Source organism: Acinetobacter sp. YH01011 (assembly GCF_013420785.1).
GTDB classification, from domain to species: Bacteria; Pseudomonadota; Gammaproteobacteria; order Pseudomonadales; family Moraxellaceae; genus Acinetobacter; species Acinetobacter towneri.
Genome location: NZ_VOYG01000019.1, coordinates 1 through 44636, shown reverse-complemented (window position 1 = coordinate 44636; position 44636 = coordinate 1). Strand labels below are relative to the sequence as shown.

The window sequence follows — 44636 nt, the reverse complement described above, 5'->3', positions numbered from 1 at the left end:
GATCAAACTCTTCAGTTAAAATCATTTTGAAGTTTTAATCTAAACTTCCAAATCTGGCTCATCAATTTTCTGACTTAAATTTCGCTCAAATAAACTTCGAGTAATTTAAACCAATCAATCAATGAAATATGTTCGATCGATCAATCAGTAAAAATCCACACAAGTTGTTCTTCATAATCTCTTAATGATCTCAACTTCTACCTCGTCAGTAGAAATTTTAACGCAAAAAATTCTCTACAACTTAACCCTGTGAGCTAAGTTTGTAGGCTGTTTCGCGTCGGGATGTGTGCATTCTAGGGGATTTCAAAATCTTTGCAAGCCCCAAATTAGGATATTTTTCACGTATGTATTTTTTTTCTACAAAAATACTTGGTTTTTTAATTTTTTAGCTATTTTTTCATCAAATTTAAATAAAAACTCACATCTACAAAGTAAAGAGGGCTTTTTTATCCATACTTTTATGGGCTCAAATCGGTCAAGTTTTGCAGGCTGTAATCAACGATTGCCAATGTATACAATTCTTTTTGTCTTATGATATCTAAAAAAATTTTACATCTCAGTTAAAAATGCTTTTGCATTATCCAGAATCATATTCCTACATACGGCGTACCTATCATTGATTTCATATCAGTGTGGAGGTCTTGTCCGTTGATTAAAAGTTGGTGTTCAGCATTTACATTATTGATTTCAAGTCGAATGAGTCTACTCCTCTATTCAACAAGTTTAGATCGCGCCATCCACATGCACTACCTACAAGAGGTTTTGCCGTATAAAAGTAGCTTTAGCTTTGAATTTTGAATTTAGGTCTTAAAGTTTTAAGAAAATTTTTATAAAACAAAGAGAAGTAATCTTACATTTTACCTTTAGATATAAACCACAACAAAACTAGAGGCAAAAAAAAGAAAGAGATCTCTCCCAAAATCTCTCCCTCGGAGTTGAATCTATATGCGATCCATATATCATTATTATAGTTATACGAAAAAAAGAGTCCCTTGGGGAAGGGACTTGTAAATTGTGGAGCTATAGTTATAAGTACCCTCTAGATCTGTTTTGTACACTGTGTCTAGATGGGTAAATCTTATACATAACTGAGCAAAAATGCAAGCTACTTGGCAAAATTTAAGTGTTGTTTTTATAAGGTTTTTTTTGAATTTACTTATTCATATAATTAATATACCAAACAGAAAATAAAAGCAGACCGAAGCCTGCTTTTATTTCAATCACTTAGAATGGACCTAGTCCGTAAATGTGACTTTGGCAATGGCTTTTTTGCCCGCCTGAATAATGTGTGTTGCGTTTTCTTTGACCGAGAAACCTGCGTCGACCACATTCCAATCCACTTTTACTGCGCCACGTGCCACAGCATCTTTGGCTTGTGCAGCATTTTTAGTTAAACCTGCAGCACGTACAATAGAAGCAATAAATAATTCACCACCAAATTCAGCACGTGAAATTGTTACTTCTGGCGTACCTTCAGGTAATTCACCTTCGGTAATAATATTACCCGCACCTTTATGGGCATTGGCTGCGGCTTCGCTGCCGTGGAAACGCTCAACCAATTCGAGTGCCAAAATCTTTTTGATTTCTTGCGGATTACGACCTTCTGCCATTTCTTTAAGCAAAATTTCAATTTCATCCATCGACTTGAAGCTGAGTAACTCAAAATAGCGCTCAATCAGACTATCAGGCATCGACAAGACTTTTTGATACATCGCACCCGGTGCATCAAATACGCCAATATAGTTGCCTAAAGATTTAGACATTTTATTCACGCCATCTAAGCCTTCAAGAATTGGCACAGTAATACAAACTTGCGCTTCCTGATCATAACGACCTTGCAAGGTACGTCCCATCAACAAGTTAAAGGTCTGGTCTGTACCGCCCAATTCTACATCGGCTTGTAATGCCACCGAGTCATAACCTTGTACCAACGGATACAAAAATTCGTGAATCGCAATCGGTTGCTGGTTGTTATAACGCTTGGTGAAGTCATCACGTTCCAACATACGCGCTACGGTTTGCTGCGATGCCAACTGAATTAAGTCTGCTGCAGTTTTTGTTGCAAACCATTCAGAGTTAAACACCACTTTGGTTTTATTTGGATCAAGAATTTTAAAAACTTGTTCCTGATACGTTTTGGCATTTTCCAAGACTTTTTCACGTGACAACGGCGGACGTGTAGCACTTTTACCTGTTGGGTCACCAATCATGGCAGTGTAATCGCCAATCAAGAAAAATACTTCGTGACCTAAGTCTTGGAATACTTTTAATTTATTGATTAATACCGTATGCCCCAAGTGTAAATCAGGTGCAGTCGGGTCAAACCCCGCCTTAATTTTTAAAGGACGATTCTCTTTTAATTTCTTTAGAAGATCTTCTTCAGAAATAATTTCATGCGTGCCTCGTTGAATGAGGGCAAGTTGTTCTTCAGCCGGCAGGAAATTTGACATCACGAAATCCAAACACATCAGTTATTCAATTTGTGCGATATACTAACACTTTTTCAGCATATTGCAGGCTATAGAATAACCATGACAGCGATCTATATTGGGGTAATGACGGGCACAAGTATGGATGGTGTCGATCTTGTTGCTGCTTCTTTTGATCCACTGCAACTCCACGCGACCCTGACTTTGCCGTTTGATCCCGATTTACGTGACGAACTCATGGCACTGACTTTGCCAGGTGACAATGAAATTGACCGCATGGGCAAAGCAGATGTGGCTTTAGCCACCATGATTGGACATGGTATTAACAGCCTGATTGAAAAAAATAAACTGGATAAATCTCAAATTAAAGCGATTGGTTCGCATGGCCAGACCATTCGTCATCGTCCTGAACATGCTTTTACTTTACAAATTGGTGATCCGAACATCATCACCGAAATCACCCAAATTCCTGTAATTTCAGATTTTCGTCGTCGTGACATGGCTGCAGGCGGACAAGGCGCACCGTTAGTGCCCGCTTTCCATCAAAACTTATTCCAACATCCGAGTATTCATCGGGTAATTTTAAATTTAGGCGGCATTGCCAATGTCAGTTTGTTGCCTGCAGGACAGCCCGAAGCAGTATCGGGTTTTGATACAGGGCCTGCCAATATTTTAATGGATGCTTGGTGTGAGCGTTACACAGGACAACCTTATGATGAAAATGGCAATTGGGCTGCGTATGGACATCCGATTCGCAGCTTGTTAGATCGTTTACAAGCCCATGCTTTTTTCTCTAAAGAACCACCCAAAAGTACAGGGCGCGAAGACTTTAACTTGGAATGGCTAGATGAACAGGTTGCCGATTGGCGCAATGATGTGGAATATGACGAGCTGGAAGATAATCCTGAAAATATTCAAGCGACTTTATTAAAGCTCACCACCCGCGCGATTAAAAAAGCCATTTATCGTTCAGGCATGGATACAGGTGAAGTCTATGTCTGTGGCGGTGGTGCCTATAATTCTTATTTGCTAGAGCAATTGCGCTGGCGTTTGCGCAAACATCAATGGACTGTACAAAGTACAGCCGATTTAGGGCTAAACCCAACATGGGTCGAAGCCACCGCCTTTGCTTGGTTGGCAATGCGTTTTTGTCAGCAATTAAGTGGCAATTTACCTGCGGTCACAGGGGCTAAAGGTGATCGCATTTTAGGTACCATGACTTTGGTTTAAGGATGCACTTTTAAACCAGATCAGTAGCAACAAAAAAGCCTTTCCTCTTCTATATAGGAAAGGCTTTGATCATTTTGAGTGCATCAATCTACTTTTTCAGATGCTGATACTCAAAAATATTTAAATCATACTTAGATTGAGAATGAAGAACCACAACCACAAGTCGTGGTTGCATTCGGGTTTTGTACCACAAAACGCGAACCTTCCAAGCCTTCAATATAGTCCACTACCGAGCCAACTAAATATTGATAGCTGAGTGAATCGACCAGCATTTTTACATCGCCATTCACAAATTCTGCATCATCTTCATTTTGGCTTTCCGCAAAGTTAAAGCCATAAGAAAATCCTGAACAACCGCCACCTGTCACATATACACGTAGCATTAAGTCTTGATTACCTTCACTGTCACGCAATTGGCGAACTTTTTTAGCAGCGTTGTCGGTGAGCTCAAGTGCTTGGGCATTCATGATGGATTTTCCTCAGGTACAATTCAGATGTCTTTTCTGCAAAAAGACCACTTATCAAGTATAGCATACTCAATATTGGGACGGTGATGCAGAATTAAAGTGAATTCTGAGTAATTACCTCAAGATTCTCCAATTATTTGTAATTTTCGTCCTGCAAGCCACATTCAAAATTGGTTGGCGCTTCTTTACAGCGGAATTGCCACAATAATTTCATCATGCGTTTGTCATAAACACCACGTTTAGTTAAATCAATCCGCGATTCACGCATCATTTTTTGATAACCCGGTTGATCTGCTGCAGGCACTTGCATCCAATATTTTGCAGGAATATCGGCTTTCATTTTGCCTAAAATACCAAAGGCACGTGGTAACTGCCCTTTCACCCATTCACGTGATTTTTGCCCAAAACCTGCAGGGAATTTATCTGGGCGGATAATGATATTGCCCGTGACCTGTAAAATTGGATAATTCACAATCGCGCCTTTAGTGCCTAAGCCTTTATGTAGTTCCAAAGGACGGAATACTGCAGCAGGCGCACCAATAATATCGACCTGACCATTGTTAAATTTACTGCCAAAATTGGTGACATCGGCACTTACTGCTTGCGCACCAATTTGCTGTACCATAATTTTTTGCGCTTGGTCATAATCTAAAACAGCAATTTTTTTCCCCGCGGCTTTGGCGACACTATTAATACTGCGGTCATTCACCATCAAAAAGGCATCGCCCACAGGAATGACACCTGCAACTTCATACTGACCATTGCGCATATATTTGGCGAAAGCAGGACTTGCCAAACCTTGCATGACTTTGACTGCCAGTTTTAAATCTGGAATCGCGCCAATTGCATCCAATGAGCCTGTAAAATGGTTAAATTGACGACCACGCATGCCCGTCACACTAATACCATCACATTTTCCTGCTTTAAAATCTTCTGCAATCACGCCTTCGTTTTGACCTACGCGTAACTCAATCTCTGCACCCCAGTTTTTGGCCGCCAATTGATAGTCTTGCATTAAGTTATAGACATCACCGTTTTTACCGACCAAATCGAATACACAGACCACTTGTTTGGCCTGCGCTGCACTAGCGACTAAAGATAAGCCTGCGCCAAATAATAAAGCTTGCGTCCATTGTTTCATTTCTAGTTCCTTCCATTTTTTGTTTTTCTGCGCACAGTTGATCCAAACCTTCAATTTAGTATCACTGTTCTTTTATCAAGCTCAGATTAGCGAATTTTGATTTTTTGGCTGATATGGCTCAATTGACGAATCTTTCATTATAAAAAACCTAGAGATCTAGGCTTTTTTATTAAAAATCAATCTATTCACCACCTAGTGAACATTCAAAATTGGTTTTTTCGACAGAACAACGAGCGCGTTTTAACACACTCATCATGGCAGGGTCATAAATGCCGCGTTTGGTCATATCCATACGTCCATCACGCAGCATTTTTTGATATTTGGTTTTATCTTCTGCGCTCAAGTTCATTTTATATTTGGCTGGAATCTCACCTTCCAAACGATTAATCATACTCATCGCTTTAGGCAGATTTTTTACAAACCAATCTCGTGATTTTTGCCCAAAGCCCGCAGGGAATTGTTCAGGACGAATCACAAAGTCTGCGGTCACTTGTAATACAGGGAAATTAAACATTGCCCCGTTATTGCCTAAACCTTTGTAGATTTCTAAAGGTTTGTACGCATAGGCAGGCGCACCGACCATATCGACCTGACTATTGTTAAACTTCGCCACAAAGTTAGATACATCAGAAATGACGGCTTGCGCGCCTACACGCTGCACCATAATTTTTTGTGCATCGTCATAGCCCAATACCGCAAACTTTTTCCCTGCTGCTTTTTCAATCGAGCTGATGTTCTTGTCGCGCACAAAAATAAAGGCCGAACCTAAAGGTGAAATACCCGCAACTTCATATTTCTTGCCACCTAAATTGGTAACCATTTTCGCTGCATTACGTTGATCTAAAGCAAAGCTGATGGCACGTTGTGCAATCGCATTACTTGGCGCACCACCTAAAGCATCAATCGAGCCTGCAAATTTATTGTATTGGCGAGCACGCATGGCGGTCATAAATACCCCATCACATTTGCCTGCTTTAAAATCATTGTCTGCGACAGCTTCATCCTGACGTGGAATTAAATTGACTTCTGCACCCCAGCCTTTTGCTGCTAGCGCCCACTCTTGTGCCATCTGAAAAGATTCACCTGACTTACCCAGTAAGTCAAAGACACATACATCTACTTTTGCTGCTTGCGCCTGAGCACTGAAACCGATCGCTGCGAATGCTGTCAATGTTGCGCTGACCCATATTTTTTTCATTGTTTCGATCCTTCTACAGATTTTTTTATTTTTGAGTGTCCGTACACGAAACAAATATTAAGCAAGTTCAAATTAAAAAAATAGAGCATTTACTCGAATTTCATCTGTCAATTCTGCCAAAACCTTATACTGCCTTATTTAAGCGATCATTTTTATTTCATAATTCACTTATATTTTATAGATTTAGATCAAAATAAAGATCATTTCCAACATGCACGTATTTTGTGCTTGTTTACAAAGTCATAAAAAAAGCCTGTTGTTAGATCATAATTTTTAAACATCACAAGAGAGATTTTTCGCAAATCACAAATAAAACTGGGCTTATTTTTGTTTTCTGGTGGGCTTCCATTAGAATATGCCCAACTTTTGTTGTGACCAGTAAACACCATGATTCAACTTGACCAAGTTTCTTTACGCCGCGGTGGACGTGTTTTATTTCAAAAAGCGTCTATGCAAATCCATCCAGGCTGGAAAGTCGGTCTTACAGGTGTCAATGGTGCAGGAAAATCCAGTTTATTTGCTGCGCTTTTAGGTAGTTTAACCCCAGACGAAGGTACGTTGAGCCGTCCGCAAGGCTGGACTGTGGCGCACATGGCACAGGAAGTTAAAGCATTGGATTTGCCTGCGATTGATTTTGTGCTGTCGGGTGATGAAGAATACTGGAACATTCAACAACAACTGCAACATCCTGAACAATTAAATAATGACCAACTTGCACATTTGCATGGTCGTTTTGATGAAATTCATGGCTATACCGCACCCGCCAAAGCCGCACAACTGATGGCAGGTTTAGGTTTTATGGAACATCAAAACAGCTTGGCGGTCAGTAGTTTTTCTGGTGGATGGCGCATGCGTTTAAATTTGGCGCGTACCTTAATGAGTCGCTCCGAATTATTATTACTGGACGAACCAACCAACCACTTAGACTTAGATGCAATTTTATGGTTAGAAGACTGGCTTAAAGCCTATGCGGGAACTTTGGTGCTGATTTCCCATGACCGTGATTTTTTAGATGCCATTACCGATCATATTTTACATATTGAAAATAGTGAACTGACTTTATATACAGGCAATTATTCAACCTTTGAAACCACACGCAGTGAACGCTTGGCACAACATCAACAAGCGTATGAAAAACAATTAGAAACCCGTGCACATTTACAAAAATATATTGATCGTTTTAAAGCCAAAGCCACCAAAGCACGGCAGGCACAAAGCCGTATCAAGCAATTGGAACGCATGCAATTGCTTGCCCCTGCGCATGTAGATACACCATTTACCTTTAGTTTCCGTGAACCGACCAAAATGAGCTCACCCTTACTGACCTTGGAACAAGTCAGCATTGGTTATGCAGACAAAGTGATTGCCAGCAAAATTAACCTACAAATTACCCCGACCAGTCGTATTGGTTTATTGGGGATGAACGGCGCAGGTAAATCGACCTTAATTAAATCCTTAGTGGGTGAATTGGCGTTATTGGCAGGTACTCGCAAAGCCTCAGAATTACTCAATATTGGCTATTTTGCACAGCATCAAATGGATGCTTTGGATGATAGCGCCAGCCCGATGCTACAACTGGCACGCATTGCCGATAAAAAAATCAGCGAAGCCACTTTACGCGCCTTTTTAGGCAGTTTTGGTTTTAGTGGCGAACGTATGGACACGCCTTGTGAAAGTTTTTCAGGAGGTGAACGTGCACGTTTGGCTTTGGCTTTAATTGTCTGGCAACGTCCTAACGTACTGATTCTGGACGAACCGACCAACCATTTAGACTTAGATATGCGACATGCCTTAACCATGGCATTACAGGATTATGAAGGTGCAGTGGTATTGGTGTCACACGAACGTCAATTAATTGCCAGTGTCTGCGATGACTTACTCTTGGTTCATGCAGGACAATGCACAGAATTTGAAGGCGATTTACAAGATTATGCCCAATGGTTACGCCAAGCTCGTGCAGACATGCTTAAGCAAGGTACATCCAACACAGCTCCATCCAATCCAAGTCCAGTGGTTGAGAACAAGACTAACCTAGTCAAAGTAGATAAAGAAGCTCAACGCAAACTGGCAGCACAACGCCGTGAACAAACTCGCCCTATTCGTAAAAATATTGAAAAATACGAAGCGCAAATTGAAAAAATTCAACCGCGTCTGACTGAAATTGAAACCGAACTGGCAGATCCTGCCCTTTACGATGCCAACCGTAAAGATGATTTGCTCAAACTCATGAATGAGCAAAATGATCTGAAAACAAAATTGGCACAGGCAGAAGAACAAATGCTTGAATTGATGATGGAATTGGAAGAACTCGAAAGTAGCTTTGAATAGCCATACCGATGAGATTTTAACGCTATGCTAAATAGGGTTAAATCTCATCATATTTCGTAGAATATGCATTGTGTATGTTCCATACTTATAAGACACATTCGTAATAGTTTTAATCTTTAGTTTATCTTCACAATAACCACGCAAAGAAATTTAAGTCACTCTCTGCGTTTGTTTATTTTTACTTATCAATCTTGCACCACAGCATAATTGTATGACACCCCCACCCTGAATAAAAGTAAGACAGCATAGCTACCAAGCAAGAAGTTTTGAATTTAAAACTCAGTGTGATTTTTAAATTCAAAATCTACAATTTAAATTTAAATTTAAAAGCAAAAACTTAGTTATCCACAACTCAAACTAACTGTTATTTTAAATTCAAAACTCTAATTAAAGCCAAATCAATCCATTCTTTCATGGTTATTTTGAGTCATTGAATCTCAGTGATTCACAGAAAATCGCTGCTACTCGGCAGTAATTTTTGCTTTGCTAATACATAATTCTTGTATTTTCCAGCCCTGAATATAGCGCCAGATTTCTTGAATATACCCTTGATCATCCGCCAAACCAATTTGAATCCGACAGTTAACCTGCTCACGATCAAACTCATATTCTTCTAATTCAACATTCGGTTTGATCGGTTTCCAGACACCATTATTCACTGCATGCTGAATGTTGGCATAACGTGTTTCACGATTTTCCACACGTGATTCTGCCGTATAAACGACTTTAAAATCTTCATCTTCATAGTGTGCTAACAGCTCCACATTGCCAGTAAAAAAAGCATTCACCCATGCATCACGTGCTTGTTCTAATTGATTATCCATCTTAATGATTCTCCTATATTTTTGGCTTAATGTAGCTCAGCATGACAGAACAATAAGTCAGTTTTATAAAAGTTATTTGGATGAATCACGACAACAACAAAAGCCAAACATAAAAAAGCACTCCGTAGAGTGCTTATGGTTATGCGGATGATTTGGACGAATTAAGCGTCAATATCTGCATTTAAGGCATTTTCTTCAATAAAGGCACGACGTGGTTCTACATCATCGCCCATTAAGCAAGAGAACATGCGGTCTGCTTCAATGGCATCATCAATGGTGACTTGCAACATATTGCGGTTTTCTGGGTCCATCGTGGTTTCCCAAAGTTGTTCCGCATTCATCTCACCCAAACCTTTATAGCGCTGAATCATCATGCCGCGACGCGAGTCCTGCAAAATGTGTTGCCACACTTGATGGAAATTGTTGACCGTAATTTTACGTTCGCCTTTTTCCAAATACGCACCTTCTTCAAGCAGCGTAAACCAGCTTTTTGAATTTTTCAGCAAACGTGCATATTCAGCTGAACCCAGCAAACCTGTGTCTAGCAAATAGGTATGTGGCAAGTTGTGCACATATACCGTGATTCGTGGCCAATACGTTGCAGATTTTTGACCATCCGCATCTTCTTTTTCAAACTGTTCGATGCTTAATTCAGGACGCAAACTTGGTTGTAATCGTTCAATGCTTTGACGTAATTGCTCGCCCCATTGTTGTACATACGCCTGATCTGCTGCTTGATCAATTTTAAAGGCATCTAATTCTAATAAACCATCCAACAGACTTGCAGGATAACGCAGCGTTAAACGGCTCAAACTCTTTTGTGAAGTTTGATAATCAGCAATGACTTTGGCTAAAGCCTCACCACGAATTGCAGGTGCATCAGCACTCACATGCAGCTCCAATTCATCAATCGCATTAGAAATTAAATAGGTTTCTAAAGCATCGTTATCTTTGATGTATTGTTCCTGCTTGCCTTTTTTCAGCTTATACAATGGTGGCTGTGCGATATAAATATGACCACGCTCAACCAATTCTGGCATTTGACGGAAGAAGAAGGTCAATAGCAAGGTACGAATGTGTGAACCATCTACGTCAGCATCGGTCATGATGATGATTTTGTGATAACGCAGTTTGTCTGGGTTATATTCTTCACGACCAATACCACAGCCCAAAGCGGTAATTAAAGTACCTACTTCTGCCGATGAAATCATCTTGTCAAAACGGGCACGTTCCACGTTCAGGATTTTACCTTTCAGTGGCAAAATTGCCTGCATTTTACGGTTACGACCTTGTTTAGCCGAACCACCTGCAGAGTCACCCTCGACTAGATATAATTCAGATAATGCAGGGTCTTTTTCCTGACAGTCAGCCAATTTACCAGGCAAACCTGCAATATCCAAAGCACTCTTGCGGCGCGTCATTTCACGGGCTTTACGCGCCGCATCACGGGCACGCGCTGCATCAATAATTTTACCCGCAATGGATTTTGCCGCTTGTGGATTTTCCAATAAATATTCAGAGAAAGATTTATTCATGGCCTGCTCAACAGCAGGTTTCACTTCACTCGATACCAATTTTTCTTTGGTCTGTGATGAGAATTTTGGATCTGGCACTTTGACCGACACAATCGCGGTTAAACCTTCACGTGCATCATCACCCGACACCACGACTTTTTCTTTTTTCAGGATATTTTCGCTTTCCATGTAGTTGTTTAACCCACGGGTTAGCGCAGCACGGAAGCCTGCCAAGTGCGTTCCACCGTCTTTTTGTGGAATGTTATTGGTAAAGCAACGTACGTTTTCCTGATAGGAATCATTCCACTGCAAAGCAACTTCTACGGTAATTCCGTTTTCAGCCTGTGTCGTGAAATGGAAAATTTCATTCAGATGGGTTTTGCCTGCATTAATATATTTCACAAATTCAGACAAACCACCTTCATAGTCAAAAATATGTTCTAAATTGACACGTTCATCACGCAATACAATACGCACGCCCGCGTTTAAGAAAGACAATTCACGCAATCGGCGTGCCAAAATATCCACATTAAAAATGGTTTGGCTAAAGGTTTCAGCACTTGGCCAAAAACGCACAGTCGTACCTGATTGCTCAGTGTCGCCCACTACTTTTAAAGGATATTGTGGATCACCATGGCGGTATTCCTGTTGGTGAATTTGACCCGCGCGTTTAATCGTTAATTCAAGTTTACTCGATAAAGCATTGACCACCGACACACCAACGCCGTGCAAACCGCCCGACACTTTATAACTGTTGTCATCAAACTTACCACCTGCGTGCAGAATGGTCAGAATGACCTCTGCTGCAGAGACACCTTCTTCAGGGTGAATATCGGTTGGGATACCACGACCATTGTCAGATACGCTGACAGATTCATCTTCATGGATAGTCACCAAAATTTCATCACAATGACCCGCCAAAGCTTCATCAATAGCGTTATCGACTACCTCGAACACCATGTGATGCAAACCTGTACCATCATCTGTATCACCGATATACATGCCTGGGCGTTTACGAACAGCATCTAGGCCACGCAATACTTTGATACTAGAGGAATCATAAGCCTTTTCATTGGTTTGTTCTGTAGTAGAGACAGATTGATCTTCTGAACTCATGGTTTCTCCCTAGTGAAAAATAGGTCTATCCAAAGATAAAAAAATTATTGCTCAACAGCCTGCACCGTTCCGTGATCGACCTGAAATAAGCGATAAGGAATCGACAACGCTTGTAAGTGTTGTTGCACGGATTGATGATCTAAAGTGGTAATAAAAACTTGACTACCCAATTGGCTTAATCGTTCAATTAAACGTTGTTGTGCGCTTAAATCTAATTCTGCTGTCAGATCATCTAATAATACCACAGTTTCCTTATTAGACGCATGCAGCATTGCAATCTGTGACAGTTTTAATGCCATAATCAATAGCTTTTTCTGCCCACGTGACAGCACCACATCGGCATCACCCATTGGGGTTTTTAAGCGTAAATCGGCGCGGTGTGGCCCATATTCGGTATAGCGACGTTCCACATCTTTTTGATGATAATTGCACAGATCATTCAACAAGCCTGTTTCGGTATGAAAGCCTGCGCTGTATTCCAGACTAATGTGTAAATCAGGCAATAAATACTGTAAATCTTGTGCAAAAAATTGCTGCCATTGTTCCACCGTTCCCAAACGCTGCCGATGCAAAATCTCACCATAATCACTGAGCATTTTGTTCCACGGTTCCAAGTCCGACAGACTTAAATGTCGCTGTGATTTAAGCAAACTATTACGTTGTTTTAAGGCACGTGAATAATATTGCCAAGCGTGATAAAACTCTGGTTCCACGTGGAACATCAACCAGTCCAACAGTTGCCGTCGTGGTTTTGCACCATGGTCAATAATATCGGTACTGAGTGGATCAATATGTTGTAAAGGCAGAATTTTAGCCAATTGCCCTTGGGTCGCAACAGGGTCGCCATTGACCTTAATCAACTGCTCACCCGATGCCATTTTTTGCATGCCAATTTTTTCAGTCAATGACTGAGCAAATACAATCGCATCTTGGCTACTGTTCTGAATGTAATTTTTAGGAATATGGGTGCGAAAAGAACGCCCTGTCGCCAATAAATGAATCGCTTCTAAAATCGAGGTTTTACCCGAACCATTTTGCCCATAAAAGACGTTAAACGGCTGCAACTCATGAAGTGCAACCGCTTTTAAGTTCCGAACACGCTCGATATGTAAACGCGTAATATGCATGATTCAGCTAGATTTAATCTTGAAATAAACCGCTCACTTAAACACGCATTGGCATCACAACATAGGTTTGATCTTGATGTGCTGGATCTTGTACCAATACCGATTGATTGGCTTCGGTCATGGTCATCGATACATCATCGCCATCCAATGCCCCTAATACGTCCAATAAATACTGTGCGTTAAATGACATTTCTAACGGCGAATCGGCATATTGAATCGCTAAATCTTCAATTGCTTCATCTTGTTCTGGGTTATTGGCACGTAATTGCAAGGTGTCCGCACTAAAATTCAGGAATACGCCACGCAATTTTTCATTACTTAAAATCGCCACACGCTGTAAAGATTGTTTAAATACATCATGCGCGATCAGCACGTTTTTATCACCACCACGTGGAATCACACGGCGATAATCTGGGAACTTACCATCAATTAATTTAGTGGTAAAACGCACGGTAATTTCTGCTTGTTCTTTGTCACGGCTTGGGGTGCGAATGGTCACATTCAGCAATTCACGCCCAATTAAAAGTGCCAGTTGTTCATCTTCAATGCTCAGCAAACGCTGCAATTCAGCCACAGCTTTACGCGGCACAATGGCTTGAATTAATTGAGTAGCTGTCGAAGATGCCGCTGTTTCACACAAGGCCAAACGGTGACCATCTGTGGTCACAGCACGTAATTGGTTTTCATCAATTTCTAACAAAGTACCCGTTAAATAAAAGCGTACATCCTGCACTGCCATCGCAAACGCAGTTTTTTCAAACAAACGCTTCAGCTCACGCTCAGTAACCGTCACTTGCGTACCTTGAGCATTTTCTGTAGCCAATAATGGATAATCTTCCGCAGGCAAAGTACCTAATACAAAGCGGCTATTGCCCGATTTTAAAATACAGCGCTGATCTTCAGTGATTTGCAAATCAATCAAAGCTGCGCTTGGTAAAGATTTACAAATATCCATCAGTTTACGTGCAGGCACTGTAGTTTCCCCTGCCTGTAAACATGCCCCTTCAGTCAGATTCGTACTGGCAACCAATTCCACTTCTAAGTCAGAACCAGTAATGGTTAAGGCTTGCTCAGTCACCTGAACTTTGACATTGGATAAAATATTTAAGGTATGGCGACGTTCAACCGCTCCTACGACATGTGACAGAACATTCAGTAAGCTTTCTTTCGCGATTTTTAAACGCACGGTGCATTCCTCTAACAACTGAAGATTGGAGTATAAAATTGGTTTTTTAGCAGTGTACTATGCGGCAAAAGCTGCCGCATGGCAAGAACAGAATTTGAGCAAATTCGGTCAACTTTGCAACAATCGTTGCAGGTTTTTATAGTCTTCGTTAAAGATCGGATCTTCTTCACGCAGGCTTTGTACTTTTTCACAGGCATGCATTACGGTACTGTGATCGCGACTACCAAATGCCATCCCAATTTCTGGAAAACTGTCACCTGTCAGCTCACGTGCCAAGCCCATTGCCAACTGACGTGGACGCGCATAAATACGGGTACGTTTTGGCCCCACCAATTCTTTGAGCGGAATGCGGAAATATTCACTCACCACCCGCTGAATATTTTCGGTGCTGATGGTACGTGCGCGAATTGCCAAGACATCTTTTAAAGATTCACGTACCACATCTAGATCAATAGGTGTGCCTTTAAAACGGGAAATTGCCACCACTTTATTGAGTGCACCTTCCAGTTCACGCACATTGGCCACCACTTGCTGGGCAATAAATAAAGCACAGTTGCGTGGTAAATCTACGGCGCTGCTTTCTGCTTTCTTTAATAAAATTTCAATTCGGGTTTCAATATCTGGCGGTTCTACCCCGACTGATAAGCCCCAAGAAAAACGTGACACCAAACGTGCGTCCAATTCGGTTAATTCTTTTGGATAACGGTCTGAAGTCAAAATAATTTGTTTAGATTCATCCAATAAAGCGTTAAAGGTATAGAAAAACTCGACCAAACTGGCTTCTTTACCCGCCAATAAGTGAATGTCATCCACCAATAACAAATCTAAAGAACGGCAGTTTTTCTTAAATTCTTCAACCTTGCCTTGCTGCAAGGAGCTAACAAAATCCTGCACAAAACTTTCTGCAGTCATGTACATCACCCGTGCATTCGGTTTGGCTTGCAACAAAGCATTGCCCACCGCTTGCATCAAGTGAGTTTTACCCAAACCTGTTGGACCATACAAAAATAATGGGTTGTGCTGTGAAGCCCCCAATTGGGTCAATACCTTGCGACAGGTTTCCGCAGCCATTTGGTTAGAACGACCTTCCACAAATAAGGAAAAGGTAAATAACGGATTGAGTTGGCGTTTACGGCTTTTTGCAGAACTTTCTTCTTTTTCACGTTTAGGCTTGGCCACAGGCGCAGGGCTAGATTCCAGCGCAGCAGTGGTGGTAGCAGGTTGTTCACTGGCCGATAAAATCGCACCTGGACGCGAATCGACTAAAATTTCGACCTTACGCACGCGTCCCTCAGACAACTGCTCTGCCAAAATAGTAATCAATTCCAGATGATGTTCTTGAATGTAACGCGTCCAATAAGGATTAGGCGCATAAAGTTTTAATGTATCTTCAACTTCTTCTGCCACCAATGGGCGAATCCACATTGTAAAGACATTTCCAGAGAGCTCTTGTCGCAAGCGATTTAAGCAGTCCGTCCAAAGCATGTGAAACCCCTATCTAATCCATTTTTAAATTTAAAACTTCTCTCGACCGCCTGAGCGGGTCGCCATTCTAACCAAGTTATCCACATCTGTCATGACAAAATCAGCAAAATTGCTCAAAAAAGGAATCATCAAACCTGAATTTAAATTTAAAACGTGGTGTGGATAAGTTTATCCGCAAGGTGTGGATAAAATATAGCACAAAGTTATCCACAAAGTATTAAAATTATAGAAACACAGATATCCACAATTCAAGATTTTGTTTTATAAAAGAAAAAGTGGGTTTTCAACAGAAAAATGCGTCCCTAGTAGTAATAAATTTAAATTTATAAATTTGAATTTATTTATAAGAAACGTTGCAACTGTGGATAATTCAATCTGAGTTTAAATTTAAATTCAAAACCGAAAATTTTAAAATTAAACAGAATAAGCTTGTGGATAATTATGTGAATAATACTGTTAATAACTTATTAGTCAAGCATAAACAATTACTTATCTTGTGTGTACTTTAATTTGTATGATCAACCAGTCAATTGAGCGAAAACTTGTTAAAAAGAAAAATTTAGGCTTATTTTGCAAGAAACCGTGTTTTTCATTGACAGCTCAAGCAATGAGCACTAAAATCGCGGACCTTTATAGAAAGATCATTTTTGGAGTTTCGATATGAAACGTACATTTCAACCATCTGAATTAAAGCGTAAGCGCGTTCATGGTTTCCGTGCTCGTATGGCTACTAAAGCTGGTCGTCAAGTATTGGCTCGCCGTCGTGCAAAAGGTCGTCACAGCTTAACTGTTTAATACAGTCACGCTGAACCGACTCTTGGGTGTTATGACAACACTTTATGGCTTCAGCACAGAGTTGAGATTACGCTGTGCTGCCGATTATAAAGGTGTGTTTGATGGTGCGCTTTTTAAAGTGCATCAACCCCATTTCTTATTTCTTGCAAAACATTCCGAACTGCCGAATAGCCGTTTGGGTCTTGTCGTTGCAAAAAAGAAAGTGCGTCGTGCACACGAACGAAATCGAGTAAAACGACTTGCTCGCGAAAGTTTTCGCTTACACCAACAGCAATTAAATGACTTAGATATTGTGGTAATGCCCAAAGTTGGGGTAGATACGGTATCTAATGCGGAATTGCATCAGCAATTACAATTTGCTTGGCAGAAGTTACAACGTCTCGCCAAAAAGCATTCAAAAATAGCTCCCTCCCCACAAAAGTAGAGATGGCCAATGGTACTTTTACTGCATTGGTTGATACGTTTCTATCAGATCGCGATTAGTCCTTTATTGGGACCACGCTGTCGCTATATTCCAACATGTTCTCAATATTCTTTGGAAGCAGTCCATACGCATGGTGCTGTACGTGGTGTGTGGCTGGCTACAAAACGTATTTGTCGTTGTCATCCGTGGGGTGGTTCGGGCTATGATCCGGTGCCGCCAAAAGTCATTCGTTTTATTTCATTTCAGCAAATAGATTCTCAAACGCATCACATTACTGTACCCTTTCGTGATCGTTTATTGAACCAAAATCACTCTAACCACTTGGGGTAATAGATATGCAACAATGGGCCAGGTTTGCAATTCTCGGGGCCATGTTTGTCGTCGCATATTTGCTCATTTTGGCGTGGCAAAAAGATTATGGAAATGCTGAAACAGCACCGCAGCAAAAAACTGCCGTTGTTTCACATGAAGTGTCTGCAGATTTGCCGAATGCCCAAACGGCTACAGCAGCTTCTGATGTACCGCAAGCAAATATTCCTGCACAGCAAACAACCGATGCCACAGCACCTGTAAGTCAGCAGCTTATTTCAGTACAAACTGACCTTTATCATCTTTGGATCAATCCGAAAGGTGGTGATATTGTTCGTGTTGAATTACTCAATCATGACAAAAATAAAGACAGTGACGATCCTTTCGTCATGCTGGAAAGCGATGCTAAGCGCACCTATGTCGCGCAATCTGGGTTAATCGGGCTGAATGGTCCAGACAGTAGCCGTAATGGCCGCCCAAGCTATGAAATTGAAAAATCGACTTATAGCTTAGCCGATGCCAAAGAAAGCAAAAATAAAGCGGGTGAAACAGTTAAAACTTTAACTGTCCCAATGGTATATAAAACTGCCGATGGTGTAGAAATCATTAAAACCTTTAGTTTTACTGAAGGTGAATATCCTGTGCTGGTGAATCACAAAGTGATTAACCGCAGCAGCCAAAACTGGCAAGGTCAGATGTTTGGTCAGTTGAAACGTGATAATTCAGATGATCCAGGCAAGTCAGATCAAGGTATTTTTACCTTGGGTACTTTCCTTGGCGGCGCATGGGGAACACCTGAAGAACACTACAACAAGTTGAAATTTGACAATTTTAATGACGAAAAATTGAATGTCGATGCAACAGGTGGTTGGGTGGCCGTGGTTCAGCACTATTTCGTGAGTGCATGGGTTCCAGGGCAGTTAAAATTGACGCAGGCCGATGGTCAACCGTATGCAGCGAAGTTGGAATCACGTAAATCTAGCGATGAAATGAACATCATTGGTTTTACCTCGCCAACCATTAATGTCCCTGCAGGTACGGTGGCAGAAGTTGATGCGACCTTCTACTCTGGTCCAAAAATTCAGTCTGAATTGAAAGATTTGGCGACAGGTTTGAACCAAACTGTGGATTATGGCTGGTTATGGCCAATTGCAAAATTATTGTTTATTGGTTTGCAATTCTTCCATGGTTTAGTGGGCAACTGGGGTTGGTCAATCATCTTATTAACCGTTCTTGTCAAACTGATTCTTTGGCCGTTATCGTCTAAGAGCTATCGTTCTATGGCGAAAATGCGTGTGATTGCACCAGAAATGCAGCGCATGAAAGAAGAATTTGGCGAAGACCGTATGCGTTTCTCGCAAGAAATGATGGCACTTTATAAACGTGAACAAGTGAATCCACTGTCAGGTTGTTTGCCATTGTTACTACAAATGCCAATTTTCCTTGCCTTGTACTGGGTATTGATGGAATCGGTAGAGTTACGCCATGCACCGTGGTTAGGTTGGATTCAAGACTTATCGGCAATGGACCCTTGGTTTATCTTGCCATTGTTGATGGGTGTGACCATGTATGTTCAACAAATGTTGAACCCACAGCCAACAGATCCAATGCAGGCAAAAATCTTCCGCATTATGCCTGTGGTATTTACCGTATTCTTATTGTTCTTCCCTGCAGGTCTAGTTCTGTACTGGATTGTCAACAACTTGATTACGATTTTGCAGCAAAGCTTGATCAACAAAAGTGTTGAAAAAGACCGCGCTAAACGAGAAGAGGCAACTCCAGTCAATTAAGTATGGCTGAGCTGCTGAATAAATCCGCTTAAGATGGTAATCTTAGGCGGATTTTTCTTTGCATACATTTTGAAAGTTTTAGGTGAATTTTATGTATAACCGCAGCACCATTGCCGCAATCGCGACTCCACCTGGCCGTGGTGGTGTGGGGGTGATTCGCCTGTCGGGACCAAAAGCCTATGCGATTGCCGCAGCATTGACCCAAAAAGACTTACCCAAAGCGCGTTATGCAGGTTTTCGCCAGTTTTACGATGCAGCCAATGAAGTCATGGATGAAGGTTTGGTGATTTGTTTCCCCAATCCTCATTCATTTACTGGCGAAGATGTGGTGGAACTACAAGGGCATGGTGGCCCAGTGATTCAAAATGCGCTGTTGGCACGTTTACTGGAACTCGGTGCAACGGCTGCCAAAGCGGGTGAATTTTCGATGCGCGCCTTTGAAAATGGCAAGCTAGATTTGGTACAGGCCGAAGCCATTGCTGATTTAATTGATGCCACTTCACAAGCCGCTGCGCGTTCTGCTCTACGTTCCCTGCAAGGGGCTTTTTCCACCAAAGTGAATACCGTGCTGGAACAGTTAATTCACTTACGTCTGCATGTTGAAGCTGCTATTGATTTTCCTGAAGAAGAAATTGACTTTTTGGCCGATGGGAAAATCCTTAATTTGCTGGATGAAGTGGCTGCTTCGGTGACTGCTGTGCAACAATCTGCGCGTCAGGGACAATTGTTGCGTGAAGGTCTGCAGGTGGTGATTGCGGGCAAACCGAATGCAGGTAAATCTTCCTTACTCAATGCCTTGGCGGGTATTGAACGTGCGATTGTGACCGATATTGCAGGGACTACTCGTGACGTATTGCATGAAAAAATTACCCTGAATGGCTTACCAATTACCCTGACTGATACTGCAGGCTTGCGTGAAACAGGGGATATTGTGGAACAGGAAGGGATTCGCCGTGCGATTAAAGAAATTGAACAGGCAGATTTATTGTTATTGGTCTATGACTTGAGCCAAAACGAAGATCCGTTGCAATTGGCACAGCATTATTTTGCGGAACATATTGAACCGAAGCGTTTGATGTTGATTGGCAATAAATGTGATTTAACTGGTGTACAAGCTGCAATTTCAGATTTTAAAGGGTTTAGACATATTACTGTGTCGGCCAAACAAGAAACAGGTGTTCAATCGCTCATAGAGGCGATTACAGCGCATGCAGGCTTTCAGCCTGAAGAAGATACCTTTATTGCACGTACCCGTCATTTAGACGCAATGAAGCGCACGCAGCAATATTTGGCTGAAGCACGTGAGCAGTTGGTGGTCTATCATGCGGGGGAATTAGTGGCTGAGTCGTTACGTCTTGCGCAGAATGCTTTGGGTGAGATTACAGGTGATTTTTCTGCAGATGATTTGTTGGGTAAGATTTTTGGATCGTTTTGTATTGGGAAATGAATTTTAGCGATTACTTCCTGATTTGATACAAAAATAGCATTAAGTTTGAGTGGCTTAGTGCTTTTTTATTATCCTATTTGGGGTGATCTGCTACTAAAAATCAGCCTATTCGTTAATGTTTAGTTTCTCATTCGGCACAAGCCCGATCTAACTTATGTCATATTTAAACGTTTCAATTTATCTTTATGAAAACCCATCAATAATCACGTAAGTCTTTTTAAACCGCAGCATTTAAAGCTATGATGAGAAAATAATCAAAAATTGGCGCTCAATTCAATCCTAAATGCACGAGATGAAATCTCTGATGGAGGTATTTGGATGTTTGAACTGGCTTTTTTACGTGAAATACTCATTTCTTCGGTTCATTTTTTGCAATTGTCACTCGAAGCCATTTCTGTGATTTGCGTGGTGATTGGTCTGGTTAAAACTTTATTGGTGCTGGTTCAGTTAAAATCGGGGCGTACTGCACGTTATTGTTTTGGGGATTGGCTTGCGACGGCGCTTGAATTTCAGTTGGCTGCAGATATTTTAGCCACCACGGTAGATCCAGATTTAGATAGCCTAATTAAATTGGCGATCATTGCTGTCATTCGAACCTTTTTGAATTACTTCCTAACCAAAGAATTAGAGCATCAAACCATCAATGAAAAATAATGGCTATTGAGTTTGAGATCAAAATAGAAGACATAGTCCCATTCATCTACAAGGTTTGAATATTTGAATAAACTCAGCTGATCCAAACCTTGTCCTGATTTTAGTTTGTCGTTTAGATGAAACTTCATCCTAAAACAGGTTTGTTCTGCAATTGGCGATACCAAATAATGATGTAGCCACACAGTAAGCAGATGGCTGCACAAAAGCTAAGTACGGCGGTGGTTAAACCAAAATGATCGGCCAGATAACCGACTGCAATAATTGGCAGAATTGTGCCTAAATAGCCCACAAATAAATAGGTCGACATCACTGCAGCACGATTCTGCAGATTGGTCATGGCATGAATTAAACCAAAAGCGCCAATCAATGCCAACCCGTGTCCTATGCCTAGCAGCACATCACTCACAAAAAATAGAAAACTCCAGTGTAAATACATGCATAAACCGAGTACCAATAAACTCAATAACAGCAAATACAGCCCATAATTTAGACATTTTTGTGCAGGAATGGCTTTAGAAAAATACTGCACCAGCGCTGAAATCAGCAAAATACAGGTGATGGCCAAACCACTGACCAAAGGCCCGTGCCACGGAATAATCACTTGCACAAAAGAGGGAGAGAGCGAAGCAAATAAACTAAAGGCAGCAAAGGCACAGAATGCGGTTAAACCTGTAATATAAAATTCTGCATGAAAGCGTGGTTCTGGGCGTTCTAATTTTGGGGCAATCGAGAAGGCTTGTGGTGTAAATTCAGGCGGTGCTAAACGTAACAATCCAATAAAACACAGTACTGCACCCAAAATGACAGGAATATATGGACTAAACAAAGGCGCTGCTGAAAATTGTGCCACACCACCACCGAGCAAAGGACCTAAGCCAAACCCGACTGCGGTAATGACTGAACTGAGCTGTGGCGCATGTGCTTTATGTGATTCGGGGATACTCCACATTAAGCCAATTAACGCCGATGTAGTCATAAGACCTGAAGCAATTCCAATCACAAAACGCCCCAAAGCAAGCCAAAGTGCATTGGTGGCAAACATCGACAGAATCAGTCCGAGGGTGATGATGACTAAACCCAATTCTAGGGTTTTTAAGAAGCCAATACTGTTGCTGGTACGTCCTAAAAAGAGCAAGGTAGCCAAACAACCGAGCATATACGCCACAAAAATAAAGGTGATATGGCTAGGTAAAAGCTGCCACAGTTCCTGATAAATTGGATACAGTGGGCTTGCAAGTGCCGTGCCCATGGTGCCAATAATCAGGGCGAGGCTGATCATCACAAAAGGATGCCAAGATTGAGATTGAGTCATAAAAAACTCGATTGATGGCTAAACTGTTGAGTTTAGTCTCATATAGTGAGAAATATCACTCAGTGTAAAGACAAGCCTTGAATCTGGTCAAGCCTATTTGTGTTTAAGCATAGCGTTTTAGCAGTTTCATAAACTCTTCCAGTTCATGTTCATCAATCGCGCATTGATCACCAATCACATGATGACGCAAATGCGATTCGATTAACTCATTCATCAAACCATTGACCGCACCTTTAATAGCTGCGACTTGTTGTAAAACTTCAATACAGCCATGATCAGGATTGTGAAGTGCTTGTTCCACTGCCCCAATTTGCCCTTGTAGACGTTTGACGCGATTTAAAATTTTCTTATCTGTATGTAAATGACCCACCACATCACCTCAATTTTTATATACTCTAGGAGAGTATATTTAACAATGATTTCCCATTATGCGTCAGCAACACTCTCATCGTATGCATCCACATCAATTCGATCAAGGCAATCCGCTGGCGCAGAATAAAATATTATATGCGGCTTTGCTGACGGCTGTCATGATGTTCTTGGAAATCTTGGGTGGCTGGATTTTTCATTCCATGGCTTTGCTGGCAGATGGCTGGCACATGAGTTCACACATGCTGGCGCTAGGTTTGGCTTATTTTGCCTATCGGGCAGCACGTCATTATGCAGCAGATACACGGTTTAGTTTTGGTACATGGAAAATTGAAATTTTAGCTGGCTATAGCAGCGCCATTTTATTGTTGGTGGTGGCTGCATTTATGGCAATTCACTCTATCGAGCGTTTATTTTTTCCTGTCGATATTCAGTATAACCAAGCCATCCCAATTGCAATTTTAGGGTTATTGGTCAATTTGATTTGTGCATGGTTATTACATGAAGATGATCACCATCACCATCACCATCACCATCACCATCACCATCACCATCATGAGCATACGCATGATAGCCATGACCTAAATCAAAAAGCCGCCTTTATGCATGTGGTGGCAGATGCGGTGACTTCAATTTTTGCGATTATTGCTTTAATTGCGGGTAAATATTGGGGCTGGGATTTTCTAGATGCACTGTTAGGTATTGTTGGTTCAATTTTAGTGGCGCGTTGGGCGATAGGTTTGATGCAGGAAACAGGGAAAACATTGCTGGATGCAGAAATGGATCATCCTGTGGTGGATGAAATTCGTGAAGTGATTGCAGAGTTACCAGTCAGTGTGATGATCACAGACTTGCATGTTTGGAAAGTCGGACAGGGTAAATTTTCCTGTATTTTGGCATTGGAAACCGCACACGATTTAGACGCAGATCAAGTCCGCACCGCCCTCGCCATTCATGAAGAAATTGTGCATATTTCAGTAGAAATTAATCCGCCATCAGGCTTGAATGTTCCACGTGAAACCTAAAGCGTTGCATAGCAAAAACGAGTTGTAGCAATTGCGTAATTCTGGCTTAAAAATACTGAATTCTGTGCAGCTTTCAGCTTAGAATCAGGCTAAATTTACTTTATTTAGATGAAACACATGATTAAACAATTGAGTTTAGCTGCCTTAATGGGATTATGCAGCGCCGTGAGCATGGCCGATGTTGCAACGGTTAGTAAAAATGTCAAACAACAGCATCCGCAACTGAAATTAGACAATATTCAAGCCACAGAAATGAAAGGTATTTACAGTGCCTCTATGGATGGTCAAGTGGTGTATTTGAATGAAGATGCACAACATATTTTGGCGGGTTCAATGATTCGTTTAAAGGATCAGCATAACTTAACCAAAGATTTATTGATCCAACAAAACAGTGTCGATTGGAAAAAGTTACCGTTACAAGATGCAATCAAAAGTGTGCGAGGTACGGGAAAACGTCAGATTGCGATCTTTTCTGACCCAAATTGCCCATATTGTAAACAGCTTGAGGCTGAACTGAAAAAGCTGGACAACATTACAATCTATACCTTTATTTTGCCGTTAAAAGCGCAATCTGTTGCGCCATCTAAACAGGTGTATTGTGAGAAAAACCCTGCTCTTGCTTGGGAAAACCTGATCACAAAAGCACAATTGCCTACAAGTCAAAGCAGTTGTGCCAACCCTGTGGAGCGCAACATTGTTTTAGCGCATCGTTTAGGTGTAAACGGTACGCCTGCGATTATTTTCTTGAATGGCTTTAAAGTTATGGGAGCATATCCTGCGGCACAAATTGAACAGATTTTTAAAGAATTTGGTCTTTAAGAACGGCTAATTTTTTATCTGATATTGGCAACTAAAATTGTGTAGTGTGTATCGGAGCAAACCTGAAATTTGTGATTGCGAAGTAGATATAAAAAAACCGCCTCAATTTTTAGGCGGTTTTTTTATTGAGAGAGAAGATGTTTGACTGAAAAATTACAGTCGTTAATACAGGATTTAAGCACGCGATTTTTTCATGAACGTATTATAAATAAATAGAATAATCAGCGCACCAATGATGGAGGCAATAAAGCCTGCGGCAGAACCATCACCGTACAATCCCATCATACGCCCTGCATAGGTTGCCAATAAAGACCCTGCAATCCCAAGTAAGGTGGTGACAATAAACCCTGCTTTGTCATCTCCAGGATGAATCGCACGGGCGATTAAACCTGCAATAAAACCCACCACAATTGCGACAATTAATGACCACATGAGCAGCTCCTTGTTATCTTTGTTTATGTTTTACATCATGTTTCAGACTTATTTTTGCTGAAAAATCCCAAGGAAAATAGTCGAATAATGCTACAGCATGTTGTGTTTTTGTCCTGTTAGATAGATGAAATGCAAATTTTAGCCATAAAAAAAGTGATCTGAAACGATCACTTTTTTTAAGCGAGGCGTGTTTGTTTTATAAGCCAATTTCGCCAATAAACGGAATATGACGATATTTCTGGTCGTAATCTAAGCCATAACCGACAATAAACTTATCTTCAATTTCAAAGCCCATGAATTTAACTTCAAGTTCAATTTCACGGCGTGATGGCTTGCTAATTAAGGTACATAGCTCAATTGAATTTGGCTCACGGGTTTGCAAAATTTCCATCACTTTATTTAGGGTGTTGCCCGAGTCGATAATATCTTCAACCACCAAGACATCTTTACCGCGAATTTCACCATCCAAATCTTTTAAAATTTTCACATCACGCGATGACACAGTACCTCCGCCGTAGCTGGATACAGTCATAAAATCCAGTTCATGCGGCTTTTGAATGGTGCGGCATAAATCTGCCATGAACAATACAGAACCACGTAATAAGCCAATTAAAACCAACTCTTTGTCGCTATTGGCATAGTGAGCATTAATTTTTTGACCAAGTTCCTGAACTTTTGTTTTGATTTCTTCTGCAGAAATCAAAACCTGCATTTCAACTGTCATGGGTAGATACCTAAAAAGCAAAAATAAAAAAGGTGTTGACCTGCAACACCCCAAAATATGCCCTAATTTTAATATATCTTGCGCGATGTTGCACGTGCTTGCATGGTTAAAATAGCATCATTTTTGTGCTGAGTGAGAATCTGTGCGTAACAACAAGGCACAACCGAGTATCAGCATTGCCCATCCGATGGGTTTTATATACGAGGGTTGCGTAGGTTTAGCCACCTGCTGCTGAGTTTTGATCGGGTTGGTAGTAGGCACGTTGTCCATAAATATAGGTCGCATGAATATTACGGTCATCTGCTAAAGTAATGAGGGCAAATAATGCATCTTCAAGATGTTTGGAACGTTGTTGTCGTAAGCGTTGTAAAGCGGTGGCATTTAAGTCCAGCACCACAAAATCGGCTTCTTTGCCTACCTTAAAATTCCCCAGCTTATCGTCTAAGTCCAAAGCTTTGGCAGCACCTAATGTGGCGTGATACAACGCTTCAAAAGCAGAGAGTTTTGCCCCTTGCAGTTGTTGTACTTTATAGGCTTCATTGAGGATATGCAGTACATTAAACGTGGTGCCTGCGCCAATATCTGTACCTAAACCGACCTTCACCTGTCGCTCCCAAGTTTTATGCAGCGGAAATAAACCGCTGCCCAAAAATAAATTGGAGCTTGGACAAAAGGCAATTGCAGAATCGGTATGATGCAGACATTGCCATTCATGTTCTTCTAAATGCACGCAATGCGCAAAAACCGAACGTGAACCTGTTAAACCATAGTGATGATAAACATCTAAATATCCATTTTGCTCTGGAAATAATTGTTTCACCCACGCAATTTCATTGTGATTTTCACTTAAATGGGTATGTACATAAACATCGGGATATTCGGCTTTGAGTTGCCCTGCCCGCGCCAGTTGCTCAGGGCTAGAAGTCGGTGCAAAACGTGGCGTAATCGCGTAGAGATTACGTCCTTTTCCATGCCATTTTTCAATCAACGCTTTAGAGTCTGTATAGCCTGAGTCTGCACTGTCACACAATGCTTCAGGTGCATGCCGATCCATCAGCACTTTACCTGCAATTAAACGCATTTGATGTTGTGCTGCCGCTTCAAACAACGCATCTACCGATTCAGGATGTACCGTACAAAACACCAAAGCTGTGGTGGTGCCATTTTTCAGTAATTCCTGCACAAAAAATTGTGCAATCTGATCTGCATAGGCTTTATCTGCAAATTGCAGTTCAGTCGGAAAAGTATAAGTATTCAGCCATTCCAGTAATTGTTCACCATACGCGCCAATCATTTCAGTCTGTGGAAAATGAATATGGGTGTCGATGAAGCCAGGCACAATGAGATGGTCAGGATAATGTTGGAACTCAGTGTTGGCGTTTAGCTGTGCCTGCCCTTCTTGCCATGAACCAAACCACTGAATTTTGCCTTGTTCACAAATTAATAAGCCATCGTCTACATAACGGACTTGTTCTGAAATTTGATCGGCTTGGCTGGTACAGTTTTTGAAATCAAGAAAGCGACCACGAATTGCGGTGCGTTGTACAGGAGATGGCATAAAACAACCTACATTTTTCATTTTTTCAAGAGATTGTACCTTAAATGTGGCTTGTAGCAGTATGATAAAATTTATCGTACGGTAAATTAAAACTTAGCTCAATTGATATAAAAAAGCCCTCTCGAAAGAATGCTTGCAACGATGATGAGGACTGTTAAATTTTATAATGTGGTTTCATGGTGTTTTCGACTATGTCGAATTGATAACCACGCAGTGATTGTCAGTACGAGTACAATAAAGCCGAGTGAAATCCAGATAGGCATGTGGAATACATCTAACATCAGCATTTTAAAGCCAATAAATAGCAGAATTAAACCCAGCCCATACGGCAAATAATGCATTTTAGTGGCTGCTCCTGAGAGCAAGAAAAACATGGCACGTAAGCCCAAAATAGCCATAAGATTTGCGGTGAGTACAATAAAGGGATCGGTGGTCACGGCAAAAATTGCAGGGATAGAATCCACGGCAAAAATAACGTCAGATGCTTCGACCAAAATTAAAACTAAAAATAATGGCGTTGCCCAAAGTACACCATTTTGGCGCACAAAAAACTGATCTTTTTCCAGTGTTGGGGTAATACGCATGTGTTTGCGTAGCCATTTCAACAACGCCATATCTTCAATATTGCTGGCTTCTTGCTCTGGACCTTTTAAGAATTTAAAGCCTGTGTAGACCAAAAATGCGCCAAAAATATACAAAATCCAGGAGAATTCTTGTACAAACCAAGCTCCAATAAAAATAAAAATGGTTCTGAGAATAATTGCGCCCAGTACGCCGTAGAGTAAAATTTTACGCTGTAAGCCCGGTGGGATGGCGAATGCGGCGAAGATCATCAACCAAACGAATACATTATCAATCGCCAGTGATTTTTCCAGCAAATAACCCGCAAAGTATTCCATGACTTTGGTGTTGGCGACTTCTAGCCCAACGCTGTGTTTAAGATACAGCCATAAACCGCCACCAAATAAAGCTGCCACACTGACCCAGGCGATACTCCAATACGCAGCGGTTTTGACTTTGACCGATTCGCCTGCTTTTTGTTTAAAGCCTAAGAAGTCAATGGCGAGCATGACTGCAACAATTGCAAAAAAGACCAGATATAGCCATAAATTGCCGATGGATTCCATACAATCTCCACATCCAACAACTGGCCACAAAAAAACCTTGACCTGTTGTCAGATGATTTCAAACATCTGTAACAACATGATCAAGGTCTTGCCTACATAGAGCGGACTTGTATCAACAAGTATGTGCACTATGCTCAGCGTCCGACTTTTTGCAAAGTGTAATGACGAAACGCTGACACGTTAAAGTTATATTTTAACGCTTGGAGGAGGCTACTCCCCTTGTTCAACATAATTTGGGATTAGGACGCTGCCTAAATCTGCGTAAAGAATTACATAATTTTAAGTGTTGTGCAATTTATTCTGTATGGTAAATCACTTTAAGTTGTACAAATTCAGCACAATATTTCGTAAAGAGTGTGGCAAATTGAAAAAATAGATTTAGTTTGATAGGTGGACTTATGCAAATTCAACATCAAGAAACCCAACGCGGTGGCGAGTTTTTTATTGAACGAGATGGTCGGCATATCGCTGAAATTACTTATCAATATCAAGATGATCACACTATTTTAGCAGATCACACTTGGGTCGATCTGACATTACGAGGTCAAGGGGTTGCCCGTCAGCTATTAGATATTTTGGTCGCCTTTGCACGTGAAAAGCAGCTAAAAATTGTACCCGTGTGCTCTTATATTGAGACGGCTTTTGAAACAGATACACAATATGCTGATGTCGTGGCTTAAAAGTCTTTCTACGTTGAAATAATCTAATGTGTTGGTATTAAAACAGCATGCAGACTTCGTCTGTCGTGCAGTCTAAAATTTTCTTGAAAATATTATAAAAGCCCAAAAAAGCCAATCCACAGCGCGTAGATTGGCTTTTTTGTAACATAGTTAAGCCAAGATTATTCGTAATTAATCATCACTTTCATGGCATTTTCATCTGAAGCATGTTTAAACACATCATAGGCTTTTTCAAATTCAGAGAATTTAAAATGGTGCGTTGCCAGTTTTTCTAAAGGTAATTTGCCTGAACAGCAGGTTTTTAACAGCATACCTGTCGTATTGGTATTCACCAAACCCGTAGTGATGGTCAGGTTTTTAATCCAGAGTTTGTTTAACTCAAAATTTACCGACTTACCATGTACGCCCACATTGGCAATATGTCCGCCCTCTTTCACGACATTTTGGCAAATATCCCAAGTGGCTTCGACACCTACAGCTTCCATGGCACAGTCTACCCCGCGACCACCTGTAATCTCTAAAATACGTTGTACTGCATCTTCTTTGGCAGAGTTAATGGTATGGGTTGCACCCAACTCTTTTGCCATCGCCAAGCGGTTATCGTCCATATCGACTGCGATAATTTGTGCAGGAGAATAGAACTGTGCGGTAAGCAGACAACCCATGCCAATTGGACCTGTACCCACAATTGCAATGGTATCACCAGGTTTAACATTGCCGTATTGCACACCAATTTCATGTGAAGTTGGCAATACATCAGACAAGAAAACCGCAACTTCTTCATTTAAACCTTCAGGCAGCAAATATAAAGAAGTGTCTGCAAATGGAGTACGGACATATTCAGCATGAGTACCATCAATCATATATCCCATGATCCAACCGCCTTCATTTTGGCAGTGTGCATAGAGTTGTTTTTGACAGTTTTCACAAGTACCACAACGGCTGACACAAGAAATAATGACCTTGTCGCCTTTTTTGAAATTTTTGACTGCCGAACCGACTTCTTCAACAATCCCGATACCTTCGTGACCTAAAATACGGCCATCAAATAGCCCTGTCTTGGCAACTGCAGTGTCTTGAATTTCTGGGTTTTTACCTTTCCAAATACCTAAGTCAGTACCGCAAATTGTAGTTTTGGTGAGACGAATCACGGCATCTGTTGGTTGTAAAATTTCTGGACGTGGGCGTTCTTCAAAACGAATATCATTGGCGCCGTGGTAGACCATGGCTTTCATTGTTTTTGACATTGTGACCATCCTTCTTAGTAATAATGATGAAAGACATCCAGCAGCCAACCTGTAGCAACCGTCATGCTCGCAGGATGTAATCTTTTTAAAGTAACAGGTCAAGATGACAAGTTCATGAGCAGTATTGTTGCTTTTAATAATTATAATATATAAGTTTATAATTAATATAAAAATCCCCTATTTTTTGCCAAAAACAGGGGATTTTTTTTGAAAGAGTTTTAAATCAGTTTAAGCGATTTTAAGCCGTGTGTTGCAACGCTTGAATGAGTTTTTGATGTAAACCACCAAATCCACCATTTGACATAATCACCACTGCATCGCCCTCACCTGCTTGGCTCACGATTTTTTGAATAATTTCATCCAAAGTATTGGCCACCACCGCATGATTGCGAGCAGCCGCAACCACAGGCTGTAAATCCCAGTCTAAACCTTCAGGTTGATACCAAATCACAGCATCCGCCAAACGTGCTGAATCTGCCAAGCCCTCTTTATGACTGCCCATGCGCATGGTGTTGGAACGTGGTTCAATAATCGCCCAAAGCTTACGCTCACCCAAACGCTTACGTGCGCCGTCCAGTGTGGTTTCAATTGCGGTTGGATGGTGGGCAAAGTCATCATAGACTTCAATGCCGCGTATGGTGCCTAATAACTCCATACGGCGTTTCACCCCACCAAAATTGGACAGCGCTGCACATGCGGTTTCAATTGCAACCCCAACATGCTCTGCTGCGGCGATGGTTGCCAAGGCATTGGCGACACTGTGTTGCCCAGTCATATTCCAGCGCACTTCACCTTGTAGCACACCATTTTTCAGAACTTTAAAATGTGAACCATCTGCTGCAAGTTGTTCTGCATACAGTTCCGCTTGTGGATCTGCATTGAGCGAAGTACGTAGCACAGGTGTCCAGCAACCCATTTCTAACACTTCATCAATATGGGTTTCTGTAATTGGGGCAATAATGCGCCCTTCACTTGGGATGGTACGCACCAAATGATGGAATTGTTTTTGAATTGCGGCCAAATCATCAAAAATATCGGCATGGTCAAATTCAAGGTTATTTAAAATGGCGGTTTTAGGATGGTAATGTACGAACTTGGAGCGTTTATCAAAAAACGCAGAGTCGTATTCATCGGCTTCGACACAGAAATACTTGCCTGCACCCAAACGTGCACTTTCACTAAAGCCTAAAGGAACGCCGCCAATTAAAAAGCCTGGTTCTAAGCCTGCCTGATCCAATACCCACGCCAACATGGTGGTGGTGGTGGTTTTGCCGTGCGTGCCTGCAACGCCCAGTACGTGTTTGCCTTGCAAGACATGATCGGCCAAAAATTGCGGGCCAGAAATATACGGTAAACCTGCATTCAGCATGTATTCAACCGCATCAATCCCACGTTTCATGGCATTGCCCACAATCACTAAATCTGGATGCGGTTGTAAATGGCTGCGGTCATAACCTTGCATTAAGGTAATGCCTGCATTTTCCAGTTGAGTCGACATCGGTGGATAGACGTTTTGGTCTGAACCTGTGACGGTATGTCCTAAATCGCGGGCCAAAAGTGCCAATGAGCCCATAAATGTGCCACAAATACCCAAAATATGCAGATGCATTCCGCCTTACTCCACTGCTTTTTATAGACACATCACGTATTTTTGTGCTGTTGTCGTGATTAACTTGATTTGAAGCAACGATAGCAAGGGTTTTGGCGAAAAGATAGTGATTCTTGTATCTCATTTCAGGGATTTTTCTGAGCTGAATCTGCGCCAAAGGATGTAAAAAATTGCTGCTCTTGCATTTTTTATGGCAAATAGCTCGTAAAATAAAACTGAATTTTTAAGATAGTACGACACAATGTCTTCAGCACTTTTACTTTTGGTGATTGCAAACTGTTTTATGACCTTGGCGTGGTATGGTCATCTCAAGTTTTTACCACATGATGCTCCGCTGTGGCAGGCAATTTTATTCAGTTGGGTGATCGCCCTATTTGAATACAGTTTGATGATTCCTGCTACCCGTTTGCTGGCGCAGCATGGCTGGGCGGTAGGTCAAATGAAAATTACCCAAGAAGTTGTGACTTTATTGGTGTTTGTCCCGTTTATGATTTTTCTGTTTAAGCAACCTTTTAAACTGGATTATTTATGGGCAGCCTTATGTTTATGTGGTTGCGTGTATTTTGTATTTCGTGCGCCTTAAAGACGAGTTTTAGCTCGCTTGAATAGCTTTAGGTTCACCTATTTTGTTTAACTGTTTTCAATTCTTTAAAATAACCCGATAAAAATAATCAAAAAAGTCGGTTGAGTCGCCGTGTTCAATTTTAACAAGTCGAAAAATCAGTCTATAATGTGGAGTTCTTATTCAAGCTTGGCTTTCTCGCCTGAATTTCTCTTTCCTTAGTTTCGTTTCTGGAATATTTGTAATGAACGCGGCCGCTGCACAAGACGCTCCTCTCGTTGGAATTATCATGGGTTCTCAATCGGATTGGGCAACTCTCGAACACACTGCCAATATGCTGAAGCAGCTTGGTGTCCCATTTGAAGCGGAAGTCGTTTCTGCACACCGTACCCCAGATCGCTTATTTGAATATGCTGAACAAGCGCGTGATCGTGGCATTCAGGTGATTATTGCAGGCGCTGGTGGTGCCGCACACTTACCAGGTATGTGTGCAGCTAAAACTGATTTACCTGTTTTGGGTGTGCCAGTGAAATCTTCAATTTTAAATGGTGTCGATTCATTACTTTCAATTGTGCAAATGCCTGCAGGTATTGCCGTAGGTACATTGGCGATTGGTCCTGCGGGAGCAACCAATGCGGCAATTATGGCAGCCCAAATTTTAGGTTTAACCCGTCCAGAAATTGCACAAAATGTTGCCAATTTCCGTGCCGCGCAAACTGAGAAAGTTTCAAGCAACAATATTCCAGGTCAGGCTTAAGCGGGACAATTACTATGGATAAGACCATCGGTATTTTTGGTGGCGGTCAATTGGGTCGCATGATGGCACAAGCGGCTTTACCCTTAAATATTCAATGTACCTTTTTTGAAGCCAGTCCAGATTGCCCAGCGGCAACCTTGGGTCAGGTTTTTGCCAGCAAAAGCGAAAATAGCCTACAAGATTTTATACACAGTGCCGATGTATTCAGCCTTGAGTTTGAAAATACTCCGTTGGCTGATGTTGATGTATTGATTAAGCACAAAGACTTGCATCCACCACGTCAGGCTTTGGCAATTGCCCAAAACCGCTTGCTGGAAAAAGGCTTATTTGATGAATTGACGATTCCTGTTGCGCCGTATAAAGCGGTCAACTCGCTGGAAAGTTTACAGGCTGCTGTAGCTGAACTTGGTCTGCCAATTGTGCTAAAAACCGCAACAGGCGGCTATGATGGCAAAGGTCAGTTTGTCTTGCGCAGTGCAGATCAGATTGAACAAGCATGGGCAGAACTTGGCCCTGCAGGCAGCTTGATCGCAGAAAGTTTTGTTACTTTTTCACGTGAAGTATCTATTATTGCGGTGCGTGGTCAAAATGGTGAAGTAAAAACTTGGCCATTGGCAGAAAACCATCATCACAACGGTATTTTGTCGCATTCGATTGTCCCTGCACCAAACAGCGCTGACTTGCAGCCTGCGGCACAAGACTATATCACTCGCCTGCTCAATCACTTGAATTATGTAGGTGTGTTGACGTTAGAGCTATTTGTCACTGACAAGGGCTTGTATGCCAACGAGATGGCACCTCGTGTGCATAACTCAGGTCACTGGTCAATTGAAGGCGCGGTGTGTTCGCAGTTTGAGAACCATATTCGTGCTGTAGCAGGTTTACCGTTAGGCTCAACTGAAGTGGTACGTCCAACGGTGATGGTCAATATTATTGGTCAGCATCCCAAAACTGAAGATGTGTTGGCATTGAATGGCGCACATTTGCATTTGTACAATAAAACTGAGCGTGAAGGTCGTAAAATTGGGCATATTACTTTAATGCCGAATGATGCTGCTGAGTTGACAGATTTATGCCGCCAATTGGCAAAAATTTTGCCAAATCCATTGGCGCTCAGTGCTGATATGAGCTTGTAAATTTAAAAATGACGCCAAAGCGCTCATCACGATGAGCGCTTTTTTATGCTCTCACATTTTTTATTCTGCCCATTTTTAAGGTGTTCTACCGTTAATCTGTCTAGGATTGACGCTGTAATTTTAGGTTGATTAAGATAGATCAGGCTGAATAAGCAACCATCACCGTAGCAAAGCAATACTTAAAATAAAAATGCGCACAAGTCTGATGGGAAACAGATGATAATTATGAATTCAAAACTTTAAATTCAAATAGCGCGTTTTAAATTTAAAGCGATGCTTCAACTTTGAATTTAAATATCAGAAATGAATTTAAAGATAGATCTGCAGTTTTGAATTTAAATAAAGTAGCGGCTCTTTTGATCTTTAAATTTAAAAAGCTACTTTTAAATTCAAAGTAATACATCGTAAATATGCAGTGAATGTCGTGTTTTGTGGATAACTTGGGTTGGTTTAATTTGAATTTAAACTTTTAAATTTAAAAGTCTTATCATGTGTTGTGATTTTGAATTTAAAAATGTGAGATGCCGTACTTGTGGATAAGTGTTTTAAATTTAAAACGAGAAAATGAATTTAAAACTGTGTAAATGAATTTAAAGTTACAGATTTTCATCTGATCTCTGTGGCTGAAGGTGTTATGGTAAAGCCAAGATTTAAATTCAAAACACATCAAAGGGTATTATGCATCGTTTCGCTGTGATTTTTGCGACAGCTGCAATGGCAGCTACTCAGGTTCAGGCAGAACTGATTATCAATGGAAAATCTGTCACCGTAACACCAACGGTCAGTACATCTGCAAATTTTCAACCACAAAACCATTTTCAAAGTTGTTTGGCCAATTTACGCAGCCAAGCCATTGCCAAAGGGGTGAGTGGCAGCAGTTATGATCGCTATACTCAAAATCTCAGCCCAGATTATTCCGTCATTGAGCGTTTAAATTACCAACCTGAATTTTCTACGCCAATCTGGGATTATCTCTCAGGCTTGGTCGATGATGAGCGCGTGCAGGCAGGACAGCAGAAATTGGCACAGCACCGTGATGTGCTCAATCGTGTTGCAGCAGCCTATGGCGTACCTGCAGAAACCGTAGTGGCGGTTTGGGGTGTAGAAAGTAACTTTGGTGCGATTTCAGGATCCTATCCATTATTGCAAGCGCTAGGTACCTTGAGCTGTGAAGGACGCCGTCAAAGCTATTTCCGAGGTGAGTTTTTTACCACCATGCGTTTATTGCAACGTGGTGATGTCACTGAATCACAATTAAAAGGCTCATGGGCAGGGGCGTTTGGGCATACTCAGTTTATGCCATCGACCTATGATGAGTTGGCGGTCGATTTTGATGGTGATGGTCGCCGTGACTTAGTATCTAGTATTCCAGATGCTTTGGCTTCCACCGCTAACTTTTTAAAACGTCGCGGCTGGCAAACAGGGCAGCCGTGGGGCTTTGAAGTCAAAGTGCCTGCAGGCATGTCTTTGAGTGGTGAAGGGCGACGCAATAAAAAATCCCTCAGCAGTTGGGTTAATCGTGGGTTGACTCGTGCAGATGGTTCGGCATTAATTCAGGGCAATTTATCGGGCAGTAGTCAGGCAGGCTTGATGGCACCTGCAGGTGCGAATGGCCCTGTATTCTTAGTGTTTAGAAACTTCGATGCCATTTATAGCTATAACGCAGCAGAAAGTTATGCCTTAGCGATTGCGCATTTATCAGATCGTTTAATGGGGCAGTCTGCATTCCGCACCGCTTGGCCAACCGATGATGCAGGTACATCCCGCGCAGAACGCCGTGAAATTCAACGCTTTTTGTTAAGCCGTGGTTATGACATTGGTGAAGTGGATGGTTTAATTGGCGACAAAACCCGTCAAGCGATTCGTCAGGAACAGACTCGACTCGGCTTGGCTGCAACAGGTCGGGCAGGGCAGCAAATTTTAAGAGCGTTTCGTAATGAAGCGGCCAAACAAATGATGCAATAAGTTGTTGTGATTGCATTAAAAAGGTCTGCAAATGTGCAGACCTTTTTAATTTTTGTCTTAAAACAGGGGATTAAGGTTCAATTTTCACTGCTTCAAGCAAATCAAAAATCACAGTCGTGACATCTTGGCTTAATTCTTTGTTATTAAAAATTTCATAAGCTGAAATGGTGATGTCGGTATCACTTGGCAGCAAACGCTGTTCTTCTTCAATCAGGTGTTCAATTGGTAATAAGGTCTGTCTAACCTCAAGATGCAAAATATCTTTGTATTCAATATTTTCATCTTCAAGTTCAATCACTTGCTCATTAAAATACGGCAATAAAATCGAGTGGAGACAAGGTTGAAGCTCAACAATATCAAAAATTTCGATATCACGGCTTTGTTCAATCGTGCTGATGTGGTCATTTACTTCAATCAGGATATGGTAGTAACTCACATGAATCTCCACAGATCGTTCAGGGTTATACAGAGCCTTCACAATAACATGAAATGAGTAAATTTGCTGCCTTTGCACGTGTAATGGATATGCAACTATCGTACAGGGTGAGGGGAGTTTTGTGTTTTAGTCACTTCAGTTTGCCAGATTGCTCAATGCCGTGCATGGAGTAAATCGAGATCGGCAGGGCGCAGTTGGAAATTCTGCAACTGCTGATCTTTTAGCATTGGATACATTAAGGCATAAGGGTCGTTATGGTGTGCTAAACCCAAAGCATGACCAAATTCATGCGCCAAAGTTAGACGTAAATCATCTTTAGATTGAAACTCATAAATCCGAATGGCCTGACCATCAAAGCTGCCTTTATCAAATAAACGTGGTTGAAAACGTGCATTAAATTGCTGGATGGATACATCAATGTCTTGATTAAGTTGATTGAGGGCATCGACTTGTTGATTGAGCTGGTTAATTTGCTGATTAAATTGCGCTATTTCGTGTTCTAAACTCCACATGTGTTGCTGGATTTCTTGTTTTTTGGCTGCAAAAATTTCCTGTTGCGAAGGATGTAGCCCACCACTTTGGTTAATTTGCTGTACTTGACGATTGTATTGTTCAAGTTGTTGTTCAAATAGCATTTTTTTTGCATCAAGTTGTTGATTTTTATCTGCAATTTCTTGTTTTAGTGCTTGAATATTTTGGTTTTGATTGTTCCAGTGTTGTTGGCGTTGTTCAATGGCTGTAAGTTGTTGTTGGCGTTGGTTTGATTCATCTTGACGTTGATCATAAATCAAGTGAATGGCGAGCTTGGCGTTCGGGTCATATACAAAATAATCTTGTCCCGTTCCTTGTTTCCAAATATAGGTGGCTTCCTGACTCAGTTGCAGTAAATCGGCATGGCTTAAGCCAAAACGCGGGTCGACTTCAGCAATACGATAACGTAGGCGAGTATCTAAAGGATATTGTAAACGATTTAGTGCAGTATTGTGCCGTGTGTGCGGATGTTGAATATTTTGATAAATCAGCAAGATAGAAAACAGTATGATTGCACCCAATAGAAACAAACGCATTGCTAGCGGCATCCTTTTTTGGGTTTACTGTAGCCGAAAGTAGGGCAGAAACTCAATCTATTTGCAGTTAGAGCATCATTTTATCTATTGTACTCGGTTGAGCGTCCAATTGTCTGTGCTCTTTCATTTAAATCTTGAAGTCAGTGTATGGATATCGAAAAGAAAAACCGCGCTGCAATTGCTTGCAGCGCGGTTTTTGATGTGCGTTAAAGCGACAAATTATTTTTTATCATCTTTGACTTCAGTGAATTCAGCATCCACAACGCCATCATCGGCTTTTTGTTGACCTGCGTCACCGCCAAATGCATTTGGGTCGAAACCTTGTGCACCGCCTTGACCTTGTGCAGCTTCATACGCACGTTGCGTAATTGGCATGATGATGTTTTGCAATGCTTCAGTTTTTGCTTTGATTGCATCTACATCATTTTCTTTGGTTGTCGCTTCAAGCTCAGTGACTGCAGTTTCAATCGCAGTTTTTTCATCGGCAGTCACTTGTTCACCAAGGTCTTTTACTGCTTTTTGAGCAGAAGAAACTAAAGCATCCGCTTCGTTACGTGCTTTTGCAAGTTCTTCAAACTTACGGTCTTCTTCAGCATTTGCTTCAGCATCTTTAATCATCGCTTCAATTTCAGCATCGCTCAAACCAGAGTTTGCTTTAATTTGAATCGATTGTTCTTTGCCTGTGCTCTTGTCTTTTGCAGACACTTTCAAGATACCGTCAGCGTTAATGTCGAACGAAACTTCAATTTGTGGCACACCGCGTGGCGCTGGTGGAATGTCACCTAATTGGAAGTTACCCAACAATTTGTTTTGTTGAGCCATTTTACGCTCACCTTGGTAAACTGAAATGTCTACTGCAGGCTGGTTGTCTGCCGCTGTTGAGAACACTTGAGATTTCTTCGCAGGAATCGTGGTGTTTTTCTCAATGATTGGCGTCAACACGCCACCCATAGTTTCAATACCAAGCGTTAACGGAGTTACGTCTAGAAGCAATACGTCAGTTTTGTCACCAGACAATACGGCACCCTGAATTGCTGCACCAATTGCAACAGCTTCGTCTGGGTTTACGTCTTTACGTGGCTCTTTGCCAAAGAATTCTTGTACTTTTTGTTGTACAAGTGGCATACGTGATTGACCACCCACCAAAATCACGTCAGAGATGTCAGAAGTTGAAAGTCCTGCATCTTGTAGCGCAACTTTACATGGCTCAATGGTACGAGCGACTAAATCAGCAACCAAACCTTCAAGTTTGGCGCGAGTCACGTTCATCACCAAGTGCTTCGGACCTGTTGCGTCTGCAGTGATATATGGCAAGTTGATTTCAGTCGCATTTGAAGATGAAAGCTCGATTTTTGCTTTCTCAGCCGCTTCTTTCAGACGTTGTAATGCCAATGGATCTTGTTTCAAGTTGAAGTTTTGCTCTTTTTTGAACTCTTCAACCAAGTATTCGATCAAGGCATTGTCAAAGTCTTCACCACCAAGGAAGGTATCACCGTTGGTTGATAACACTTCAATTTGTTGGTCGCCATCAAGGTCTGCAATTTCAATGATCGATACGTCAAAAGTACCACCACCCAAGTCATATACAGCAACTTTACGGTCGCCTTCTTTCTTGTCCATACCAAATGCAAGCGCAGCAGCAGTTGGTTCGTTGATGATACGTTTAACTTCTAAGCCTGCAATTTTACCCGCATCTTTGGTTGCTTGGCGCTGTGCATCGTTAAAGTACGCAGGTACAGTAATCACGGCTTCAGTAACTGTTTCGCCCAAATAATCTTCGGCAGTCTTTTTCATCTTTTTCAAAGTTTCTGCAGAAATTTGCTGTGGTGCAAGTTTCTTGTCATTCACTTCAACCCAAGCATCGCCATTGTCTGCTTTGATGATTTTGTAAGGCACAAGACCAATGTCTTTTTGTACCGCTTGGTCTTCATAACGACGACCAATCAAACGCTTAATTGCGAATAATGTGTTTTTCGGGTTAGTTACAGCCTGACGCTTTGCAGATTGACCTACAAGAATTTCGCCATCTTTATAAGCAATAATAGATGGAGTTGTACGTGCGCCTTCTGCGTTTTCAATTACTTTAACTTTGTCGCCTTCAAGTACCGCTACACATGAGTTAGTTGTACCTAAGTCAATACCAATGATTTTAGCCATTTGGATGTTTCCTCAAAAATTCTTTTGCAATGTTTTCACTTGTTATTCGATATGAGAGCCAATCAAAATTTTTCAAGTTGTTTAGATGAAAATTTTTTATCAACTCTCGATTTTATAAGGCTTAAGCGCCAACCATCACCATTGCAGGGCGGAGTAAGCGACCATGTAAGGTGTAGCCTTTTTGTAATACGTTGCCAATTTCATTGGCTTTTGCATTTGGATCAATCCCTACGGCTTGATGCAGGTCTGCATTGAAACCATTGGCTGTATCAATCACCACCACACCAAACTTTTCTAAAGTGGTCAGTAATGATTTCAAGGTCAGTTCCACACCTTCAGACAAGGCAGTTTTTTCATCACCATTGGCGGCAATAGCACGCTCAAGGTTGTCTACAGAATCCAATAATTCTTTAGCAAACTTTTCTAAAGCAAACTTTTTAGCTGTATCTGCTTCACGTTCTAAACGCTCTTTGGTTTTTTCCGCTTCGTAAACTGCATTGGCAGTACGTGCTTTTTCCAATTTTAGGTTTTCTTCAAGTTTGCTCAGTTGTTCTTGTAAAGACTCAACGGAAACTTCTGCTTGCTCAGTATCTTGCGCTGTTTGTTGTTCCGTCTGCTCTAGCTCAAGGTCTTGAGTTTGTTCGTTCTGCTCAGTTGCCATTGATTTACTCCGTTTAAATGGGTTTTTAAACATGTACAGTCCTTTGGCGTCAGTGCTAACTGCGTTATTGCTGAACTGCCATGGTTAGAGAAGTTCGTAATTAGCTAAGAAATCGGGGCAGGGCAGGCAAAATTCAAGCGTGCCAGTAGATTAATTTTCATTGCCATGAAATTTGGTCAAAAAAATACATTTTGAATCAAGATGTCGGCGGATGAATGAAGCAAATTAAACTTTGAAACTTATAATATTTTTTTGTTTAAAAAAGTATGGTAATAGGGAGCTGATTATTCAGCTAAACCAGTGCTTTTATTACGGAGATAGCTAAAAACACTGTTTTATCAACAGGATTCGACTGGGTGTTTGTTCACTATATTGTGCATGCGTATGATTAGAGTTTTTAAGTTTTGGTTGATTAATCGCTAAAACAGCTTAATCGAGAGTAATTATATATTTTACACAAAACCTAACACTGCTTATTCTTTGCGCATAGATGCTATATCGCTGTAGTTTCTTGTGTATTGCTAAATGTGTTTTCGGGGCTTATCTAACTTCTGAATAAGCCCTTTTTTTACCTCATTTGTTTTGCTTTGCTGCAAGACTCAATCACGATCACGTCGTTGTTCACGGTCTTTACGGTTTTCCTGCCAGCGCTTTTGTTGTGCATCACGTTGTTGTTGCCAGCGTTTACGTGCTTCCTCACGCTTTTTTTGTTCAGCTTCAATTTGCTGCTTACGCTTTTGCTCAAGCTGTTTACGCTGCTGTTCCGATAAGCGTTTACGCTGCTCTGCTAAACGTTGTCGCTCTTGTTCATAGCGTTGTTGCTGTAATTGCTGTTGTCGTTTTTGTTCCCATTCACGACGTTCTAGTTCACGTTTACGACGCTCTAACTCAACCCGATTTTTACCTTGTTGATATTCCCAACGCTGCCGATCATTGTCATAACGTCGATGATCATCATCATAGCGTGGCTCATATCGTCCATCGTAGTAACCTTCGTCAGGCACGACTACGCAACCTACGGCTAAAAAAGCAGTCGCACATGAAAGTAAGATTAATTTTTTAGTCATGCTCTGCCTCCTGAGCTGATGAGGTGAATTTGTCTGAAACATCAAACATAGACTGCAATAGTGTCAATGACAGCGTCATAAAAGCAGGGTAGCGTATAGGTAATTTGAATGTGTATAACGATTGAAGCACTTGTATAACAAAATGGTCACTGTGCTGTTGATCATGAAGAAATTATGAAGCGTTTAGGCAAATCATGCAGACATATAAAAAGGAACAGGCATGCAAATTTTGAATTCATCTCTCAAAAATAAATTGCACAAAGGACAAGGTGCTGCTGCACGTGCATTAAATAAGTTACCAAGTCGAGTACATCATACTTTGGCTCAAGCTTTGGGTTATCCGTATCATTATCCAGACCTTGATCCATTTATTAAATGCATGATGGCGGCACAATTAAAACAAGGGAAAATTGGTTTTATTGGTGCTGACCCTGTACAGTCTAGACAGGCATTTGATCGACAAATGCAATCTATTCTGAGCACTCCAACTGCGGTCAAACGAGTTGAAGAAATCCGTTTAAACTTAGCCAGTGGCAATATCGCAGCGCGTTATTATCATCCTGCACCACATAAAAAATTGCCTTTAATCGTGTTTTATCATGGTGGTGGTTTTGTGGTGGGTGGTTTAGACAGTCATGACGAATTTTGCCGCTTAATGGCGGTACATGCCCATGCACAAGTGTTGAGTGTGGAATATCCACTCGCGCCTGAAGCTAGTCCACAGCAGATTATTCAAGTCTGTGAAGATGCTTTGGCATGGGCATATCAACATCGTCGAGAAATGAAAATTTTAAAAAATCGCATAGCGGTGGCAGGCGATAGTGCGGGTGGTAATATTGCAGCGGTGGTTGCACAGCGTAGTGCTCATTCAGCCTATGCACCTGACGCACAATTTTTAATTTATCCAGCCTTAGATTTTAAGAGTCGCCATCCTTCATTCTTTGCTTATAAAGATGGTTTGGTGTTGACGGGACAAGATATTGATTTTGTCACCCAGCACTATGTCACACAGCATCAGGTCGCTTTGGATGATCCAATCATTTCGCCAACTTTTGGCAAATTGAAAAAACTAGCGCCTGCCTTTGTGGTCACAGCAGGGCATGACGTTTTGCATGATGAAGCTGAAATTTATGCACATAAATTACGTCAACATGCTGTCACGGTAAAATATGTAGAATATTTAGATCAAACACATGGTTTTATTAGCATGACCTTTGTGTCGCGTCGCGCCAAAAAAATCAGCATTGAAATGTGTAAAAACTTTAGAAAATTTTGGGATCGACCACGTAGCTAAACCTTGGGTTGTCTTTGTTAATCTGTTTCACGTGGAACGGTTAAACCAGAGTAGAGATTTCGGCTTCTGGAAAAGTCAGTTCGAACTCAGGCACGTAAAAACCATTGATGAAGCGTGCCTGATTAAAATCAGGAAACAAACTTGGATTCGATTGCCAAGACGCATGTTTGAGTGGGATTAATCTGCCGCGAAAAGAAGGATTAAATTGATAAGATTTCCCTTGCCATGTTTGCTGAATTTTTAAAAGCGCAGCAGGGATGTAATGACTATCAATAAAGCTACGTTGCGTATTGCATTTTTCAAGTTGAATGGCGAATTGCAAATCTGCGTGTTGTATTTTGCAACTCATCTGTCGATCTTGAATATCCCAATCAAAGCTTGCCAGTTCTTTCGGAATACCCCAAAGCTGTTGTCCGTGTTGCACAGAAGACTCAGTTGAAACAAAAATTTTAGGAATGGTAGATAAACGACGCTGCCTAAATAGAGGATGATCTAAAATCAGCAGCTCATCATAAGCGCCAATGGGGCTAGCGTTATAACGTACCCACATGACTTGAACAAGACGCCCTAAAAAAGAAGGTGCTAAGCCAAAAGGCTGTGCCAGATTTAAAAAATGCGGGCTGAGCCAATAATTTAAAATATAGGCTTCACCTTGAAGTTGCCAAGGTGCTGGACACAGTCGGATCTGATCTGAATTATTTTTATCAAATGGAGCGTAAAACTCAGTCCTTCAGGTCAGAGATATAAGCGACACGACATGAAGTGTCGTTTGATTTAACTAAGGGCTATTTTCCTTGAGTTTTGATTGTTAATATAAGTACATGAAAACCCTTAAATTACGTATAAAAGACAAACATTGCAAGGTGTTAGACCAACTAGCATCAGAAGTGAACTTCGTCTGGAATTATGTCAATGATTTAGGGTTTAGGCATTTGAAGCGGAAAGGTGAATTTCTCTCTGCTTTTGATATTGCCAAATATACGAAAGGCACATCCAAAGAATGTAATTTACATAGTCAAACCATTCAGGCTGTAACTGAATAATTAGTCACCCGAAGAAAGCAATTTAAAAAGGCAAAGCTGAAATGGCGTGTCAGCAATAAAAAATCAGCAAGGCGCTCTTTGGGATGGGTTCCCTTTAAAAAGTTGGCTATCAAATATGCCAATGG

The 44636-nt window shown here is 41.3% G+C and carries 39 protein-coding genes and 1 pseudogene; 17 read left to right on the top strand and 23 right to left on the bottom strand.

Annotated features, from left to right (window positions below):
• Positions 1 to 1235: 1235 nt before the first annotated feature.
• Positions 1236 to 2468, bottom strand: a complete 1233-nt coding sequence (tyrS, locus tag FTT78_RS12215; RefSeq protein ID WP_162495524.1) for a tyrosine--tRNA ligase — start codon at positions 2466 to 2468, stop codon at positions 1236 to 1238.
• Positions 2469 to 2531: 63 nt separating this feature from the next.
• On the opposite strand from tyrS, the gene FTT78_RS12210 reads away from it, so the two are divergent.
• Positions 2532 to 3659, top strand: a complete 1128-nt coding sequence (locus FTT78_RS12210; protein ID WP_004969740.1) for an anhydro-N-acetylmuramic acid kinase — start codon at positions 2532 to 2534, stop codon at positions 3657 to 3659.
• Positions 3660 to 3790: 131 nt separating this feature from the next.
• Here the strand turns inward: FTT78_RS12210 and erpA are convergent, their stop codons facing one another.
• The 3 genes from erpA to FTT78_RS12195 all read right to left on the bottom strand — a co-directional run bounded on the left by erpA (position 3791) and on the right by FTT78_RS12195 (position 6465).
• The gene (gene erpA, locus FTT78_RS12205; protein WP_004969742.1) at positions 3791 to 4126 is read right to left on the bottom strand and encodes an iron-sulfur cluster insertion protein ErpA; all 336 of its coding nucleotides are present in this window, start codon (positions 4124 to 4126) and stop codon (positions 3791 to 3793) included.
• A 133-nt stretch (positions 4127 to 4259) separates the two neighbouring features.
• Positions 4260 to 5267, bottom strand: a complete 1008-nt coding sequence (locus FTT78_RS12200) for a putative solute-binding protein (protein WP_104852777.1) — start codon at positions 5265 to 5267, stop codon at positions 4260 to 4262.
• Between the two features lie 181 nt (positions 5268 to 5448).
• Entirely contained in the window at positions 5449 to 6465 is a 1017-nt protein-coding gene (locus FTT78_RS12195) for a putative solute-binding protein (protein ID WP_180044408.1), read from the bottom strand.
• A gap of 387 nt (positions 6466 to 6852) precedes the next feature.
• Between FTT78_RS12195 and FTT78_RS12190 the strand changes: the two genes are divergently transcribed.
• Positions 6853 to 8793 (top strand): ATP-binding cassette domain-containing protein, encoded by a 1941-nt coding sequence (locus FTT78_RS12190; protein WP_104852778.1) that lies wholly within the window; start codon positions 6853 to 6855, stop codon positions 8791 to 8793.
• 461 nt (positions 8794 to 9254) lie between these two features.
• Here the strand turns inward: FTT78_RS12190 and FTT78_RS12185 are convergent, their stop codons facing one another.
• The 5 genes from FTT78_RS12185 to dnaA all read right to left on the bottom strand — a co-directional run bounded on the left by FTT78_RS12185 (position 9255) and on the right by dnaA (position 16045).
• On the bottom strand, positions 9255 to 9617 hold the full coding sequence (locus FTT78_RS12185; RefSeq protein WP_004969754.1) for a hypothetical protein: 363 nt from the start codon (positions 9615 to 9617) through the stop codon (positions 9255 to 9257).
• 161 nt (positions 9618 to 9778) lie between these two features.
• Complete coding sequence (gene gyrB, locus FTT78_RS12180) at positions 9779 to 12247, bottom strand: DNA topoisomerase (ATP-hydrolyzing) subunit B (RefSeq protein WP_004969755.1); 2469 nt, start codon at positions 12245 to 12247, stop codon at positions 9779 to 9781.
• 44 nt (positions 12248 to 12291) lie between these two features.
• Positions 12292 to 13374, bottom strand: a complete 1083-nt coding sequence (gene recF / locus FTT78_RS12175; protein WP_004969757.1) for a DNA replication/repair protein RecF — start codon at positions 13372 to 13374, stop codon at positions 12292 to 12294.
• Between the two features lie 37 nt (positions 13375 to 13411).
• Positions 13412 to 14560: a DNA polymerase III subunit beta gene (gene dnaN, locus FTT78_RS12170; protein WP_004969759.1), complete on the bottom strand. Its 1149-nt coding sequence runs from the start codon at positions 14558 to 14560 to the stop codon at positions 13412 to 13414.
• Between the two features lie 108 nt (positions 14561 to 14668).
• On the bottom strand, positions 14669 to 16045 hold the full coding sequence (gene dnaA / locus FTT78_RS12165) for a chromosomal replication initiator protein DnaA (protein ID WP_180044406.1): 1377 nt from the start codon (positions 16043 to 16045) through the stop codon (positions 14669 to 14671).
• A gap of 660 nt (positions 16046 to 16705) precedes the next feature.
• On the opposite strand from dnaA, the gene rpmH reads away from it, so the two are divergent.
• The 6 genes from rpmH to FTT78_RS12135 all read left to right on the top strand — a co-directional run bounded on the left by rpmH (position 16706) and on the right by FTT78_RS12135 (position 21464).
• Positions 16706 to 16840: a 50S ribosomal protein L34 gene (rpmH, locus tag FTT78_RS12160; RefSeq protein ID WP_000831329.1), complete on the top strand. Its 135-nt coding sequence runs from the start codon at positions 16706 to 16708 to the stop codon at positions 16838 to 16840.
• A 31-nt stretch (positions 16841 to 16871) separates the two neighbouring features.
• Positions 16872 to 17264 carry a ribonuclease P protein component gene (rnpA, locus tag FTT78_RS12155; protein ID WP_004969764.1) on the top strand — a complete coding sequence of 131 codons (393 nt, stop codon included), beginning with the start codon at positions 16872 to 16874 and terminating at the stop codon, positions 17262 to 17264.
• 9 nt (positions 17265 to 17273) lie between these two features.
• Positions 17274 to 17594, top strand: a complete 321-nt coding sequence (gene yidD / locus FTT78_RS12150) for a membrane protein insertion efficiency factor YidD (RefSeq protein WP_004969767.1) — start codon at positions 17274 to 17276, stop codon at positions 17592 to 17594.
• Between the two features lie 5 nt (positions 17595 to 17599).
• Positions 17600 to 19363, top strand: a complete 1764-nt coding sequence (gene yidC / locus FTT78_RS12145; protein WP_004969769.1) for a membrane protein insertase YidC — start codon at positions 17600 to 17602, stop codon at positions 19361 to 19363.
• Positions 19364 to 19454: 91 nt separating this feature from the next.
• On the top strand, positions 19455 to 20810 hold the full coding sequence (mnmE, locus tag FTT78_RS12140; protein ID WP_179995527.1) for a tRNA uridine-5-carboxymethylaminomethyl(34) synthesis GTPase MnmE: 1356 nt from the start codon (positions 19455 to 19457) through the stop codon (positions 20808 to 20810).
• Positions 20811 to 21128: 318 nt separating this feature from the next.
• The gene (locus tag FTT78_RS12135) at positions 21129 to 21464 is read left to right on the top strand and encodes a DUF1622 domain-containing protein (RefSeq protein ID WP_154321234.1); all 336 of its coding nucleotides are present in this window, start codon (positions 21129 to 21131) and stop codon (positions 21462 to 21464) included.
• Between the two features lie 124 nt (positions 21465 to 21588).
• Here FTT78_RS12135 and FTT78_RS12130 read toward each other — a convergent pair whose 3' ends face one another.
• Both FTT78_RS12130 and FTT78_RS12125 read right to left on the bottom strand, forming a co-directional pair.
• Positions 21589 to 22776: an MFS transporter gene (locus FTT78_RS12130; protein WP_171287397.1), complete on the bottom strand. Its 1188-nt coding sequence runs from the start codon at positions 22774 to 22776 to the stop codon at positions 21589 to 21591.
• 103 nt (positions 22777 to 22879) lie between these two features.
• Positions 22880 to 23146: a metal/formaldehyde-sensitive transcriptional repressor gene (locus FTT78_RS12125; protein ID WP_004969779.1), complete on the bottom strand. Its 267-nt coding sequence runs from the start codon at positions 23144 to 23146 to the stop codon at positions 22880 to 22882.
• Between the two features lie 58 nt (positions 23147 to 23204).
• Here FTT78_RS12125 and dmeF point away from each other — a divergent pair, with 58 nt between their 5' ends.
• The gene (gene dmeF / locus FTT78_RS12120; RefSeq protein ID WP_180044404.1) at positions 23205 to 24170 is read left to right on the top strand and encodes a CDF family Co(II)/Ni(II) efflux transporter DmeF; all 966 of its coding nucleotides are present in this window, start codon (positions 23205 to 23207) and stop codon (positions 24168 to 24170) included.
• A gap of 171 nt (positions 24171 to 24341) precedes the next feature.
• The gene (locus FTT78_RS12115) at positions 24342 to 24989 is read left to right on the top strand and encodes a DsbC family protein (protein ID WP_373683485.1); all 648 of its coding nucleotides are present in this window, start codon (positions 24342 to 24344) and stop codon (positions 24987 to 24989) included.
• Positions 24990 to 25163: 174 nt separating this feature from the next.
• On the opposite strand, the gene FTT78_RS12110 is transcribed toward FTT78_RS12115, so the two are convergent.
• From FTT78_RS12110 to FTT78_RS12095, 4 genes are all read right to left on the bottom strand, one after another.
• Entirely contained in the window at positions 25164 to 25421 is a 258-nt protein-coding gene (locus tag FTT78_RS12110) for a GlsB/YeaQ/YmgE family stress response membrane protein (protein WP_004969785.1), read from the bottom strand.
• A gap of 196 nt (positions 25422 to 25617) precedes the next feature.
• On the bottom strand, positions 25618 to 26145 hold the full coding sequence (hpt, locus tag FTT78_RS12105) for a hypoxanthine phosphoribosyltransferase (RefSeq protein ID WP_180044402.1): 528 nt from the start codon (positions 26143 to 26145) through the stop codon (positions 25618 to 25620).
• A 217-nt stretch (positions 26146 to 26362) separates the two neighbouring features.
• Positions 26363 to 27703 carry a guanine deaminase gene (gene guaD, locus FTT78_RS12100; protein ID WP_180009222.1) on the bottom strand — a complete coding sequence of 447 codons (1341 nt, stop codon included), beginning with the start codon at positions 27701 to 27703 and terminating at the stop codon, positions 26363 to 26365.
• A gap of 161 nt (positions 27704 to 27864) precedes the next feature.
• Positions 27865 to 28830: a TerC family protein gene (locus tag FTT78_RS12095; RefSeq protein ID WP_104852786.1), complete on the bottom strand. Its 966-nt coding sequence runs from the start codon at positions 28828 to 28830 to the stop codon at positions 27865 to 27867.
• Positions 28831 to 29228: 398 nt separating this feature from the next.
• Here FTT78_RS12095 and FTT78_RS12090 point away from each other — a divergent pair, with 398 nt between their 5' ends.
• Entirely contained in the window at positions 29229 to 29510 is a 282-nt protein-coding gene (locus FTT78_RS12090; RefSeq protein WP_004969793.1) for a GNAT family N-acetyltransferase, read from the top strand.
• Between the two features lie 161 nt (positions 29511 to 29671).
• Here the strand turns inward: FTT78_RS12090 and FTT78_RS12085 are convergent, their stop codons facing one another.
• Positions 29672 to 30757 (bottom strand): zinc-dependent alcohol dehydrogenase family protein, encoded by a 1086-nt coding sequence (locus tag FTT78_RS12085; RefSeq protein WP_096902007.1) that lies wholly within the window; start codon positions 30755 to 30757, stop codon positions 29672 to 29674.
• A gap of 238 nt (positions 30758 to 30995) precedes the next feature.
• Positions 30996 to 32366, bottom strand: coding sequence for a UDP-N-acetylmuramate:L-alanyl-gamma-D-glutamyl-meso-diaminopimelate ligase (mpl, locus tag FTT78_RS12080; protein WP_004969796.1), 1371 nt, complete (start codon positions 32364 to 32366; stop codon positions 30996 to 30998).
• A 241-nt stretch (positions 32367 to 32607) separates the two neighbouring features.
• Between mpl and FTT78_RS12075 the strand changes: the two genes are divergently transcribed.
• The 4 genes from FTT78_RS12075 to FTT78_RS12060 all read left to right on the top strand — a co-directional run bounded on the left by FTT78_RS12075 (position 32608) and on the right by FTT78_RS12060 (position 36786).
• Positions 32608 to 32949, top strand: coding sequence for a DMT family protein (locus FTT78_RS12075; RefSeq protein ID WP_019836196.1), 342 nt, complete (start codon positions 32608 to 32610; stop codon positions 32947 to 32949).
• Between the two features lie 223 nt (positions 32950 to 33172).
• Entirely contained in the window at positions 33173 to 33685 is a 513-nt protein-coding gene (gene purE, locus FTT78_RS12070; protein ID WP_019836195.1) for a 5-(carboxyamino)imidazole ribonucleotide mutase, read from the top strand.
• A 14-nt stretch (positions 33686 to 33699) separates the two neighbouring features.
• On the top strand, positions 33700 to 34821 hold the full coding sequence (locus tag FTT78_RS12065; RefSeq protein WP_180044400.1) for a 5-(carboxyamino)imidazole ribonucleotide synthase: 1122 nt from the start codon (positions 33700 to 33702) through the stop codon (positions 34819 to 34821).
• Positions 34822 to 35499: 678 nt separating this feature from the next.
• Positions 35500 to 36786, top strand: coding sequence for a lytic murein transglycosylase (locus FTT78_RS12060; protein ID WP_004969803.1), 1287 nt, complete (start codon positions 35500 to 35502; stop codon positions 36784 to 36786).
• Between the two features lie 70 nt (positions 36787 to 36856).
• Here the strand turns inward: FTT78_RS12060 and FTT78_RS12055 are convergent, their stop codons facing one another.
• The 5 genes from FTT78_RS12055 to FTT78_RS12035 form a co-directional block, all read right to left on the bottom strand.
• Positions 36857 to 37234, bottom strand: a complete 378-nt coding sequence (locus FTT78_RS12055; protein WP_162164695.1) for a hypothetical protein — start codon at positions 37232 to 37234, stop codon at positions 36857 to 36859.
• A gap of 140 nt (positions 37235 to 37374) precedes the next feature.
• Complete coding sequence (locus FTT78_RS12050) at positions 37375 to 38289, bottom strand: matrixin family metalloprotease (protein WP_180044398.1); 915 nt, start codon at positions 38287 to 38289, stop codon at positions 37375 to 37377.
• Positions 38290 to 38508: 219 nt separating this feature from the next.
• Complete coding sequence (gene dnaK, locus FTT78_RS12045) at positions 38509 to 40446, bottom strand: molecular chaperone DnaK (RefSeq protein ID WP_154321227.1); 1938 nt, start codon at positions 40444 to 40446, stop codon at positions 38509 to 38511.
• Between the two features lie 121 nt (positions 40447 to 40567).
• Positions 40568 to 41140, bottom strand: coding sequence for a nucleotide exchange factor GrpE (gene grpE / locus FTT78_RS12040; RefSeq protein ID WP_257220042.1), 573 nt, complete (start codon positions 41138 to 41140; stop codon positions 40568 to 40570).
• A 566-nt stretch (positions 41141 to 41706) separates the two neighbouring features.
• Entirely contained in the window at positions 41707 to 42174 is a 468-nt protein-coding gene (locus FTT78_RS12035) for a hypothetical protein (RefSeq protein WP_131261893.1), read from the bottom strand.
• A gap of 220 nt (positions 42175 to 42394) precedes the next feature.
• On the opposite strand from FTT78_RS12035, the gene FTT78_RS12030 reads away from it, so the two are divergent.
• Positions 42395 to 43468 (top strand): alpha/beta hydrolase, encoded by a 1074-nt coding sequence (locus FTT78_RS12030; RefSeq protein ID WP_131261892.1) that lies wholly within the window; start codon positions 42395 to 42397, stop codon positions 43466 to 43468.
• Between the two features lie 40 nt (positions 43469 to 43508).
• Here the strand turns inward: FTT78_RS12030 and FTT78_RS12025 are convergent, their stop codons facing one another.
• Positions 43509 to 44153 (bottom strand): acetoacetate decarboxylase family protein, encoded by a 645-nt coding sequence (locus FTT78_RS12025; protein WP_167846493.1) that lies wholly within the window; start codon positions 44151 to 44153, stop codon positions 43509 to 43511.
• Between the two features lie 136 nt (positions 44154 to 44289).
• Here FTT78_RS12025 and FTT78_RS12020 point away from each other — a divergent pair.
• Positions 44290 to 44636: pseudogene (locus FTT78_RS12020) on the top strand (RNA-guided endonuclease TnpB family protein); the annotation flags it as partial.

Coding starts and splice junctions, on each gene's coding strand:
- FTT78_RS12185 (WP_004969754.1), bottom strand. CDS start 9,617: ATGGATAATCAATTAGAACAAGCACGTGATGCATGGGTGAATGCTTTT.
- FTT78_RS12110 (WP_004969785.1), bottom strand. CDS start 25,421: ATGTGGTCATTAATTGTCGCAATTGTGGTGGGTTTTATTGCAGGTTTA.
- hpt (WP_180044402.1), bottom strand. CDS start 26,145: ATGACAGTTGAAATGCAGGTTTTGATTTCTGCAGAAGAAATCAAAACA.
- FTT78_RS12200 (WP_104852777.1), bottom strand. CDS start 5,267: ATGAAACAATGGACGCAAGCTTTATTATTTGGCGCAGGCTTATCTTTA.
- FTT78_RS12115 (WP_373683485.1), top strand. CDS start 24,342: ATGGCCGATGTTGCAACGGTTAGTAAAAATGTCAAACAACAGCATCCG.
- FTT78_RS12050 (WP_180044398.1), bottom strand. CDS start 38,289: ATGCGTTTGTTTCTATTGGGTGCAATCATACTGTTTTCTATCTTGCTG.
- rnpA (WP_004969764.1), top strand. CDS start 16,872: ATGACAACACTTTATGGCTTCAGCACAGAGTTGAGATTACGCTGTGCT.
- FTT78_RS12090 (WP_004969793.1), top strand. CDS start 29,229: ATGCAAATTCAACATCAAGAAACCCAACGCGGTGGCGAGTTTTTTATT.
- FTT78_RS12195 (WP_180044408.1), bottom strand. CDS start 6,465: ATGAAAAAAATATGGGTCAGCGCAACATTGACAGCATTCGCAGCGATC.
- dnaK (WP_154321227.1), bottom strand. CDS start 40,446: ATGGCTAAAATCATTGGTATTGACTTAGGTACAACTAACTCATGTGTA.
- gyrB (WP_004969755.1), bottom strand. CDS start 12,247: ATGAGTTCAGAAGATCAATCTGTCTCTACTACAGAACAAACCAATGAA.
- FTT78_RS12060 (WP_004969803.1), top strand. CDS start 35,500: ATGCATCGTTTCGCTGTGATTTTTGCGACAGCTGCAATGGCAGCTACT.
- dnaA (WP_180044406.1), bottom strand. CDS start 16,045: ATGCTTTGGACGGACTGCTTAAATCGCTTGCGACAAGAGCTCTCTGGA.
- FTT78_RS12135 (WP_154321234.1), top strand. CDS start 21,129: ATGTTTGAACTGGCTTTTTTACGTGAAATACTCATTTCTTCGGTTCAT.
- recF (WP_004969757.1), bottom strand. CDS start 13,374: ATGCATATTACGCGTTTACATATCGAGCGTGTTCGGAACTTAAAAGCG.
- FTT78_RS12130 (WP_171287397.1), bottom strand. CDS start 22,776: ATGACTCAATCTCAATCTTGGCATCCTTTTGTGATGATCAGCCTCGCC.
- erpA (WP_004969742.1), bottom strand. CDS start 4,126: ATGAATGCCCAAGCACTTGAGCTCACCGACAACGCTGCTAAAAAAGTT.
- FTT78_RS12075 (WP_019836196.1), top strand. CDS start 32,608: ATGTCTTCAGCACTTTTACTTTTGGTGATTGCAAACTGTTTTATGACC.
- dmeF (WP_180044404.1), top strand. CDS start 23,205: ATGCGTCAGCAACACTCTCATCGTATGCATCCACATCAATTCGATCAA.
- purE (WP_019836195.1), top strand. CDS start 33,173: ATGAACGCGGCCGCTGCACAAGACGCTCCTCTCGTTGGAATTATCATG.
- FTT78_RS12085 (WP_096902007.1), bottom strand. CDS start 30,757: ATGTCAAAAACAATGAAAGCCATGGTCTACCACGGCGCCAATGATATT.
- yidD (WP_004969767.1), top strand. CDS start 17,274: ATGGTACTTTTACTGCATTGGTTGATACGTTTCTATCAGATCGCGATT.
- FTT78_RS12035 (WP_131261893.1), bottom strand. CDS start 42,174: ATGACTAAAAAATTAATCTTACTTTCATGTGCGACTGCTTTTTTAGCC.
- FTT78_RS12065 (WP_180044400.1), top strand. CDS start 33,700: ATGGATAAGACCATCGGTATTTTTGGTGGCGGTCAATTGGGTCGCATG.
- mpl (WP_004969796.1), bottom strand. CDS start 32,366: ATGCATCTGCATATTTTGGGTATTTGTGGCACATTTATGGGCTCATTG.
- grpE (WP_257220042.1), bottom strand. CDS start 41,140: ATGTTTAAAAACCCATTTAAACGGAGTAAATCAATGGCAACTGAGCAG.
- yidC (WP_004969769.1), top strand. CDS start 17,600: ATGCAACAATGGGCCAGGTTTGCAATTCTCGGGGCCATGTTTGTCGTC.
- FTT78_RS12030 (WP_131261892.1), top strand. CDS start 42,395: ATGCAAATTTTGAATTCATCTCTCAAAAATAAATTGCACAAAGGACAA.
- mnmE (WP_179995527.1), top strand. CDS start 19,455: ATGTATAACCGCAGCACCATTGCCGCAATCGCGACTCCACCTGGCCGT.
- FTT78_RS12190 (WP_104852778.1), top strand. CDS start 6,853: ATGATTCAACTTGACCAAGTTTCTTTACGCCGCGGTGGACGTGTTTTA.
- rpmH (WP_000831329.1), top strand. CDS start 16,706: ATGAAACGTACATTTCAACCATCTGAATTAAAGCGTAAGCGCGTTCAT.
- FTT78_RS12210 (WP_004969740.1), top strand. CDS start 2,532: ATGACAGCGATCTATATTGGGGTAATGACGGGCACAAGTATGGATGGT.
- tyrS (WP_162495524.1), bottom strand. CDS start 2,468: ATGTGTTTGGATTTCGTGATGTCAAATTTCCTGCCGGCTGAAGAACAA.
- guaD (WP_180009222.1), bottom strand. CDS start 27,703: ATGCCATCTCCTGTACAACGCACCGCAATTCGTGGTCGCTTTCTTGAT.
- FTT78_RS12095 (WP_104852786.1), bottom strand. CDS start 28,830: ATGGAATCCATCGGCAATTTATGGCTATATCTGGTCTTTTTTGCAATT.